Raw genomic sequence first — 55,238 nt, 5'->3', positions numbered from 1 at the left:
ATCAGAACTGCTGACCAGTCGAACCACGATCCTTCGAATCCATCTGAGAGCCTGCGTTCCGAGACATCACAGCTATCAGCGCTTCCAGCAGATTCCCCGTTGCCGTTGTAGTGACGGGCTGAAACGTGATAAGGTGAATTCACTGGAAGCGGCTCAGCTCACTCGAACATCCTACCCAGGATGCCTCGGCTCAGGAAACAGTGATTCCTTGCCTTGATCGTGTGCTCTGACCAGCATTTTCTGGTTTCGCTTCTCATTTCGCTTGAGCGTTACGCCTGTCGTCGTAGGCAGGCCAGCGGCCTATCAAGCCGTTGCCAAAGAGACTTGGCCGTTCCAGTTGCCGTATCGAAGGAGAATCCATCCATGACCACCCAACAACACATCGTCAGCCGCTCCTCCCAGGAGATGGCCAACGTCGACGAACGCCTGCGCCAGGCCATCCTCGACAAGCGGCAGGCCCAGATTCAGGAACTGTCGGACAAGATCGATCAGCTGCAGAACCAGGCCAAACAGGTGGCGGAAGGCGTCCGCGACGAAACCCAGAGCAAGCTCAAGGAACTCAGGGCCGCCCGGGATGCGGCCACGTCTCGACTTCAGGAGCTGCAACGCAGCAGCCAGGACGCCTGGTCGGGCCTGCTCGAGCAGACCGACGAGGCGTTCCAGTCCATGTCCGATCGTTTCCACGCCTTCGTCAACAGCCAGAGCTGATCGCCGACGTCGCGCGTTCTCTCCAGCCCCCAGTCCGAACTCCGCAGATCACCCACCCACTCCATGTCCTGCCTATGTCCAACGCCACAACCACCAAACCCATCACCATCCATCCCCTGATCGTGGACTCCCACGACCACCCCCGCGTGCTCTGCTTCGGCGAAGCCCTGATGCATCGCATCAACAGGCCCGAAGCCGATACCGAGAACAAGGCGAACACCCCGGATCATCCGGGGGGCGCCCCGGCCAGCGTGGCCTGCGGGGTCACCCGCCTGGGAACCCCGGCCAGCGTCCTGGGGCGGATCGGCGACGATCCGCTCGGCCGGCAACTGCTGAAGCTGTTCGAGCGACGGCAGGTGAGCACGCCGGCGCTGCAGACAGATCCGAAACGTCCGACACGTGTGGCCCTGCTGAAAAGGAAGCCCGGCGGGGATCTTTGCCTCGACGACTTCCTTGGCGACCTGGGCCAGGGCTTCGCCGACAGCGCCGTGGTGCCCGCCACGCTGGCTGAATCGGTGAAGCCCCTGCTCGGGGAAGCCCGATGGCTGCTCGTCAGCACCAATGCCCTCGTCAGTGGCCCGAGCGCCATGGCGCTGGATCTGCTGCTCAAGCGGGCCACGGCCCAGGGCCTCGGCATTGCCCTGGAAATCGACTGGTGCCCAGGTTTCTGGGGTCTCGCTCCGGATGCGGGCCCATCGGCCGAAGTGCTGCGCCGTTTCCGGCCCCTCGCCGAGAAGGCCACCCTGATCCTCGCTTCGGCAGAGGAAGCCGAGGGCTTCTTCGGCAGCACCGATCCCACGACCATTCACGGCGCCCTGGCCAAGCGCCCGGCCGTCCTGGTGACGGGCCGCGAGGGAACTGTTCGCTGGTGCCTGGGGGGTCGCCAAGGCACCCTTTCGCCCGTCGAGGAGAGCGCTCCCAGCCATCCCCTGGGCGTCCGTGAAGCCTTCACAGCAGCCCTGCTGGATGGCCTCTGCCGTCGGCCGGAGCTGCTCGAAGCACCGGCACCGGGCGGTGATGGCGTCACTGGACCCGGTCCGATCGAAGACCTGCTGCGCTTTGCCTCGGCCTGCGGCGCCCTCGTGGGTCGCACCGAAGGGGCTATCGAGCCCCAGCCCGGGCGCGAGGCGGTGAAGGCGTTCCTCAACGCCTGATCACCAACCTCCCCTCAAGGCGCTCCGCAACCGGGCTTCTTGTCCCCTGCCCCCTGGCTTCGGCCGGGGGGCTTTATGGTGCGAAACCTCAAGAAGCCAGGCAGGTGAGCACCAGCTGATCCCGGTGCACCACCGCATCCCCCACGGCCCCCAGCCGGCGGCGCACCTCCTCGCTGCTCAGGCCCATGATCTGGCGCAGCTCCTCGCTGCTCAGGGTGCTCAGGCCCCGGCCCAGTTCGCGGCCGTCGCTGGCCAGCACACGCACCGCATCGCGCCGGGAGAAGTGCCCTTCCACCGCCCGGATGCCCACCGCCAGCAGGGAGGCCCCCTGCTGCAGCAGGGCCCGCTCGGCGCCCGCATCCACCCGCACGCTGCCCTTCACCAGCAGGGCATGGGCGAGCCAGCTCTTGCGGTCGGCCAGGGGGGTGGAGCTTGGCTGGAAAACCGTGCCCACCTTCTCGCCGGCGAACAGGGCGTCGAGCACCGCCGGATCGCGGCCATCGGCCAGCCGAACCCGGATGCCGCTGGAGGTGGCGATGCGGGCCGCCGCCAGCTTGGTGGTCATGCCGCCAGTGCCCCACTGCCCGCCCCCTTCGGCCACATGGCTGAGGCGCTCCAGCTCGGCCAGGTCCCGCACCTCCTCGATCGGGCTGGCGTCGGCATCGGTGCGGGGGTTGCCGGAATAGAGCCGATCCACATCGGTGAGCAGCACCAGTTCATCGGCGCCGATCGCCACCGCCACCAACGCCGAGAGGGTGTCGTTGTCGCCGAAGCGCAGTTCGTCGGTGGCCAGGGTGTCGTTCTCGTTCACCACCGGCAACACGCCCCACTCCAGCAGCTGCTCCAGGGTGCGGCAGGCGTTCTGGTAGCGGCGCCGGGAGGCCAGATCGCTGCGGGTGAGCAGCACCTGAGCCACCGCCAGGCCCCGCACGGCGAAGGCGTCCTGGTAGAGGGCCATCAGCCTGCCCTGGCCCACGGCGGCGGCGGCCTGCAGGGCCACCACCTCGGTGGGGCGCTTGCTGAAGCGCAGGGCCTCGCAGCCCAGACCCACCGCCCCACTGGTCACCAGGGCCAGGCGATCCCCCTGGCGCTGCTGCCGGCTGAAGCTGGCCGCCAGGTCGGCGATCACCGCCGCCGTGGGCCGCTCGGGGCTGCCCCGCAGCAGGCTGGTGCCCACCTTGATCACCCGCCGCAGACCAGATTCGGCGCCAGCGGAGGCAGCAGACGACCCCATCAGCCGGGAACCGAACCCACCCAGCGGGCCATGCGCAACTCCAGGTTCTGCAACCGGTCCTGGCGGCAGGGCTCGCCGTCGGGGTCGATCGGCTTGACCAGCACGGTGAACAGGCCCATGCGGTTGCCCACCAGCACATCGGTGAACAGCCGATCCCCCACCAGGGCCACCTGGGCGGGGGGCAGATCGAGATCCAGCAGCACCTTGCGCAGGGCCGCCCGCCGCGGCTTGCCCGCCGAGGTGGTGTAGGGGAGGCCCATCGTGTCGGCCACTGCGCCGATGCGGCGCCGGGAGGGATTGTTGCTGAGCAGGTGCAGGGGCATCCGCTCGCGGGCGTGGCGCAGCCACAGCTCAGCCTGGACGGGCATGGTGGCCTGGCGGCGGGGCAGCAGGGTGCGGTCCACGTCCAGGACCAGGGCGCGAATGCCACGGTCGACGAGCTCCTGCAGCGGCAGGTGGGCCAGGGACGTCCCCGGCAGCCAGTCGGGCGTGAGCAGGTCGCGCAGCATCAGTCGTCGCTCTCCCGCTCGTCGAGTTCGGCCTCGATGCGGGGCTGGACCCGCTCGAATTCCTCTCCCTCCACCATCACCGCGTCGGCCCCCTCCATGCGGGCCACCACGAAGAAGGGATCCAGGGGGATGTACAGGCCGTACTCCTCTTCGCCGGCCATGAAGCTCACCAGCAATTCGTAGGTCTCGCTGTCGTCGTCGCCTTCCTCATCCTCGAGTTCATCGGGATCGGGCTCCTCCAGTTCTCCGCTGACGGTGAGGGTGACGGCGGAACGCACCAGGGTCAGGTCGTGTTCCTGCAGCACCACATCCGCCACCGACAGGATCGGCTCGGTGGCATTGAGGGTCTCCACCAGCTCGGGATCGTCGTCGTCGCTGAGACGGAAGAGGCAGACAGGGGTGTCCACCGGCGTCAGCAGGGCGTAGTCGTGGCCATCGAGGGGGATCAGCTGCTCCAGGAAACACAGCAGCTGCCGGCCGCTGCCGTCCCGCACCTGCACGGTGGGCACGTCACCGGAGCCCGTCATCGCAGGGGGGTCGGAGGCCATCAAGGGGAAGCGGGTGTACTCAGAATGAATCAACGCCGGCCCGAGTGCCCACGCCGATGGCCGCCGGAGCGACCGGATCGTCGCTCAACGCCGTCAGGTCCAGCGGTTCGGGGCCTTCCCGCTGCCATTGCTCCAGCAACAACACGGCCGCCGCGCTGTCGAGGCGGCCGCTGCGGTCGCCGTGCAGAGCGAAACGCTCTCCCGCCGCCCAGCTGCTGGCGTGCTCGTCCACCCAGGCCAGGGGCAGGGGCTGGCCGAGGGCCTGCAGGGCCCGGGCCAGCCGCAGGCCGTAGCGGCGGCAATGGATCCCCTGGGGTGTGGGCCGCTGGCCGGCATCGAGGGGCAGCCCCACCACCAGCGCCTGCACCCGCCGCTGTCGCACCAGGCTCAGCAGCCGCTCGAGGTCGGCCTGGAACTCCCCCCGCGCCAGAGCCGGCAGTGGTGTCACCGTGACCCCCAGCGGATCGCAACCGGCCAGGCCGATGCGGCGTCGCCCCACATCGATGGCCAGCACAGATCGCGGCCGGGGTGGGGCCATTCAGCGGGGAAGCAGCGGCGCCGTGGGCAGGCTGCCGAGGGGACCGCTGGGGGTGGGCATGGGCCGCCGCCGGGGCTGGAGCTGCTCGAGCACCGCTTCAAGGCGCCGCGCCGCCCGCTTGGCCGGCTGGCCTTCCTGGCGCCGCCAGACGCTGCGGGCCATCAGCACCTCCTCGCCGTGGGCTTCGGCCCCCAGGGCCTGCAACCAGCCCTGGCGCTCGCCGTCGCTCGCCTCGCAGCGCAGCCACAAGCTGGTGCCCCCCTTGGCGAGGCGGTGCAGCAGGCATTCCGCCGCCGTTTCGAGCAGGTGGGCCCAGCCAGGATGGATGCTCAGCTCCACCGCCTGGCCGCCGCCGGGGTGCTCATCGAGCCAGCGCACGCCCGCCACAGCCTCATTGCGCACCGCATCCACCAGCATCCAGCCATGGCTGCGGCTCTGGTCGAGCAGGTCTTCGATGCGGCGATCCTGGAGCTGGCGCAGGTGGGCCGGGCAGGTGGCCTGCTCCAGGTGCCAGAGCAACGGGGCCGTGCGGCGGTTGAGCTGGCGCAACTGCAGATCAGCCGGCAGGGTCGGGACGGCGCGATCGGCCGCTGGCTGCCAGCGCCAGAGGCGATCGGTGCGCTGGGGCTGGAACCCCTGCTCCCGCAGGGTGGCCAGCCGGGAGGTGTCGAGACTGGAGGCGGTGGCGATCCAGCTGGCGGCGCCCTTCACCCGACCGATGGCCTGGCGCAGCAGATCGGCAGCCAGGGCCGCCCGGCTGGGCGCCAAGGCGTCTGGAGCGATGGCTTCGGTGGCGGCCAGGGCCAGGCGCAGGTGCTGCACCTGCCAGCAGGTGCCGCTGCGATTGAGACGGCGGCAAACGATCAGCCCAAGGGCCTGCTGGCGGGTGAGGCCCTGGCGCTGCAAAGCCACAAGCACCTGGGCGGCCAGGGGGCGGCGGCTGGTCACCGCCGTCAGCAGCTGCTCCGGCAGGGCCAGCAACAGCGAGCGTTGCAGCAGCGGCTGCAGCGGCAGGAAGGCGGGATCATCCAGCAGGGGCAGGTGCCAGCCCTGGAGTGCTTCGACCGTCCAACTGGGGGAGGGTCTGCCCTGGGCAGGCACTGGCACGGCAGGCACTGGCACGGCAGACGACGGAGAAAGGGGAGAGGCGCGGGAACGCGGAACAGGGACGACGGCGAAGAACGCAGCGTCATCCCATGCATTCTACGCGGGGCGCACCAGTACGAGCGGAGTGCGCTCGTTGGCATTGCCGGCGGGATTGGGACGCAGCGCCCGCATCAGCAGGGCCTCATCGGTGCCGCCGCTGGCGGCCAGCACCTTCACGCGGCCCAGGTCGTTCACGTCGACCACCGCCACGGCCACCCCGAGGGCCGCCGCCATCTGTTCACACCAGGCGGCCGGCTGGTCAGGGCCCAGAACAATCGTCTGGTCATAGGGAGGCGTGGTGCCGGTGATGTCGTCAATCAGGCGGGCCTGCTCTCCGGCCAGCCGATAGAACCAGCCCTTGCTGCCCACCAGTTTGAGGGCGGTGCCCACCAGCCAGGCCCCCAGCACCCGGGCGGGACCCGACACATCGATCAGGCTCTGCAGTCCGCAGGCGGTGGCCAGGGAGCTGGTGGGGTGGAACGCCCGGCACAGCAGACGTGCCAGGAAGGAGGGCTCCACCGTCGACGGGTGGTGATAACGCCCCTGGATCACCGCCAGGGGGGTCTCACCGATGGTGAGCACGTCACCGGGCTGCAGCAGACCATCGGTGTAGCGCCGCAGCACGTCCAGCGAATCGTCGAGCACCCCCAGCAGATGGGTGCGCACCGGCAGAACGCGGCAACCTTCCCCCTCGCGCCAGCCGGGGGCGGCCGGATCACCCTGTTGCGGCTTCTGCAGGGGCATCAGGATCCCCTGGCGCCGCTGCAGCCGCCCGAAGGGTCCATAGTTCACCCAGTGGATGTCCATCCAGAGGGTGTCGAGCACGCTTTCGAGATCCACGCCGGCGGGACCGGTGAGGTTGAGGCGGATGTGGGCGGCGGTGGTCTTGCGGCCCTTGACGATGTAAGCGGCCCAGTAACCGTCGGGGCGGGCCTCTTCGTCTGGGTGCAGTGGCGTGATGCGCAGCTCATGGCGCACCTGGCTCGCGTCACTGCGACCCAGCACGGTGGGCACCAAGGTGATCTCCGGCACCATCACCTCCATGCGGGGATGGGGGTTGCGGATGCGGATGTCGCCGGTGATCTCCAGGCCCTGGGCTCGGCGCCGCACCTGGAAGGCACCCGGCAGCAGCTGCAGGGGGGAGGCGGGCCGCAGGCGATGGCGCAGTTCAAGCACCACCAGCCCCAGGCCGAGGAGCAGCAGCAGAACCAGCAGGAGGGAAACGGGGAACGGCAAGCCGATACGTCAGGGAATGTCCGGCCGGAGCGTAGATGCGCCCGCGGACCTAGCTTCAGCCCCATGCAACCGGCAGGGCCCTGGCATGCGCAAGACCTTCGTGCTCGACACCAATGTGCTGCTGCATGACCCCCAGGCCCTTAACCGTTTCGAAGACAACCAGGTGGTGATCCCGATCGAGGTGGTCGAGGAAATCGACCGTTTCAAGCGGGATCCCTCCGAAAAGGGCCGCAACGCCCGCCAGGTGTCCCGCCTGCTCGACCAGCTGCGCGAAAAGGGCAACCTGGCCGAGGGCGTGCCGATCAATGACCACAGCGGCGGCACCTTGAAGGTGGTGTTCTGCCGCAGCGAGACCCTGCGCCAGCTGCCGCCCGAGCTGAAGGCGGGCAATGGCGACAACAACATCCTGGCGGTGGCGCTGGAGCAGCGGCTGCAGGAGGTGGTGGGCGGCCAGGCGCCGGTGGTGCTTGTCACCAAGGACACCAACCTGCGCATCAAGGCCGATGCGGTGGGCCTGATCGCCCAGGACTACACCACCGACAAGGTGGACATGGCCGACCTGTACCCCGGCTTCAGCGAGCGCTGGATGGGCGCCGAGCTGATGGACCAGGTGAAGGCCGGGGAGGGTCTCTCGGCGGACGCCATCCCCTCCCAGCCGATCCCGGTTTCGCCTCTGCAGGCCAACGAGGGGGTGACCCTCGTCGACCTGGCCCAGCCGGCCCACACCCTGCTGGCCCGCTACAACGGCCGCACCGGAACGCTGCAACCGCTGCAGAAGTCAGCCAAGGCCAAGATGGGGCGCATTCAGCCCCGCAACCGGGAGCAGGCCTTCGCCCTCGATCTGCTGCTTGATCCGGCGGTGGCTCTGGTGACGCTGGTAGGCAAGGCCGGCACCGGCAAGACCCTGCTCGCCCTGGCGGCCGGCCTGCACCAGGTGGCCGATGAGCACCTCTATGAGCGCCTGCTGGTGACCCGCCCGGTGATCTCCCTGGGCAAGGAGATGGGATTCCTGCCCGGGGATCTCGAGGAGAAGATGGCCCCCTGGATGCAACCGATCGTCGACAATCTCGACTTTCTGCTAGGTGGCGAGGACACCCAGCCCGCCCGGGGCAGCCACCGGGCGCCGCGCAGCAACTGGAGCGATCTCAAGGGCATGGGCCTGCTGGAAGTGGAGGCGATCAGCTACATCCGCGGCCGCTCGATCCCCCGCCAGTTCATGGTGGTGGATGAGGCCCAGAACCTCACCCCCCATGAGGTCAAGACGATCGTCACCCGGGTAGGCGAAGGCACCAAGATCGTGCTCACCGGCGACCCCTATCAGATCGACAATCCCTACGTGGATGCGGAGAGCAATGGGCTCACCTGGCTGGTGGAGCGCTTCAAGGGCCAGCTGCTCTCCGGCCACATCACCCTGATGCGGGGGGAACGCTCCGAACTGGCCGAACTGGCAGCCAATCTGCTCTGAGCTGCGGGTCAGATGAAGCGGCAGGTCAGGGAGCCATCGGTGGCCACCCGGATCCTGGCGCGGCGCTGGGAGCCATTGGCGGTCACCCCGAGGCATTGGATCCCCGCCGCATCCCCCGACCAGGTGCGGCTGTTGATCTGCCGGACGGCCTGCCCGTTGCAGATCCGGGCGGCGCCGTTGAAGGGTTGCTGCACGGTCACGGCAATCCCCGACTTGTTGGCTACGGCGCACTGCTCGGCGAAGGAGAGGGTTTCGGCGATGCTGATGGCCGCTTCCGCCTGGATCTTGGTCCGGAAGTACTGGGGCAGCAGCACGACAGAAAGAATCCCCACCAGGGACATCACGATCATGAGTTCAATGAGCGTGAAACCAGCAGGGACCGAAGAGGGGCTGCCCATGCAGCCCTTGATACTTAATGCGGTCGTTGACCGCCCGTGAATGGAACCAGCTGGGGACTCCGTCATGGGCAGGTGTTTGTCTGCACAGCGTTCATTCTAAGTGCAGTAACACTCCAATCACACCCCAAAGGGATCAGATGAAATCGTCACCCGACCAGGTTTCTCAACAAATGTTTGCGGACCCGGACTTCCGTTGAAGAGGCCAGCGACCTAGCCTGAGCCGATTATCAAGGCCGTCGCGAAGGACAACAACCTGCGAGTCAGGGAAGGAAGGTGCAGGTGATTTGCCCCGTAACGGTGACACGCAACCTAGCTTGACGGTGGGATTGAGCTGCCGACAATCCCAGACAGAACACACCTGTGGCGTCCCCCGACCAGCGGCGACTGTCGAACTGCCGAGTTGATCGACCGTTACAGAACTGAGTCGCTCCACCGGAGGGTTGAGCGACCATGACAGACAGCCCGGACTTGTGGGCCACGGCGCAATGCTTTCCGAAGGAAACCGTTTCGTGAATGCTGCTGGAGGCTTCGGCGACGGCCCGACTGCGGCGGTACTGGGGGAGGACGACCGCGGTCAGGATTCCCACGATGCTGGCCACGATCATCAGCTCCAGAAGCGAGAAACCCGGTGATCGGGTGAGGCTCAGGCCGCCTGTTCGCTGAAAGCCCCCGCGACGGAGCAACGGTCGCAGAGCGCCGGGGGGGATGATGCCAACGGACTGATGTCCTGGGTCTGGGACGTGAAGCAAAGACATCTCAGGACTGCAACAATCCTGGACAGGGAGCAACGATGGCGGCCCCACTCATAAGCGCAAAGACGCACGACGCCTTCAGGAAGTTGATCAGCGCAAGGGTGATGCCGAAGCGCGGAGTGAGATTTGCCTGTGAGAACGGTAGAGGAATCATGTCAGGACTCCGTTCATCGTTGCTGAAACAACTTCGATGCCCATCAATGTGACCATCGATACAAAAGGGATTCGACGGAGAAGATCTTCTGAGGAGCATCGCCTTGAACATGTTGGGGAGTTTACGGGCGATCCAGAAGAATTCAAGGATCCCGGCCCTCAGACCATCTGCTCGGGCCTGACCCAGCGATCGAACTCCTCGCCGCTGATCTCCCCCAGCACCAGGGCCGCTTCCCGCAGACTGAGCCGATGCTGGTGGGCGTGGCGGGCGATGGCGCAGGCCCGGTCGTAGCCGATGGCCGGCGTCAGGGCGGTCACCAGCATCAGGCTGCGGTCGCGCTGGGCTTCGATGTGCGCCACGTCCGCCCGCAGTCCGTCGATGCAGAGCTCCCGGAACGTGCCGCAACTCCCCGCCAGCAGGTCGATGCTCTCCAGCAGGTTGTGGGCGATCAGGGGCTTGAACACATTCAGCTCGAAGTTCCCCTGACTGGCGGCCATCTGGACGGCGGTGTTGTTGCCCATCACCTGCACCGCCACCATCGTGAGGCTCTCGCACTGGGTGGGATTCACCTTGCCGGGCATGATGCTGGAGCCCGGCTCATTTTCCGGCAACACAAGCTCCCCAAGGCCACAGCGGGGGCCGCTGGCCAGCCAGCGGATGTCGTTGGCGATCTTCATCAGGCTGCCCGCCAGCACCGTCAGGGCCCCATGGGCCGCCGCCAGCCCCTCCTGGCCCGCCAGGGCCTGGAACTTGTCGGGGGCACTGGTGAAGGGGAGGCCGACGCGTTCCGCCAGCCGGGCCGCCACCGCTTCGCCGAAGCCGGCCGGTGCATTCAGCCCGGTACCCACCGCCGTGCCACCGATGGCCAGCTGCAGCACCTGGGGCAGGCTGGCCCGCAGGCTGGCCAGCCCCAGCTCCAGCTGCGAGGCATAGCCCCCGAATTCCTGACCCAGGCTAAGGGGCACCGCATCCTGCAGATGCGTGCGCCCGATCTTGATCAGGCCGGCATAGGCCTTTGCCTTGGTCCGCAGGGCGTCGATCAGGGCCTCCAAGCTGGGGATCAGCCGCTGCTGCAGCGCGATCCCGACCGCCATGTGCATGGCGGTCGGGAAGGTGTCGTTGCTCGACTGGCTCAGGTTGACGTGGTCGTTCGGGTGGACCGGCAGCTTGCTGCCCAGCACGCCACCGGCGGCGGCGATCGCCCGGTTGGCGATCACCTCGTTGACGTTCATGTTGGTCTGGGTGCCGGATCCGGTCTGCCAGACCCGCAGTGGGAACTCCCGATCCAGGCGGCCCTGGCTCACCTCCTCGGCCGCCGCCACGATCAGGGCCGCCAGCTCCGCCGGCAGCAGGCCCCTGGCGGCATTGACCTCGGCGCAGGCGGCCTTGAGCTGGCCGAAGGCATGGACCACCGCGATCGGCATCGGCGAGCCGAATGGGAAATTGCGCAGCGATCGCTGCGTCTGGGCCCCCCAGTAATGCTCAGCCGGCACCTCCACCGGGCCGAGGCTGTCGGTTTCGGTGCGGGTGGCCGGCATCAGCGGGACGCCACCACTTCGCTGTTGAGTTCGTTGAAGCTCAAGGTGGCGCTGTTGCCGGAGCCTGGCGCCATCGGAATGCCGGTGGCTGCGCTCACGGCCGTGTTGATGGCATCGACACTCACCTGACCATGGCGATCGAAGACCACCCGGCCGTCACTGTCGATCACCACCACCTGGGGAATCAGGCCGTCCCAGTAATGGGCGGGATCGCTGACGCCGCCATCGGGCCGGTTCTGGAGGGGATCGGTGACCAGGGGGATGAGGTCGATGGCATTGCCCCAGATCCGCTGCAGCTCGGACACCACCGGGGAGAACTGCTTGCTGACGCTGCTGTCGTCGAGGTAATAGACGATCACCGCCACCCGATGGTCGGCCAGGGACTGGGCCAGGCTGCTGCGGGGCGGCACCAGCGAACCGTTGCCGGCATAGAGGGCGAAGATGTTGCCGTCATAGCGGTCGTTCTCGAGGCTCGCCGACGCCGGACCAGGGGTCCAGAGCAGTCCCATCGCCATGATCAACAGAAGGGCCCAGAGGCCGGCGAAGGGCCGTGACAGCAAACGGGGCAAGGGGCAGCGGGCGTCTCGGCTCATTGTGCCCTGCACAGCGGCCACCTCAGCCGCGGTTGAGGCTCCGCCCCATTCCCTGGACGATGCCACGACCCACAAGGCCGATCGCCTTGCCAAGCACCTGTGTCAGCAGCACCACCAGCAGATCCCCCAGGCGCTTCAGCAGGCTCTGCAGCTGGGGGGCCAGGGCATCGCGGGCCTCCAGGGCCAGAGTCACCGCCTGCTGCACCCAGCCGAGCTGGCGCAGTTCGTCGTCGCGGGGCTCGGTGAGATCGACGCAGTCGATGGCTCCGGCCCCGAGGCGAAACAGGGGTCGCCGGCTCTCATAAAGGTGGATCGGACGGTCGAACCAGCTGGTCCAGCGCTGCTGGGCATTGAGCTGGTTGCGCAGTCGCTCCAGGTTGCGGGTGGCCAGCAGCTCGGGACGGAGCAGGTAGCGTCGCAGTTCGGGCCATTCGGCGCAGGCCGCCAGCACCTCGGCACTGATCAGCTCGGCGCTGCGCACCAGCCAGTTGCTGAGCAACAGCTCCAGATAGAGCACGGCCTGGGGCTCATCCGGAGCCAGCAGGTGGCCGTCTACCAGCAGCGGACGAGCCTGCAGCAGGGGCGTGAGCATGGCCACCGGATCGGGCAGTTCCTGGTCGTCGTCGGCAAACGCGCTGCGGTGCAGGAGCGTCTCGGCCACCGGGCAGAGCTTGCCGTCCATGGGCAGCTGCACGTACGAGCCAGCCATGTGGCGCAGGGCCTGCTGACGCAGCTCCGGTTGCAACTCCTTCCAGAGCCGCTCCAGCTGTTCGCCGCGAGGATCGTCCTGAAGCAACCGATGGCGCAGCCGGTCGAATTGCTCCAGCAGCCCCAACAGCAGATCGCTGCGGCGGGAAGCGTGCAGACCATCAAGGGCCAGGAGTTGGCCGCTGTTGTTGCTGGGTCCCGCGGCGGCGGCCTGCCTCAGCCGCTCCCGCAGGGCCTCCCAGAGGCCCTCGGCGGTGCGCTGCCGCAGGGTGATCGCGACCCCATGGCCCGTGGCGGAGGCCTGGCTGGCGGCGGCGGCGACGGCGACGGGCTCAGGGCCGATCGGCTCGCCCCAGGCCAGGCTGAGCGGACCCCACAGCCACAGCAGCAAACGCCGGGCCAGCCGCAGCTCCCGCACCCGGCCCTCCAGCAGCAGTAACGGCAACAACTGGTCAGGCGGTGGATTGAGCAGCCGCAGACAAAGGCGCAGTTCGGCATCAATCTGCTGCAGCCCGCTCAGCAGCAACCACTGGCCCAGGCCCATGGGCACGGTGGGGGTGGCCGCAGAGGCCTGGTGGGCAGCACCGATCGCCAGCACGCGGCCGCCGGCCAGCACAGTCGTAACGGCCTCCCGCAGGCTGTCGGCGTCGGCCTGCTCGATCAGGCCCTGGGCCGGCAATTGCAGCAGAACATCGCTGCCATAGGGGTGGTCGACCGGCAAGAGCAGCAACAGCGGCGCCGGATGCCAGCGTTCCAGCAGGCGGCGGCTCTCGCCATCGAGCGCCTGCGGCTCGGGCAGAGCGCCGAGGCACCAGACGATGAGCTGGGGTGAGCCCTGCAACCCGTCAGCGTCCACCACCCGACAGCCGCTCCAGCCAGTGGCTGCACTGCCGCCAGGGGGGGCCTCAAGCCAACTGGTGAGGCCTGCCCTCTGCAGGGGTTCGGCGAACAGCAGCAGCTGGGGGAGGGGCTGTGCCGGACGTCGAGGCACGTTGTCGGGGGAAGAATGGGCCGACCTTAACCAAGCCGGCCGCTTTTCTCCAGTGCTGGCCGGGGATGGCCGGAGAGATGCAGGGTGTACGACTCGATCGCGAACCCGGTCTGCGCTTCGATCTGTTGCAGGAGGTTGGCAGGAAGCAGCACATCCAGGTCAAGAATCTCGCCCGATTGGGTGCAGGTGAGATGGCTGTGGGGGTCGGCGCGATAGCCATAAAGCCGGCCGTTGGCCCGCTCGAGGCATTCGATCACGCCGGCCGATTGCAAAGCCTCAAGGTTTTGATAAACGGAGGTGTGGCCGATGTGGCGCCCCTGATCGTTGAGCTTCTCGAAGATGTCCCGGGCGGAAAGATGGCTTTTCTCAGCCCACAACAGATCGAGCACCATGCGCCGCTGACGGCTCAGCCGCATGCCCAGATCACGGCAGCGCTGATACACCTCATCGACGTGGCTCAGGGCTTGGGTCACCGGTTGACGACCACCACCCTCGCTGCGGCTGGCGCCGCCCGTGGTGGAGGGGGTGGTCGTGGTGGGATGCAACCGCTGCCGCCATAAACGATGGTTCTGTTATAGGGCAGTTGGACCAACACCGGCACGCGCCACCCTCCCGGCGGCGGCGGGGTTCAGGCGATCGGCAGCTGCAAGGGATCCTGCAGCCGCTGCTCCCCGATGGCCTGCAGGGCCTCCGCCAGATCCACCCGGCCGTCGTACAGCGCCCGTCCCACGATCACCCCGGTCACACCGTGGGGTTCCAGGCTCAGCAGGCTCAGCAGATCGGTGAGACAACCCACACCCCCTGAAGCGATCACCGGCAGGGAGGAGGCCTGGGCCATGGCCCGCAGGGCCGTCAGGTTGGGGCCCTCCAGGGTGCCATCGGTGGCGATGTCGGTGCTGATGATCGCCGCCACGCCGGTGCCGTCGAGGCTGGCGGCCAGGGCCGTGGCCTCGACCGTGCTCTGCTCGATCCAGCCGCGGGTGGCCACCTTGCCCTCCTTGGCATCGATCCCCACCACGATCCGGCCGGGATGGCGGCCCGCCAGGTTGCGCACCAGCGCCGGATTTTCAACGGCCACCGTGCCGAGGATCACCCGATCCACTCCCCAGCCCAGCAGTTGTTCGGCCCGTTCCGCCGAGCGCACGCCTCCGCCCAACTGAACCGGAATCGAGAGGGCCGCGGCGATGGCCTGCACGGCGCCGTCGTTGCACGGAGTTCCGCTCCGGGCCCCATCAAGATCCACCAGATGCAGCCGCTTAGCCCCCTGGCGCTGCCATTCCAGGGCCTGGGCCACCGGGTCGTCGCTGAAGCGGGTGACCCGGTCGTAGTCGCCCTGATGCAGACGCACGCAATGCCCGTCGAGCAGATCAATGGCGGGAATGACTTGCATGACCAGGGGACAGGGCCGCTCTGGGATCCATCCTGTGCCATGACGCTGCCCAAGGGCCCTGACCCGATGACGCTCTCCCCTCCCGCGCTCGCTGCGGATGACTGGCGCCGCCTCAGGGATGCGCTCCGCTACCAGGGCCGCGACCTGCATCACCGCTCCTACGCGGTGACGTCCCGGCGGCGGGAACTGCTCTGGGAGGAAATGGACCGCTGCCTGGCACTGGCCGATCGCATCGAGGCCCACCTGGAGCAGCTCAGCGCGACCGGCATCAATCCGGAGTTCGAAACCATGGGCGACTGAGGAGGGCAGCGGCAGCGTCCTGGTCGTGAACGACGTAACTTGCCCCCATCCGCGGGCGACGGCATTCGCCAGGCCCCTATCCCTCCCCGATGTCGCCGCTGCGGCCGCTTGCTGTTCTGCTGCTGATCGGCTGCTGCAGCCCTGGCCTGGGGCAGCCCCTGGCGCCGCCACCGGTGGCGGCGCCGGCCCCACCGCCCCGCTCCCTGCTGGGCCCCGACGGCCCGGATCCCCGCGACAGGCCGCCCCCCTTGGCGCCACCCGGTTCGGTGATTCCAGCGATCACCCGTCCCGATGCCCGCCTGGAGGCGGCGCTGCGAGCCCGCCTGTTTGCCGGCCCGATGGCGGCCAGCCCGGCGGCGGCGGGCGATCCCGATCAGACCGAATGGGAGCAGGCCCGTGCCACGGCCCAGCGCCCCGTCTGCGCCGATGTGGGACCACTGCGCTATCTGCACAACCGCATCGATCTCGATGGCGACGGCCGGCTGGAGACCGTGGCGGTGGTGGTGGGCTCCTTCGCCTGTGCCAGCGGCGGCTGCAGCCTGCTGGTGTTCCGGGATGTCGACGGCGTGCTGGAGCTCGTGGCGGAACACGGCCTGTTCCAGTCGCCCTTGAAGGTGATCAGCCATCGCCATCGCGGCTGGCTGGATCTCACCCTGCCCGCCAGCCTGCACGGCGCCCCTGACGGGCTCAAGGAGCTGCGTTTCGATGGCCGCACTTACCAGCCGGTGCCGCTGCCAGGGGTAGAAGGCCCCGCCTCCGGGCCACCGGGAACGGTGGTGCTGGAACTGCTGCCGCTGCCCTTCGAGCGCCTGGGCCTGCTGCTGCCCTGCGGCCCCTGATCCCCGCCGGCCGCTTGAATGGCGCTCACCGATGCGGCAGGGCGATGAGGATTCTGGTGATGGGTGGCACCCGCTTCGTGGGGCGCCCCCTGGTCGGCCGCCTGCTGGCCGCCGGCCACCAGCTCAGCCTGTTCACCCGCGGGCGCCAGCCCGTGCCGGAAGGGATCGAACACCTGCAGGGCGACCGCAGCAGCGCCGAAGGCCTGGCGGCCCTGCAGGATCGCCCCTTCGATGTGATCGTCGACAGCTCCGGCCGCACCCTGGAGGACACCCGCCAGGTGATCGCGCGCACCGGCCCCCCTTCCCACCGTCTGGTGTACGTGAGTTCGGCCGGTGTGTACGCCGACAGCGAGCTCTGGCCCCTCGACGAGGAGTCCCCCACCGATCCCCAGAGCCGCCACGCCGGCAAGCTGGACACGGAAGCCTGGCTGCGCCAGGAGGGCATCCCCTTCACCAGCTTCCGGCCCACCTACATCGTCGGGCCGGGCAACTACAACCCGGTGGAGAGCTGGTTCTTTGATCGCCTCGTGCACGGCCGGCCGGTGCCCCTCCCCGGCGATGGCAGCACCATCACCCAGCTGGGCCATGTGGCCGACCTGGCCGCCGCCATGGCCCGCTGCATCGAGGTGGACACCGCCGCCAACCGCATCTACAACTGCACCGGCTCCCAGGGCATCAGCTTCCGGGGGCTGGTGGCCGCCGCCGCCCGGGCCTGCGGCACCGATCCGCAGGCGGTGGAGATCCGCAGCTTCGATCCCGCCGGCCTCGATAAGAAGGCCCGCAAGGCCTTCCCCCTGCGCCTGGCCCACTTCCTCACCGACACCCACCGTGTGCGGCGGGAGCTGGCCTGGGAGCCGGCCTTCGACCTGGAGGCCACCCTCGCGGACAGCTACACCAACGACTACGCCCTCCGTCCCGCCGCCACTCCCGATTTCAGCGCCGATGCGGCGCTGCTGGGATGAGGTCCCAGGGGCGTGCAGATGGGCCCCCGACACCAGGGAGGGGGAACGAGCGGCGAGCCGTGCGTATCCCTATCGCGGCGGTTTTGACAATGTGTTGCGGAACTGGAAATTTCACCATGAGGTTCTGATCCAATTCCTCTGTGGTCATGACCAGCCAGGCCAGATTTCCAATCGCTGCGGGATCCACTCCACCAAAGTGAAGACGAGATGTTGTCATGAGACGACGTTTACCCTTGGCAATGCGTCAGGAAATCCGCCAGCACTGGCGCCTGTGGAATGATCGCCTGAACGGAATCTCGTTCGACCATGCAAAGGGCGCTGTGGAACAGCCGTGCTCCCTTGGCCTCACCCAGCCGATCATGCCGAGTGACTTTTTTGAAAGCAAACTTGCCAATATCACCCGGGGTGCCGCCTTGCTTGATGGCGGATTGATCGGAATCAACCAGAATTGGTCCTTCTGGCACCGCGTCAGCCGTCCCAATGCAGCCAATGGATTTCTTCCGGGACGAAACATTGTCAAGGGCAAGCTCGTTGCACGGAGCGGCGGTGGCCTTTGCCAGTTGTCTTCGATGGTCTACCACCTGGCCCTGCTGGGTGGATTAACCGTGCTGGAGCGACATCCCCACAGCCTGGACATCTACCAGGAGGATCAACGCTTCACGCCCTTGGGCGCCGACGCCACGGTGGTGTGGGGATTCAAGGACTTGCGACTTCATAATCCCCACCCCTTTCGTGTCTGCTTTGGATTCAGCGTTGAGCGGGACAGATTGGTTGGCGAGCTCCGTTCTGAGGCCAACCTGACGGCCCGCCACGTCGAGTTTGTTCGTGTCCGCCTGGAAAGGCCATGGGTTCAGGTCAACACGATGGTCAACCAGCGCCTTCAGGTCTCCACGGTGTATGAACAGAAACAAGGCCTCCAGGTCGTCACCTAGCCCCAGATCCCTGCGGTCTTCGCTGTCATCGGTGGCGGCAGGCGCCCGTCTCAGCTCCGTGCATCGGCCCGCAGGTACCCCAAGGCGGAGCTGAGCGCCAGCAGCAACGACGGCCAGAACAGCCACCAGCCGGCCCCATGGAGCAGGGGGACCACCAGAGCACCCTGACCCAGACCCCAGGCCGGGGGCCAGAGCAGCAACAGCAGGGACAGGAACTGCAGGATCGTCTTGGCCTTGCCTCCCAGCGAGGCGGGGCCGCCGCTGCCCTGGCCGGCCCGCCAGCCGGAGATCAACAGTTCCCGAGCGAGCAGCAGCCACACGGCCCACAGGGGCAGCCCACCGGTGTGGGCCAGCCACAGCAGCGGTGCGCTGATCAGGATCTTGTCGGTGAGGGGATCAAGCCTGGCCCCCCACACCGACCCACCGCCGGCCCGGCGTGCCAGGGCCCCATCAGCCCAGTCGCTGAGGCCGCCCAGCAGCAGCAGCACCCACGCCAGCGCAGGCCGGCCACCGGCGAGGGCCAGCAGCAGCGGCAAGCCCAACACGGCCCGGGCAAGCGTCAGCAGGTCGGCGAGGCGTCGCAGGGAAGGGGTCCCGTTCACCAGCAGAATGCCATCACCGAGGAGATCCGCATGGTCGTCGAGCGCAGCGTGGCCGAGGTGATGACCAGCCCCGTGCTGAGTGTCACCACCACCACGCCCCTGCAGGAAGCGGTGCAGCTGATGAGCGACCACCACATCAGTGGCCTGCCGGTGCTCGATGAGCTCGGAGCCCTCGTGGGAGAGCTCAGCGAACAGGATCTGATGGTGCGCGAAAGCGGCTTCGATGCCGGGCCCTACGTGATGCTTCTCGATGCCGTGATCTACCTGCGCAACCCGCTCGACTGGGACAAGCAGGTGCACCAGGTGTTGGGCAGCACCGTGGGCGACGTGATGGGCTCCCAGCCCCACAGCTGTCCCGCCAGCACGACCCTGCCCCAGGCCGCCCGCCACCTGCACGACCGGGGCACCCAGCGGCTGTTCGTGCTGGACGCCCAGGAGGACCTGGTGGGGGTGCTCACCCGCGGCGACGTGGTGCGGGCCCTGGCCGCCGAAAGCTGAGGCCACTTCGTCGGGGGGTGGGACCCCAGGGCACCACGGCGCCCTCGGCCACCAGCCAGAGCATCTCGCCCTCCGGGCAGGGGTGGCCGCCGGTGAGCTGGCCGAAGGCCGGCAGCACCAGCTGCTCGGCGAGCGGGTCGTAGGCGAAGCACGGCAGACGCAGCCGGTCGGCCCCGCCACCGATCAGGGCGACCGGGTGGCGATGGCCGCAGAGGTTGAGGTGGCCGGGGCGGGGCTCGGGGGCGTGGCTCAGCCACAGGGGGCCCAGGGCCAGGGACGGCTCCTGCTCCAGACCCTCGAGCCAGCAACCCCGTTCGTGGTTGCCACCGACCAGCCGCAGCGGGCAGCCCAGCAGCTCAGGCAGGGCCTGAAGTTTCTGGCGCAGGTCGGCCGTCAGGCCCAGGCGGCTGTGGATCAGATCCCCCAGCACCAGCACCTGGACAGGCCGGTGCGTGTGGGCCAGCGCCAGCAGGGCGTTGAAGGTGGCCCCGTCGCCGTCGCTGGGCAGCGGAATGCCCTGGCTCTGGAAGCTCTCCGCCTTGCCCAGGTGCAGATCCGCCACCAGCAGCAGCCCCTGCTGCGGATCCCAGACGGCCCGCTGGCCCAGCAGCTGGAGCCGGTGACCGCGCCACAGAAACTCGGCCGAACCCGACGTGCTCATGGTTAGGTGATCACCAGGCCGATGGCACCGGGGCGCCGCGAAGGCGTTCCATCTTCTCCGACGAGAATCAAACCAGCACGAGGTCAGCGATGACGTCCAGCCCGCCGGAGGCCACCCCCGACCCGAGGGCCTGCCTGCTGCGGCTGGCGCCTTACCTGCTGGGCCGCACCCGCCGCGGGGTCGTCGGCAGCAGCCGCTATGCCCAGAAGCTGCGGGACGCCATCCGCGCCGCCTCCGCCGATACCAGCGGCCAGGCGGTGCTGATCAGCGGCGAGCCAGGCCTGGAGAAGGACAACCTCGTCGCCCTGATCCACTTCGGCTCAGCGGCGCGCAAGCAGCTGCTGGTGCGGATCAACTGCGCCCTGCTGCGCCCCGACGGTGCCGAGCTGTTCGCGGCCACAGCCGGCGGCGTCGCCTTGATCGACTGCATCGGCTCGGGTGGGCTGCTGCTGGATCAGATCGACCGCGCCGCCCCTGAGCTGCGGCCCGCCCTGCTGGAGCTGGCCCGCAGCGGCCGCTGGCGCTCGCCGGATGGGGACCACGCCGAACACGTCTTCTCCGGTCGGGTGTTTCTGACCGCCGAGGCGAGCGCGCCCGATTTCGACGCCCTCTGCCGCCACATCCGCGTGCCACCCCTGCGGGTGCGGCGCCAGGACCTGGGCGAATGGCTGCGTTACGGCGTGCGCCAGAAGGCCCGCAGCCTCGGCTGGAGCCAGCCGCCCACCGTGGGGGAGGGGCTGGTGAAGCGCCTCCAGACCTACGACTTCCCAGGCAACGTGCGGGAGTTGCTGGAGCTGATCGAACGGGCCCTGCGCCAGTGCAGCAGCGACCATCCGGAGGAGCTGCCCGAGGACGTGTTCTGGACCCTGCGCCGTCCCCAGCGGGCCCGCTTCGACCTCTGGCGCTGGAAACCCTGGCTGCGGGACGCCATGCGCTCGCCACGGCTCTGGAACGCCCTGCTGTTCGGGGTGGTGAGCTGGGTGTTCGTGCTGGTGAACCTGTGGCTCTGGTGGGGGCCCCAGGACCGCGCCCACAGCGGCGGCCTGAACCTCTTCTGGGCCTGGTGGTGGCCCCTGATCCTGCTGGGCTACCCCCTGGTGGGCCGCCTGTGGTGCTCCTTCTGCCCGTTCATGGTCTGGGGGGAGATCAGCCAGCGGCTGGCGAAACGGCTGGGCTGGCAGCCAGCCCGCTGGCCGCGGGGCGACAGCGATCGCTGGGCAGCGCCCCTGCTGGCGGCCGGCTTCGCGGCGATCCTGCTGTGGGAGGAACTGGGCGACCTGCGCAACAGCGCCCGACAGAGCAGCGCCCTGCTGCTGCTGATCACCGCCGGGGCCGTGGTCGGCTCGCTGCGCTTCGAGAAGCGCTTCTGGTGCCGCTACCTCTGCCCGGTGGGGGGCATGAACGGCCTGTTCGCCAAGCTGGCGATCAGCGAGCTGCGGGCGGAGGCGGGCACCTGCAGCGGCAGCTGCAGCAGCTACGCCTGCTTCAAGGGGGGCCCGGCGGAAGGGGAGGGGCTGGCCACCCCCGGCTGCCCCCTCGGCACCCATCCGGCCCACCTCGCCGACAACCGCAACTGCGTGCTGTGCCTCACCTGCGCCCAGGCCTGCCCGCACCGCTCGGTGCAGCTGCGCCTGCGCCCCCCCGCCGCCGACCTGCAGCGCGACATGGCCCCGCCCGCAGGGGAGGCGGGGCTGATCCTGGTGCTGGCCGGCGGGGTCTGCCTGCGGCACTGGCAGCGCCTGCTGGGCTGGTTGCCCCTGTCGCCAGAGCTCCTTGAGCAGGGGCCTCTGCTGGGCCGCCTGGCCTTCGCCACCCTGGCGCTGGCCCTGCCGGCGGGGCTGTGGCTGCTGCTGCGGCCCCTGCTGGGGCGACTCCGCCCCGCCAGCCCCAGCTGGCTGCTGCTCTACGGCCTGCTGCCGCTGCTGTGGGCCCTGCTGCTGGCCCAGCACCTGCCCATGGGCATGGCGGAGGGGGGCCGGCTGCTGCCAGTGAGCACCGAAAGCCTCTGGCCCGCCCTGGCCGCCCGCCTGCCCGCCTGGAGCGCCGATGCCCATGTGATCGCCTTCTGCCAGAGCCTGGCGGTGCTGGTGGGGGTGGGCGGATCCCTGCTGATGCTGCGGCGCTTGCTGCAGCTGGCCTTCTGGAGTGGTCTGGCCCTGACGCTGGCTGGCCTTGTGATCGGCCTGGGCGCAGGCGGACGCTGGCTGGTCGCCTGAGCGGCACGCCACTGCTGAACAGGGCGCCTGCAATGGCGAGGGCAGGCCGGAGACGAAGAATGGATTCGTAGCCTCATGCATCCCTGAAATTGAGTGAGGATGAATTTGGGCATGAGGGTTCATTCCGGCCAGCGAATCTCCGCTCAAACCGTCCGATAAAAGACCTCGGTTGGGTCCACCGCAATGGATGCATCGGACTGCATCAGCAGACCTCTCGCCACAATCAAAACGGCGTCTGTTCGCAACCGGCTTCCCCCATGAACGCGGCCAATCCGGTCCACCCAGCATCCAGTCGCGTCAAATCTTTACATGCAACCGTCATGGAGAGCGCCGGCTCAGATCCCATAGGAGCCTTTTCAGAGCTGATATTCACAGCGATGCTCAGTCGCGTTGGCTTCGGGGTGTGCCGCTATGGTTGATAAGAGCCATGGCGGCCCGTCTTTCAGCACTTGCCAGGAGCCATCATCCACGGTGACAGAACCGCCCGTCCGCGAGACAAGCACCAATTCGGATCCGTTCGAGACCGATCCGATCAAGTCCGACGACGACCGGATGACAAGAAGCCGTGGGGCTGAAATCCTAATCATTCTGATTGGATCCGGTCTGCTGGTCATGACCGCCTTCACAGTGATCAATTTCTTCACAGCGCGCTCACGCGATGCGGTGATCAACGCCACCCCGATTGCGATCCGAACCCCGATCACCGGCACCCTGCACGCACTGCCTGTGAAGGCCGGCCAAGCGGTGCGCCAGGACCAGGAGCTCGCCGTTATCCGCAGCCCGCGCACGAGCCGCGATGAGGTGGAACGGCTCAGCACCGAGCGGCAGGAAGCCCGAAGCCGCCAAGCGGATCTGCGTCGTCAGGTCCAGGCGCAGAAGCAGCTGTTGGCGGACGTTCAGCGCGATGCCGAACGTCAACAGGCCCTGGAAATCCGCCGCAACAGACAGGACCTCGGTCAGACCACAGCCGACCTGCAGCGCGCCCGGGCCGAGCTGGCCTTTGCAGAGCGGGAAACCAAGCGCGTGGAAGGTCTTTTTCGCAACGGCGCGGTCGCCGCCAACGTCTACGACCGGGCCAGGACCACCGAGCTGCAGCGGCGACGCGAGCTGACGGGCCTCAAAGCCCGGTTGGCCAGCGGCCGCACCGACCTGGAGGCCGCGATGAACAACCTGGTGCTGCGCAACAACCGCAGTGGCTCCGATCCTGTGGTACGTCTTCAGGAGGCCAGGCGCAGCCTCCAGGCACTGCAGGGCGACCTGGGCACTCAAGATCAGCGGGTGGCCGGTCTGGAGCGGCAGCTGGCCGACGCCACCCAGCAATGGGACAAGCGACACCAGAGCACGCTGCGCAGCCCTCGAAGGGCCGTTGTATGGGAGCTGCAGGCGCAGGCCGGTGATCTGCTTGAGGCCCTGCAGCCCGTGATGAAACTGATCGATTGCGAGAACCGCTGGGTCATCACCTACGTGGCGGAGAACGATCTGAACCGACTGCAGATCGGCACTGGCGCCCGGATCGAGTTGGTGGGCAGGCGGATGACGCTGCGGGGTGAAGTGGAGTCGATCCGCTCGGGGATCGGGCGGCTGCGGCTCGGTAACGACCCGCTGGTCCCGATTCCGATCAATCTGGCCAGGGAAAGTGAGGTGCGGGTGCGCCTCCTCAACGATGTTCCATCTCCTCCGTTGCAGTTCTGCTACGTGGGATATACGGGCAGGGTGATCTTCGAACGATGAAGTTCCTCAACCCCTTTCCCACTGCGATCGGGCCGAGCCGCATCTCCCCTTGGGTGTGGGGCTTCCTGGTGCTCTCAACGGTGAGCCTCTTCCTGGCGCTGGTGATGGCAAACCTGCAGTTCGGGCTGGTGGCGCCCGGGCTGCTGAATCCACTCGAAACCCGAGAGCTTCCCGAGCGCTGGGGGGTTCAGAACGACTGGATCCATGCCGTTCAGCCCGTCATGGTCGCCGTGGGCATCGTGCTGGGCATGCGCTTTGTTCCCCGGCGTCCTTGGGGATACCTGCTGGGATCGACTCTCCTGACCGGCTTCAGCCTGCGCTATTTCATCTGGCGTTCGACGACCCTGAACACCGCGCACCCATTCAGCTTGGCATGCAGCCTTGCACTTTTTCTGATCGAAGTCATCTCTTTGTTCAGCATCGCACTGCAGTTCTATCCATCAGTCTTCTTTGATCCAGACAAGAGAATTCACCAGGCCAATAAATACTTTCGATCCAGAATCAAGAACCCACCTTCAGTAGATGTCTACATCCCAACCTACAATGAATCCGTCAAGATGGTTCGGCGAGCCGTACTGGCATGCCGCGGCATCGATTACCCGAACAAGACTATTTATATCCTAGATGATGGGCGTAGGCCTGCCATGGCCGATCTAGCCTCTGAGCTTGGCGTGAAGTATATTAGCAGACCAGATAATCTGCACCGCAAAGCCGGTAATCTCAACCATGCACTTGGATGCACACAGGGCGAACTGATTGCCGTTTTCGACTGTGACTTCATCCCGTTCAAACAGTTTCTCTACCGCACTGTTGGCTTTTTCAGTGATCCCAACGTGGGTTTGATCCAGACTCCACAGCACTACTTCAATTCTGATTTTCACCTGAGAAATCTTGGACTCGATTTCCTGATGCCCAGCGATCTCGATAGTTTCTTTCACTACAATCAGGTTGTTCGTGATCGCTTCAATGCGGTGATCTGCTGCGGTACATCTTATGTGGTCAGGCGGCAGGCGCTGGCGTCGGTGGGCGGTTACTACACCAAGTGCATTGTGGAGGATTATCAGACAGGCACAAGCTTGGAGATCAAAGGATGGCGTGTCGTCTATCTCGATGAGATTCTCAGCCTCGGCGAGGTTCCGCGCACCTTTCGCGACTATCTCGATCAGCGCCTGCGCTGGCTTCAAGGCAATGTACAGATCTACTTCTGCTGGAGAGACCTGCCCATTTGGACCAAGCTTGGCGTTTGGCAGAAGTCTTTCTTTATCAGCCAGGCGCTCTACTGCTTCATGCCCCTTTTTCGTGCTGGTTACATTATCCTTCCCTTGCTGAGTTTCGTGATAGGCTTCAGCCTGATTGCAGCCCCACCATCCGAATATCTCTTTTATGGGCTGCCGTTCACAATCATCCTTCACGGTATTTTATCCTGGCAAAGCAACAGTCACTATTCGCAATTGTGGACAGAGATTTATGAATCGCTGTTCTGTTTTCCAGCCCTTGGCCGCCTGACCCGCATGATCGGAAATCCGATGGGCCACATCGGTAGCCTGGTGACCAACAAAGACGTGATGAACCTTCGCCAGAGCATGGATATTCGCCTAGCCTGGCCCCTGCTTGCCTATTTGGTGATTTTCTCAGTTGCCATGTTTGCTCGCTACGGCTTGCCTCTGATCAATCCGGCCTGGATGCGATCCCCCTTTGAGGGTGAAGAAGTGATGCTGGCCTGGAACGCCTACAACGCATTGATCATATTCATCTGTTTGCTGGCCTGCATTGATCGGCCGGTGCGGCGCCGACACGATCGATTTCCGCTCGAAACGATCGCCCGTCTTCGGATCGGCGGCCAGGAGGTTTGGGGAGTCACGCAGGATGTGTCCGAGAGTGGTCTGACCATGGCCCTGACCGATCGCGTGGTGTCGCTGGATGGTGGTGACGCCATGCTCGACCTTCCCCAGAGCAAGCTCACGCTACCCTCCAAAATCGTCAGGCAGAGCAGCAAACATGGCTACCCAGTCCTCGGGCTTGAATTCCACTTGCAATCGGTTGAACAGGAAGAGGCCTTGATCCGGCTGCTATACAACGAAACCGTTTGGTTCCAGAAGTTGAATCGCGTCGGAATCGTCGATTCCTTTCTGATCCTCGTTGGCAGTGTGTGGAGGGCGGAACCTCTGGTGCGGCGCTTTCGCTAACTGAGTTGAGGAGTGTCGCTTGGTTGGCGAAACAGACACACGACAATTCCCTCCCGACGCAGCCGTCCACGCTCGTGGCGATGGCCCCACACCCTGAACCGGCGCGGGCTTCGGAACGACTCCAGCTTCGCAAAAACCCTGGCACGATCCAGCTAAACCAATCGGAGCTGCCGCGGCGGATTATGGGCAGGGCTCCGAGCCTGGATTGAGACGCAGGACAACGGGGAACCATGGCCAGCAAGCCACATCAGCATGGTTCACCGACCATTGCAAAGGTGCCTGAGATCGCTGGTCAGATACAGCGGTTCGATGGGCACCGCAGGGTTCTGCAGCACAGAGGAAGCGTCCAGGTGGCGCCGCGTCAGGTAGTTGGCACCACCCAGATCATTCCCAAGGCGCACCTTCTCCTGTCCCCTGGCCTTTTGCCAGGCCAGGCAACTGGTCCTGCCGCTCCCCGCCGCTGCCAGGACATCGTCCATGGCCCCGGCGGGGGCGATCGCAAGCAGCAGGGCCGTCAGCAAGCTCCGCACCGTTCCGCCCCCACTCCAGCGGCCGCCAGCGATGGCCGGCACGTTCCGCACCTGCCGCGGCCGACCCACGTACACCCAGGCCCAACGCCCATCGCCCAGGGGCATGGGTAGCCGCTTGTAGAGCCGGGGATATCCCTCAAGCCGGTCGAGGCGGACCAGGTCCTCCGCGCTCAGCCGATAGACCTCGCCATGGACCTCACCGGAGCCGGGAATCGCCATGGGGAAGGGACCGAGGTCGTGCAGCACCAGCCCGCCCACGGTGCCCTCCCCCTCGAAGCCGCACGCCGCCAGCCAGTGGTGATTGACCTGGCCCCGCTGGAGAGTGCCGTACACGAAGACCAGCTCGGGATTCCGGTTCACGCCGCGGACCAGGGAGAACGGGGCCAGTGACCATAATGGGTCGGTTACGCACCGGATTTGATGACCATCGCCCTGCTCGCGGCGCTGCTGGGTTCGCTGGTGTTGATGGGCTGGATCGTGAAACGGCTGGAGAAGGCCTCCTGAATCAGCCCGCCAGGGGGCGAACCTTGCCCGACACCCGGATCGAGCCGCCCGGTTCCCGGGGGATCTCAGCCTCCAGCAGGGAGCGGCAGCCCATGTCCTCCCCCTGCACCACCGCGATGCGGCCGCCGTGGGGCCAGCCGAGGGTCTGCAGGTAGCCGGCCAGGGCCGCGGTGGCCGACCCCGTGGCCGGATCCTCATAGACGCCACAGGCGGCGGCGGGATTGCGGCTGTGGAACGTCCGGGGCCCTTCTCCCCACACCAGCAGGAGCGTCAGCAGTCCCGCCTCCCCCATCAGTCGGGCCCCGTCCTCCATGGCGTAGCGCATGGCCGCCAGGTCCCCACGGCGGCGCAGGGCCAGCAGCAGGTGGTCGGCACCACCGTGGACGATGGCCGCTGGCAGGACCGGGTCCAGGTCGCTGGGTTCGTAGCCGAACAGCGCCAGGCTGGCGGTGAGCAGATCGGGCGCCACGGGGCGCTGGTGGGTGGGGGGCGACTGCAAGGCGGCGCTCCAGTGCTCCCCCTGGCGCCGACCCTCCACCGTGATCTCTGCCTGGTTCAGCGTGAGCGGGAAGACCCCGTCGCCGCAGCGGTCGGCCAGGGCGGCCCCCAGGGCGACGGTGGCATGGCCGCAGAAGGGCACTTCGACGGTCGGGGAGAAATAGCGCACCCGCCAGCCCGCCCCATACGGTGCTGAGAAGACCGTTTCCGAATACCCCACCGCGGCCGCGATCCGCTGCATCTCCGGGGCCTCAGGCAGGTGCTCGCCGATCACGACGCCGGCGGGATTGCCGCCCCGATCACCGTCGCTGAAGGCCGCCAGGCGCAGAAGGGTCATGGCCGGCCTCAGTCGTCCTCCCTGGCTCGCACGTACACGATCGTGCGGTTGCCGCTGGGGGCCTCCCGCTCCTCCATCACGAACAGGGACGGACAGCCCCGCACCAGATCGGAGAGCTTGCGGAAGCCGTAGAGGCGGGTGTCGAAGTCGGGCTGGATCTTCTGCAGGTAGCTGCCGAAGGTGCCCAGCTGGGTCCAGCCCGATTCATCCACCGAGCGATCCAGGGCCTCCATCAGGAAATCGGCGGGAATGACGGGCTGGCCGCCGGCGGGGGGGTCACTGTCCTGGGGGCGACGGGCGCTTTCCGCGGCGGCGGCATCTTCTCCGTGGCGGGCGGCGGTCCGCAGCACTTCGGTGAACAGAAACTTGTGGCAGGCATTGCGGAAGGCCGCCGGGGTCTTCTCCTCACCGAAGCCGTACACCAGCAGGCCCTCCTCCCGCAGGCGCACGGCCAGGCCGGTGAAATCGCTGTCGCTGGTCACCAGGCAAAAGCCATCGAAGCGGCGGGTGTACAGCAGATCCATCGCGTCGATGATCATCGTGCTGTCGGTGGCGTTCTTGCCCACGGTGTAGGCGAACTGCTGCATCGGCTTGATCGAAAATTTATTGAGCAACTTCTTCCAGGAGGCACTCTCCGGTGAGGTGAAGTCGCCGTAGATGCGCCGCACGATCGCCTCCCCGAAGCGGGCCACTTCCTCCAGCACCGCCTCGATCACCGCCGCCCGGGCGTTGTCGGCATCGATCAGCACCGCCAGGCGTTTGCCGTTGTCCTCACCGGAGCCGCCGGCCACGGTGAGGGCTCCCGAAGGGGATTTCATGGCTCATCCCTGCGGGAGTCGACCCTAACCGCCCCCAGCGCGTGTCCCCGGATGCCGCCGGCACCCCGCGCCGACAGGAGACTCTGTCCATGGTTGTGCCGCCCGTCGCCGTCGCTCCACCTCCCCTGCTGCCCTGCCCGGCCGAGGCGGGCTGGGAGCTGGTGGCACGCGCCCGCCTGCCCCGGAGGGACGCGAACGGGCAAGCCTCAGGAGGCTTCTCCGCCGCCGGCTATCAGAGCGACACCGATGCGCTGCTGTTGCTCAGCGATGCCCCCCAGGGCCGGGTGAGCGCCTGGAGCGGCGTGCGGCGGTTGGGGAGGGTGCCACTGCAGCCCCTGTTCCAGCTGGATCTGACGGGATCCCCCAGGGCGCCGCTGCCGGCAGAGATCGATGGCGAAGGGCTGGTGGTGCTCGGCGAGCGGCTCTGGGTGGCCAGCGAGGGGCGCCGCCGCACGGCGCGGGTGGCCCAGCTGCTGGCTTTCGATCGGGACAGCGGCCAGCTGGAGCACGCCTATGCCCTGCCCGCCGATTGGCGGCCGGCCCCAGGACGGGGGCTGGGCGCCAACCAGGGCCCGGAATCCCTGGCCCTGCTGCGCCGGCCAGGCCAGGCCGATCGGCTGCTGATGGCCGCGGAATCGCCCCTGCTGCAGGACCCTCCAGGCCAGGTGAGGCTGCTGGGCTGGACCTTCGGCCCCACCAGTGCCGTTGCCCGGCCCCTGGCCCGTCTGGCCATTCCCGCCGGTGCTGGCTGGGGGCTGACCGATCTGCTGGTGGTGGACGCTGCCTCGCCGGCGCCGGGGCTGCTGGCCCTGCTGCGGCGCTTCCAGGCCCCCGATCAGTGGCAGATCCTTCTGGCCCACTACCCGCTGCCCGATGGCGAGACCGAACCGGACGTCGTGCTGCAGCCGCTCCGCCAGTGGGATCTGATCGAAGCCGGCCTGCCGCCCGACAACTGGGAAGCCCTGACCCCCGGGCCCGCCCAGGCCGATGGCCGCCCCAGCCTGCTGCTGGCGTCGGACGATAACTTCAGCGCCTTTCAGGACAACCATCTGGCGCTGCTGGTGCCCCGCCGCAGCGTCCCCTGCCCCCCGAGTCAATGAACCGCCGCGATCTGCTCTCCCTGCTCGGCATCGGCGCCTGCTCCTTCGCCCATGCGGCCCTGCCCTCGGCGGCAGCGGGTTCGGCGGCGACGCCCGGGCCGGGGGACAGCCCCTTCCCCTTGGTGCCCACCCCCCTGCCGGTTCCCAGCGACGGACTCGATGCCGACAGCCAGCGGCGCACCTATGCCCGCATCGAGCTGGAGGACCGGCTGGTGCTGCCGGACGGCTTCCGGGCCGATCTGGTGGCGGTGTGGGGAGATCCGGTGGCCGATGGCCGTTTCGGCTTCAACAACGATCACCTCTCCTTCCTGGCCCTGGCGCCGGATCGGGCGCTGCTGACCGTGAACTACGAGTACATCAGCGCCAGGTCCTGGCGGGAGGGCTACACAGAAGCGGTGGGCGGCACGTTGCCGTTCGAGGGCCTGATCGAGGCCCTGGCCTCCAAGGGCGGCCGGGTGGATGCCGTCAGCCTGGCGGCGGACGACCCGCTGCTGGAGAGCGTGCGCCAGCTGGCGGCGGCGGCCATGGCCGATCTGGGCGTCGGCGTGATCGAACTGGAGCGGCAGCCCGGGGGCCCCTGGCGGCGCCGGCCCGGCCACTTCGATCGGCGCATCACCGGCCTGAGCGGCTGGCGCGATCCTGCCAAGCGGCTACGGACCTCGGGGCCGGCGGCGGCCGTGTTCCGGCGCCGCGAGCGGCTCGGCTACGACGACGGACTGGGGGACGCGGTCATCGGCAGCTTCGCCAACTGCGCCGGCGGCGAGACCCCCTGGGGGACGGTGCTCAGCGCCGAGGAGAACATCCAGAGCCAGGTGTCCGAGGCCGTCCATGCCGACGGCTCCTCCGTCTCCCCCGCCGAGAGGCCCTTCGCCTACGACGGCCAGCGCCTTGATGGCCTCGGCAACCCCTTTGGCCTGGCGGGCAACAAGTACGGCTGGATGGTGGAGCTCGACCCGCGCCGCCCCGAACGCGCTGCCGTGAAGCACAGCTGGCTGGGCCGCTTCCGCCACGAGGCGGTGGCTGTGAAGGCCGACGCCGGCCAGCCCCTGATCGTCTACTCCGGCTGCGACCGCCACGGCGGCCACCTCTACCGCTTCGTCAGCGACGAACCGATCCGTGATCCGGCCGATCCGGCCAACTCGGAGCTGTTCAGCGCCGGTCGGCTCGAGGTGGCGCGCTTCGATCCGCCCAGCTCCAAAGGCGGCGAGGGCCGGGGCCGTTGGCTGCCCCTGGAGCCCACCAGCCCGGTGGCACCACTCACCCCCGGCCACTTCGCCCGCCACGGCGTGGAGCAGGCGATCCTGCTGCCCCACAGCGACCGCCGCAGGGCCGGGGCCGAAACCTTCGCCAGCGACGCGGCCGTGGCGGCCTACCGGAGCCGCTTCGCCACCCTGGCCGACCTCTACCCCGGCGAGGGGGAGGAGCGGATGGGGGCGATCCTGATCGATGCCCACCTGGCCGCCTGCGCCATCGGGGCCACCCCCGCGGCCCGGCCCGAGGACACGGTGATCGATCCGCTCAGCGGCGACCTGCTGATCGCCTTCACCGCCGGTGGCAGCAGCGACGACGGCCGGGCCGACCCGGCCATCTTCCGGGGGCCCAAAGGGCAGGCCAGCTGGCCCTACGGCTGGATCATGGGCCTGACCGACGACGCTCAGACCCGGGCTGGCTCCTTCCGCTGGCGGCTGGTGGCCACCGGCGGGGCCCCGTGGCAGGGGGGGATGGGCTTCGCCAATCCCGACAACCTCGCCATCGACCGGCAGGGGACCCTCTGGATGGTGACCGATCGCTCGACGAAATCGGCGGATCTCGATCTGTTCGGCAACAACAGCTGCTGGGTGCTGCCCAGCCGTGGCCCCCACGCCGGCGAAGCCTTCTGCTTCGCCACCGGGCCGATGGAAAGCGAGCTCACCGGCCCCTGCTTCGACGGCGCCGAATCCACCCTGTTCCTGGCGGTACAGCACCCGGGCGAGGACAACGGCACGCGCCCTTCGGCAGAGGCCCGTGAGGCCCAGGCCCACCGGCTGGTGGATCGCTCGGGCCGCCCCTTCGAGCAGTTGCGCTGGGTGCCGCTGGGCTCCAACTGGCCCTCGGGCGTCCCCGGCCGGGCCCCCCGCCCCGGGGTGGTGGCCATCCGCCGGCTCGCCGGCGGGCCGCTGCTTGCCGATCAGCCGGTGCCGGCGTCCAGGGAGCGCTCGATCTGATCGAGGGCCTCATCGAGCGGCTCGATCGCCGTTGCCATGGCCGCATCGCTGGCTTCGGTGCTGGGCCACTGGTGATCGACCTGGCGGCGCAGCTGCTGCAGGCCGCCGTCAATGGCCTCCAGCCGGGTGGCCAGGGCCAGCAGCCGGGCCTCCCGTTCATCCATCCCCTGGCGGGCCGCGTGCAGGTTGCGGCGCAACTGGTCCACCAGCCGCCGCCGTTCCTGGCGCAGGGGACCCTCCGCCTCCCGCTGCAGGGACTTCTCCTCCCGGGCCAGGCGGCGGGCCAGATCGTCGGGGTCGAGGCGCCGCCCCCCGCCCGACTCCAGCAGGGGCCGCCGTTCCTGCAGCCGCTCCGGCAGCTGCTGCAGCCGCTCGCAGCAGAGCTGGACATTGCCGAGGGCCTCCAGGTGGCCCGGGTCCGTGAAGCGGGTCACCGCCTCCTCCCGCAACGCCAGCGCCGTCACCGCCAGGCCGCTGGCCCGGTCCAGGGCCTCCTCCAGTCCCGCATCGAGGCGCTGGGCGTGGAGGCGCTGGCTGCGGCTGCGGCGGCCGGCGGCTCCCATGCGGGCCAGCAGCGCCGCGCAGGCCACGCTGAGGCCAACGGCCGGCAGGATCGCCAGTGGGAGGGCCACCCCGGCGCCACGCACGAGCAGCAGCAGGCAGATGCCGCCGGCGGCGACCGCCAGGGGATGGTCGAGGGGGTTGGTCCAGCCCGATGCCGCCATCAGAAGGCCATCTGCAGATCTTCCATGCGGCGCCGGATGCTGTCCGCGGTGCCGGTGGTGAAGTCGCCGCCGTTGCTCTCGGCGATGCGGCGCAGCACAGCGGGATCGAAATCCCCCTGGTTGCCGTAGCCCATCGTGAACACGCCGATGCGCTCATCACTGGCGAAGCCGCTGCGTTGCAGCTCACTGCCCAGTCCCTCCAGAGACAGACGCGAGCCGTTGTCCTGGCCATCGGTGAGCACCACCACCGCCAGGATTTCGCCGGGGCGCCGGGTGGACCGCAGCCAGTCGCGCCCCTGCGCGATGGCGTCGTAGAGGACGGTGCCGCCCTCCGCCTCCAGCGAGGCGATGAAACTGGCGCCCGCTGCCCCACCGGATGCAGCTCCGGAACCGCCTCCCGCGCCAACGCCGGTCACCACCACCGGCGGCCGCAGGCGATTGTCGAAATCGAACAGGCCCACGGTGTCCCGCGGACCGATCTGGGCCAGGTAGGCCTGCAGGCTGCGCTGGGCCGCCGGCAGCTTTTCCCCCTTCATCGAACCGGAGCTGTCCACCACCAGGGCCACGCGGGAGGGCTTCTTGGCCTGGTTGCGCCAGAGGGCGATGATCGCCTCCACCACCTCCGGTTTCGGGGCCCGCAACGAGTCGTACACGGCCCGTGGATCGGCGCCGTAGGCCGCCGTGACGCGGCTGGGGGGCACCGCCGGGTTCGCCGGCCGCAGCCCCTGATCGGCCGCCAGGCGCTGCACGTCCTGGCGCTGGAGGCGCTCAATGATCAGCAGGGCCGCCTGCTTCTCCTGCGGCGACACCCAGGGGGCGTCAGGCAGGATCGCCCGCATCGTGCTGGCGTAGGTCGCCCTCGGGTACACCGCCTGGAGGGGCTCCTGGTCGCCCTGGCGGGAGGCGTTGACCGCCACCACCGACGACTCGTAGACCGAACCCACCGAAGCCCAGAAGGGACCATTGCGCTGCATGGCCCGGGCGAGTTCATCGGTGGAGCTGCCGTAGCGGGTCACATGGCGCTCGATCGCCGCCACCCGGTCTCCGTGGGCCTGCACATCCGCCAGGGTGAGCGCTTCGGGGCGCTTGCCGGCCACCTCGGCCACCATCGCCACCAGGGTCTGCAGGCCCGAGTTGGAGCGGGTCGGGGCGGTGTGGACAAAGCGGATCGGCTGGGAGGGACCGGCCGGATCCAGCTGGCGGTGGTCGCTGCTGCGGGCCAGGGCGGTGAAGGGATCGGGACGGTCGAGGCCCTTGGCCAGGGCCGGCGTGGTCATGAACACCATCGGACTGGAGGCCAGGGCCGGCGCGTCGGCCGGCGCAGGGATCAGTTCCCGGGTGGGCGCCAGGCGCTGCAGCCGGTGCCGCAGCAGATCGAGATAAATCTCGCCATCCACCGAGACCAGGGTGGGGATGCGCGGATCCTCACTCGCCTGGCCGCCCTGGAGCACCCCCCGGGCGTGGCTCTCCATCTCGCTGACCACATCCCCGCTGCCGGCAGCACGGCAGCGCAGCAGCACCGGGGTGCGATCGGCCAGCCGCGGCGGCGCCTGGGCGATGGCCTTGGCCGCCTCCAGGCAGAAACCCTTCAGGGCGCTGCCCACGAGCATCTCCAGCTCCAGCGGCGGCGGGGCCAGGAACTGACAGCCGCTGATGGGCAGGCCGAGGAGCGCGGTGGTGAGGGCGGCCGACCGCAGGGCCCGGGCCATGGAGCGGCGCAGAACGACGGCCCCATTCTGCTGGCAAGGATCGTGGATCCGGGCGACGGCGAGCAGACTGCAGCGAACCCGGACCGCTCCCCGTGGCAGCGACCCTGACCCGCCGGCGCCTGCTCTCCCTCCTGATCGCCGGAGCGTCCCTGGCCCTGGCGACGGCCCCCCTCCCCTGGCTTCGGCGCCCCCTGGTGGTGGGGGTGGGGTCGGAGCTGGCCGGCGCCATGGCCGAACTTGAACCCCTGTTCGAGCGCCACCACAGCGGCATCGACCTGAGCTGGACGGTGCACGGCTCCCAGGACATGGTCAACCGGGCCCGGGAGGAGGGACCGGAGCGCCCGCGGGTGCTGATCCCCGCCAACCGGGACCTGCTCAACCAGCTGGCGGGCGAGCTCCAGACCCAGGGGGAACCTGCCCCATTCCTGCGGCCTCCCGTTGCCGTTGCCCGCACCCTGCTGGTGGCCGTCGCCTGGCCGGAGCGGGCCAAGCGCCTGTTCCCGGACGGCCGCTTCTCCTGGTCCCAGCTACGGCGGGCCACGGCGGCGGGGCAGTGGGGGGCCCTGGGGGGCCCGGCGAGCTGGGGCAGCGTCGATCTGCGCAGCGCCGATCCGATGCGCTCCAATTCCGGCCAGTTGACCCTGGCCCTCTGGTGCCGGGGTCAGAACGGAAGCGACTGTGCCGCCGCCCTGCGCCGCGCCGTCTACCGGCCGGCCCGCTCCACCGACATCCTGCTGCAGGAATTCATCAGCGGCGGCCCCAACGAGGGCGACCTGGCGCTGGTCTACGAAGCTTCCGCCCTGACCCGCCAGGAGGAGGCGGGCCGCCAGCGGCCAGGGGGCTATGAGCTCCTGGTTCCGGATCCCACCATCGAGACGGTGCTGGCGGCAGCCGTGCTGCGGGGGGAGGCGGCGGGCGGCCAGCAGGACGGCGAGCGATTCGTGGCGTTCTTGCTTTCCCAGGAAGGCCAGGGTGTGCTCCGGCGCCTGGGATTCCGCGGCGCCGACGGCGGCGGCGGCAGCCCGGCCGCCGGCAGCGTGAAGCGCCTGCCGCCCCCCTCACCTCAGGAACGGGAAGAGCTGCTGCGGCTCTGGCAACAGGCCGGCTGACCCCTGGGGCGGTGTTGCCGCTCACCAGAGCTGGTGTGGCAGACAACGGACGTGGGCGAGGAGACGGCCGGCGCCTCAACGAGGCCCAGACAAGGGATTCGGCCTGCTTTTCTGATGCTGACTGCGCCGTGATCTGCGCCGGGATCGTGTCACCATGGCGGAGCTACAGGCCTGAGCGCGCCCTGCCTCCGGGCGCCGATCCACCTGCCGGAAGGTTGTGCTCAGCTGCGACGCGCTGTTCATCTCGGATCTGCATCTGGGCTCCAATCAGTGCGAAGCCGGCCACCTGGCGGCGTTCCTGGAGTGCATCCGGCCCAGGCAGCTGTTTCTGGTCGGCGACATCATCGACTTGCAGGCGATTCGCTTCAACGCCAATGTCGATGCCGACTTTCTCACCGACCTGATCGATTCCCTCCTGGCCCGGGAGGACGAGGATCCCCTCACCAACGAGACACTGCTCAAGACCCGGCTGCTGCGGGCCTCACACCGTCGGGTGCTGGAACGGTTCCAGGGCCTGCACCGGGACGGGGTGACGATCACCTACATCCCTGGCAACCACGACGCCTACCTGCGCCGCCACGCCGGCCTGGAGCGGCCCGGCTTCGCCATCCGCCGTCAGGATGTGTACAGCACGCCCGCCGGGCAACGGCTGCTGGTGCGCCACGGCGATGAGTACGACCGGCTGATCCGCTTCCACACTGGTGCGGCCGAGGGCCTGGCCCGGCTGCAGGAGCATTACAGCGCCGGCATCAATGGCCTGCTGTCCCCGTTCACACGGCCGGCCAACGGGCCATTGCCGGCCGGCTGGAACGCGGAGGGAATCCTGCAGAACGCCGTCGATCTGCTGGCCAGCCACCGGGAATGGCCGATCCCGATCAGCCGGGGGCTCAATTCCTCCGGGGGCTTCTCCCTGGCCTTCGTGCTCGAGAGCGCCCTCAAGAGCCGCACGGGGCACGACCGGCTGATCAAGCGCGGGATTGTCCAGCACCTGCAGCGGGAAGGGCGGGGCCCCCAGCCCCTCGACGGGTTGATCAACGGCCACACCCACATCCCCGAAGCCACGCCCCTGGGTCTGCCGGGACCCATCAACGAAGCTGGTGGGCCGTGCCACATCACCTACTACAACACCGGCAGCTGGGCCCGCAGCCAGCGGCGGCTGGGGCGCACAGCCCTGGTGGTGGCCACCAACGGCACCATCGGGATGGTGCGTTTTGATCGTCGCCAGGGCATCGAACCCTTTCAGCCCCCCCGCTTTCCCTTCAACACCTATCCGATGCGGCCCTGCCCTGGCTGTGGGGTAGGGGTGGCGGACCTGCGGACTGGGTGATCCGCCTTCGGCAGCACCCTGAACCTCTGATCGGTCAAAAACAGCTTATCGGTCACAAACAGCCGTGGAGCAGCCCATGGCCAGGTCAACCGTGGACGGGATCTGCCCTAAAGTTGTCAATTAAAGTCTAAGGATTTGGTACCTCTCAGTCAGGTTCCGGAGGGTGCACGTGTCTGGGTCAACTGTCTGCCCCTGCATCCGGAATTGCAACGGCGGCTGTTGGCGATGGGGGTCAGGCCAGGGGTGGAGATTGAGGTGCTGCGCCGAGGAAAACCCGGCGGACTGCTGCACCTTTCGTGTGGCCTGATGGAATTCATGCTTCGCGGCGAACAGGCCGCCGAGATGGAGGTGTCCTTGATCCCCCCTGGCTGAACGATCGCCGGCAGAGCGGCAGGCGTCGACCGCTCAACGCAGGGCCAGGATCCAGCCACCCCCCTGGTACACCACAAAGGCCATCACCCAGGCGAGCGACAACGACCAGCCCAGCGACAGCAAGGCGAACGTGCGGCTCTTGGACTCCTGGAGCTGGGCCGCCACGGTTCCCAGGCAGGGGGTATAGAGCAGCACGAAGGTCATGAAGCTGAGCGACTGCAGCGGCGTGATGGCGGTCTGGATCGCACCACCGAGGCCGGAGGCGGTGGTGCCGTAGATCACCGCCATCGCCCCCAGCAGGATTTCCTTGGCGATGAAGCCGAAGAAGAGGGAAACGGTGAGCTCAGGGTTCATGCCGATCGGCCCCAGCAGTGGCTGGAAGAACCGGCCGATCCCCGCCGCCAGCGACGTTCCGGAAGCCTCCGTTGCCCCTGGGGGAAGGTTGGTGAGCAGCCAGATCGCCGCCGCACCCACAAGGATGAACACCCGCGTGGTGACCATGAAATTCAGCATCGACGACCAGCCACGGCGCAGGATGGTGATCAGGCTGGGGGCCCGATAGGGCGGCAGTTCCAGCACGAAAGCCCCATCACTGGGGTAGGCCCGCTTGAACACGAGGCCCGTGATCACGGCGGCCGCAAAACTCAGCATGTAGAAGCTGAACAACACCAGTCCAGGTGCCCACCAGGGCCTGGGGAAGAACACCCCGGCCATGAAGATGAACACGGTCAACCTGGCCTGGCAGAGGGCAAAGGGAATGCACAGCATGGCCAGCAGGCGCATGCCCCGATCCCGGATCACCCGGGTTCCCAGGATGGAGGGCACATTGCAGCCGAAGCCCATCACCTGCAGCACGAAGGCCCGGCCATCCAGCCCCAGCCAGTGCATGAAACCATCCATCAGAAAGGCGGCCCTTGGCAGGTAGCCCGAGTCTTCGATGCTGGCGATCAGCACATAAAAAACGAAGATCAGCGGCAGGAACGTGGCCACCGTGCCCACGCCCAGCCAGAGGCCATCCACCAGGAAGCGCTCCAGCCCGTCCGGACATCCCAGGTTTTGCAGAGCCGGCACCAACCAGCTCGTCTGGATCCAGTCGAGAGCGGTTCCCAGCAGGTCCTGCAGGGGTGTGGTCACCGCATAGAGCAGCTGGAACACGGCCAGGACCATCACCAGAAAGATCCCCAGCCCCAGCAACGGATGGAGCAGCAGCCGATCCACCAGGCGGGTGTGGTGATGGCGCAACCCTTCCGGCATGGTCACGAAGCGGGTCACCAGCTCCTGCTGCCACCCATCCGGCACAGGAACCTGCGGCTGGGGGGAGCGTTGGAGGGCCGCCTCGGAACCTCTCGGCGCTTCCCCCCATTGGTGCAACCGGTCGAGCAGTTCGGCGATTCCCTGGTTCCGCTTGGCACTCACCGGCAGCACCGGCAGGCCGAGGGCCGCAGACAGCCCATGATGGTCGATCACGATGCCGAATCGCCCGGCCTCATCGCTCATGTTGAGCGCCGCCAGGAGCGGCAGGCCCAGCTGCCGCAGCTGCAGCAGCAGCCGCAACTGGCTGTTGATCTGGCTGGCATTCAGAACCACAACCACCAGATCGGGCGGGGTGTCGCGCAAGAAGCGCTGCACCACGGCCTCATCCTCACTGCTGCCGCTGAGGTCGTGGATCCCCGGCAGGTCCACCAGCTCGTAGGTGCTGCCGTGGCCGTCGTCCGGCAGGGGACCCCGTAGCAGCTCCACCGTCAAGCCAGGCCAGTTGGCGATCTGCGCATGGCCGCCGGTGAGTCGGTTGAAGAGCGTCGACTTGCCGGTGTTGGGCATCCCCACCAGGGCCAACCGAAAGCCCGGGCCATGGCTTTGGCCACCGTGCAGCTGGGAGCCGTGGCAGGACGTGGAAAGGGAGGAGGGCATTGAGGCTTCAGCCCCCCCTGGTGCCGCTGAGACCGCCCTTGACGTGGGTCAGGGCCGTGCCCTCCAGGAACTGCTGATCGAGCAGCAGCAGGGCGGCACTGTTGTCGCCGGCCAGGCGCAGGCGCTTGCGCACGAAGCGGGCTTCGGCCTCCTCCTGGAGCTGCTCGGCCACGAACCAATCGAGCATGGCGGTGGCGCTGCGCTCACCAACGGTCTCAGCCATGGCATAGAGACGGTTGATCGAGGCGGTGACCCCCTTCTCCATGTCATAGACCTGGTCAAACAGGGTCTGCACCGAGGGCCAGCTGCGTTCCGGAGCCTCGATGGTGGGCAATTCCACCTGTTCATCACTGTCCACCAGGTAGGCAATCATGCGGGCCGCGTGGTCGCGCTCCTCCTGGCTCTTGTCGTGCATGTAGGTGGAGAAACCGGCCAGATCCTTCTCCCGCAGCCAGATCGACATGGCCAGATAGGTGTGGCCGGCCTGGAACTCAGCGGCCAGGTGTTGGTTGATGGCGCTGGTGAGCTCTTTCACGTGAACGGCAGGGATCGCACCCCTATCCATAGCCAGGGCCGGATGGTGCCAGCTTCTGATTCAGACAATCTGATGTGACTTTGGCTACGGACCCCATCCAGAATCAGCAGAGGCACCGTGTGGTGTGGACGTCGCGACCATCAGCCGGCGGTGGGACGGGTGCATGGAGCGGCTGTCCCCTTTGAGCCTGGAGACCCGCCAACACCTGTGGGTGCCCATCGTGAGGCACGGGGCTCAGGGATGCCTGCAGTGACCAATGGCAGCATCCGAATCCAGGCGCAGGTCGTCAAGCCAGTCGCAGCCATGGATCGGGCCAGGGGAATCCTTGAAGACCCGTTAACCTGTCCATAACACGATTGGGCCGAGCGGGTTGCTATTCATAACTTGCTCCACAATTGGCATTTCTGATGACCTTCGCGAAGAAGGCCCTGATTCTCTCCGCTGCCGGTGCTGTCACCGCTGGACTGGCGGTTCCGGTGATCGCCCAGAGCAACTCCATCAGTGGAGCCGGCGCCAGCTTTCCCGCTCCGGCCTACCAGCGCTGGGCCGTGGAGTTCGCCAAGGCAACCAAGAGGCAGGTGAACTACCAGTCGGTGGGATCCGGCGCCGGTGTTCGCCAGTTCCATGCCGGCAGCGTCGATTTTGGAGCGACCGATGAGGAGCTCAACGAATCCAAAGGAGAATTCACCAAGGGCGTGGCCGGCCAGCGCGGAGCCCTGCAAATCCCGATGATGGGAGGCACCGTCACCCCCGCCTACAACAACCCCAGCTGCAAGAACCTCAAGCTCACCCAGACCCAGGTCGCTGACATCTTCCTCGGCAAGATCAAAACCTGGGAGCAGCTGAAATGCGGTAAGGGGCCAATCAAAGTGGTTCACCGCTCCGACGGTTCCGGCACCACCGCCGCCTTCACCAACTCCCTCTCCTGCTTCTCGTCGGAGTGGAAGTCCAAAGTGGGAACCTCCAAGGCCGTCAAGTGGCCCGTGGGCATCGGCGGCAAGGGCAACGAGGGTGTGGCAGGCCTGATCCAGAACACCCCCGGCTCGCTCGGTTATCTCAACCAGGCCTTCGTGAAGGGCAAGATCACTCCTGCGGCTCTTCAGAACAAAGCTGGCAAATTTGTTCTAGCCAACGATACAACCGGAGCCGCCGCCCTGAACGGCGTCAAGCTGAATTCCCGCCTCGGTGGTGAGGATTGCAATCCGGCCGGCGCCAACGCCTTCCCGATCGCCACCTTCACCTGGATCCTGGCCTATCAGCGGGGCAACGGCGACAAAGCCGCTACCATCCGTCAGTTCCTGACCTGGGGCCTCTCGCCGAAGGGCCAAGGCATCGCCAAGCAGCTTGATTTCGTACCCCTGACCGGTGCCGTTCTGGCCCGGGCTCGCGCCGAAGTTGCCAAGATCGGTAAGTGATCCCGATCCATTCTCTCACCCCTGCGGGGTGATTCGGGGGGCTTCGGCCCCCCTTTTTATGTACACATCGATCCACTCGCTCGAAACAGGGAGGGAGGGAACGCTGTGGCCTCCTGGCCCGCTTGAAGAGAAAGCCGGGGAGTGAACGACTCCCCGGCATGGTCTTGGCCACGGATGATTAGCGACTTATGAGCTTGTTACGCGATGACTGGCACTTGTCAGGATCTTGCTATCGAGACTGGACCCTATGGGATCCCAACGGGTACCGGCCGGCTGACTAATCCGTGGCATCATCCAGCTTCCTGGCGGCCTTCTTGGCTTCCTCCTTCACTTTGGCTTCCGCCTGCATGACGTCGGCCTGGACTTGCTTGGCTTCTCCTTTGAGTTGTTGGCCCTTGTCGCCAGTGAGGGAGCCGACGGCGGACTGGATCTTGCCTTCAGCATCTTTGGCTGCGGCGTCGAGTTTGTTTGACATGGTTCTCAGGGGAGTAGGGAATGGAGTTGGGTGGATCGACGATGCCATTGCAGGTGGCTGAGATAGCAATGAAGTCATCAGCGTTGCCTCTGACTTGACGGCGATGAGTTGAGCCTGATTGTCAACGTTCACGGTTCCTTTCCCGTGCAATGGCACTACTCAGTCCTACGCAGGAATCGGTGCAGCAGACGGCTGATGCCCAGGCAGCGGGGGTTGCAGGCACGGCCGTGGCAGCAAACCTCAGCGCCCAAGGGCCATGAGGAGATTATTAAGAGTTGCGTACCTATGCGCATGAGTTTTCTCAATGCAGCGCATCTGCTGTTATCGACTGCGGCAGCAACAAGAGCTCGCAACAACAGACACGTCCTCCACTCGCCAGACGCGCCACGCGATCAGCGTCTCAGGAGCTCCTGCCGATTCCAGCCCAGGGGATCGACGGACAGACCCGGGGCGAGAGGGCCGCCGGCCCCTGCCCCTCTGATCCCTCAGGCCTCCTTGGTCACCCCCTCGATCCGGTCCTCAATCTCCTGGTAGATCTCCTGCAGCTGGGCGATGTTCTCATCGCTCGTTTCCCAGTAGCCGCGGCCGTTCACCTCCAGCAGCGTGCCCACGATGCGGCGGAAGCTGTGGGGGTTGAGGTCCATCAGCCGCTTGCGCATCTCCGGATCGTTGATGAAGGTCTCGTTGGCCTCCTCGTAGACGAAGTTGTCGACCGCGCCGCTGGTGGCGCTCCAGCCCAGGGTGAAGTTGAGACGCTTGGCCACCTCCCGCACCCCTTCGTAGCCGGAATCGAGCATGCCCTCATACCACTTGGGGTTGAGCAGCTTGGTGCGGGAATCGAGGCGGATGGTCTCGCTGAGGGAGCGCACCTGGGCATTGGCCGTGGTGGTGTCGGCGATGTAGCTGGTGGGAGCCTTGCCGTCGTCGCGCAAGCCGGCGATCAGCTTGGTGGGGTCGGAGTCGAAGTAGTGGCTCACATCGGTGAGCGAGATCTCCGCCGAATCCAGGTTCTGGAAGGTCACATCGGCGGTCTTCATCGCCGATTCGAACACCTCGCGGTTCTGGTTCATCTCGCCGGGGTTGTCGGCGTTGAAGGCGAACGTCTTGCGGCTGAGATACATCTCCTGCAGCTCACCCTCCTCCTCCCAGGTGCTGTTCTCCACCGCCAGATTCACATTGGAGCTGTAGCTGCCGCTGGCATTGGAGAACACCCGGGTGGCGGCATCCCGCAGGGAGATGCCCTGCTCGGCGGCCTGCTCCTGGCTGTGCTTGCGCACGAAATTCATCTCCAGAGGCTCGTCGGCCTCGGCGGCCATCTTGACGCCCTGGTCGATCAGGGCCATCTGGTTGATGAACAGGTCGCGGAACACCCCCGAGCAGTTCACCACCACATCGATGCGGGGCCGGCCCAGCTCCTCGAGGGACAGCAGCTCCAGCTTGTTCACCCGGCCGAGGGAATCGGCCATCGGACGCACGCCAATGAACCAGAGGATCTGGGCCAGGGATTCGCCGTAGGTCTTGATGTTGTCGGTGCCCCAGAGCACGCAGGCGATGGTTTCCGGCCAGGTGCCCTGCTCCGCCTTCTGGCGCTCGATCAGCCGATCAACCACCACCTTGGCGGCGGCGATCGCCGCCCGGGTGGGGATCGCCTGGGGATCGAGGGCGTGGATGTTCTTGCCGCTGGGCAGCACGCCGGGGTTGCGGATCGGATCGCCGCCGGGGCCGGGCAGCACGTATTCGCCATCGAGGGCCCGCAGCAGGCTCTCCATCTCCATGTCGGCGCAGATCTGCTCCAGGCAGAAGCGCAGGTAGGCGAACTGGCGATCCAGCTCGGTGACATCCACATCGGCGAAACCCGCCTGGCGGCAGGCACTCAGCCAGGGGCTGGGCAGGCGGTAGCCGAAGCGCTCCAGCAGATCGAAGAACCAGACGAAGCGACGCTGCAGGCTGACCCGGCCATCGCTGCCGGTGACCTGGCGCACCATGGCCCCCACCGCCGAACGGCAGGCCTCGGTGATGACCCGGTTGAGCTCCACATCCGTCAGCACGCCTTCATCGTTGCCCCGGTACACCTCGGCGATGGTGCGGCCGCGGCTCTCGGCCAGCAGGGCCGGCAGGGAACGCAGGCCCTCCTCCTCCCGCTCCAGGGCAGAGATGCTCACCAGAGTGGCGATCGCCTCCTCGGCGGTGGGCGGCTTGCCGATGGTGTGCAGACCGCAGGGGAGCAGCCGGCTCTCGATCTCCATCAGCTGGCGGTACACGGCTCCTACCACGCCATCCCGGCCGTCGAGATCGAGGGCCGCCACATCGGCATCGCCCTCGGGCAGGGCCACGTCCTTGTCAAGGTTGCACTGGCGGGCCGTCTCGATGATGGCGTTGACGATCTGCACCCCCCGGGAGCTCTCCCGCAGTTGCTGGTAGGAGCCCACCAGCTCGCCCAGCTCCTTGAGACCCTTGTAGAGGCCGGCGTTCTCGGCCGGCGGGGTGAGGTAGCTGATGGTGGAGGCGTACCCGCGCCGCTTGGCGATGGTGGCCTCCGAGGGGTTATTGGCCGCGTAGTAATAGAGGTTGGGCAGGGCACCGATCAGGGAATCGGGGTAGCAGGTTTCGCTCATGCCCATCTGCTTGCCCGGCATGAACTCCAGCGAGCCGTGGGTGCCGAAGTGGAGCACCGCATCGGCACCCCAGACTTTCTCCAGGTAGGTGTAGTAGGCGGCGAAGCCGTGGTGGGGGCTGGCGCTGCGGGAATAAAGCAGGCGCATCGGATCGCCCTCGTAGCCGAAGGTGGGCTGCACCCCCACGAACACGTTGCCGAAATGGCGGCCGTAGATGAGCAGGTTGGTGCCATCGGAGTTGAGGCTGCCGGGGGGCTTGCCCCAGTTCTCCTCCAGGCGTTCGGAGTAGGGGGTCAGCCGTTCGTACTCCTCGACACTCATGCGGTGGGCGATCGCCAGCTCGGGGGCGCCTTCCAGGGCCTCCGGATCGCTGAGCACCGCCTGCATCAGCTCCTTCGGGGTGCGGGGCATGGCGTCCACCATGTAGCCCTTCGCCTTCATCTCCTCCAGCACGCGGAAGATGGAGCCGAACACGTCGAGGTAGGCCGCAGTGCCCACGTTGCCCTTATCGGGGGGGAAGCTGAACACGGTGATCGCCAGCTTCTTCTCGGCCCGGGGCTTGATCCGCAGTGACGCCCAGCGGATGGCCCGTTCCGCGATGGCGTCCACGCGGTCCTGCAGGGTGTGGGCCTTGCCGGTGGCGTCGTCGCGCCCCGACAGGACGATCGGTTCGATGGCACCGTCAAGCTCGGGGATGGCGATCTGCAGGGCCACCTGCACCGGGTGCAGCCCCAGATCGCTCTCCTCCCATTCCTGGGTGGTCTGGAACACCAGGGGCAGGGCCACCATGTAGGGCCGGTTGAGCCGCTTGAGGGTCTCGATCGCCTTGGGGTGGTCCTGGCGGGCCGGACCGCCCACCAGGGCGAAACCGGTGAGGCTGACGACCCCATCCACCAGGGGTTGGTCGGGCTGGAGCGGGTCATAGAAGAAGGAGGAGACGGGCCTGGAGAAGTCGAGGCCGCCGCAGAACACGGGAATCACCGTGGCGCCCCGGTACTCCAGCTCCTGAATGATCGCCACGTAGTGGGCGTCGTCGCCGGTGACGATGTGGCTGCGCTGCAGCACCAGGCCGATCACCGGGCCCCGGCGGGCCTGCTCGCTGAGATCGGCGCGGCTGGCGCTCCAGTTGAGGTACTCCTTGAGGTCCTCGAACATCCCCGGCGCCATCGGGTGCCAGATGCCCAGGTCCGGGAACACCACCGGGTCGGCCACCGTCAGCTGGGGCCGGCCCAGCTCCGCTTTGCCGAAGACGTAGCGGTCGGCCAGCATCAGCAGGAAGTTGCGCAGGTTGTCCGGCGTTCCCCCCAGCCAGTACTGGAAGCTGAGCATGAAGGAGCGGGCGTCCTGGGCCTTCTCCACCGGCAGGTACTTGAGCACCGTCGGCAGGGTGTTCAGCAGCTTGAGCATGGCGTCCTGGAAGCCGGCCCCATTGGCTTCCTTGCGCTTGCGCATGAACTGGGCAATGGCGCTCTTGCTCTGGCCCAGCTGGGCCATCGAGAAGGTGCCGAGCTTGTTCAGGCGCATCACCTCCGGCATGGAGGGGAACACCACCACCGCCTTGAGCCGGTCGCGGTGGGGGGACACGGCGTCCACCACCTTCTGGGCCAGGTCCTCGATGAAGATCAGCGAGGCGATGAAGACGTCGGCGGCGGCCACGTCGGCGCAGAAGTCGGCGTAGTTGGCCGGGTCGCGCAGCTCCTCGATCAGGTAGCCGCTGAGCTCCACCGCCAGGGGACCGTTCTGGTCGTTGAGGCCGGTGGCGGCGGTGGTGAGGGCGTTCTGGTACTGGGGTTCGAGCACCACGTAGACGGCCTTCATCACCACCCGGTCGTTGGCGCCATCGGTGGGGGCAGGGCTGACCCGGCGGCTGGCGGAACGGACCTGCGTGAACATGCGGCGGATGCGTTGAGCAATGTGAAGCAGCCTACGGAGCTCCCGCCAGGGACGCGATCGGTTGCAGCGCAGCGTTACAGGCCGGCACCCTGCCCGCGGGCCGGGCCACATAGGCTCGCTTGGAGTGCTAGCTGACCATGACCGCGTCCTCCCCACCCCCAGCAGCCCCGGCGCCGATCCCGGTGGTGGTGGCCGGGGCCCTGGGCCGCATGGGCGCCGAGGTGATCAAGGCCGTGGTGGCGGCCCCCGACTGCGCCCTGGTGGGAGCCATCGACACCACCCCGGGCCACGAAGGGGAGGATGTGGGGCTGGCCCTGGGTCTCGGTGAGCTGGAGGTGGCGCTGAGTGGCGATTTCGAAGGCACCCTCTGCCAGGCCAGTCAGTCGGTGCGCCAGGCCGGGCCGGGCGGCGGGGCGGTGCTGGTCGACTTCACCCACCCCAGCGTCGTCTTCGAGCACTGCCGCGGCGCCTTCGCCTATGGCGTCCATCCGGTGATCGGCACCACCGGCCTGCGTCCCGACCAGCTCGCAGACCTGGCCCGCTTTGCCGACAAGGCCTCGATGGGGGGCGCGGTGGTGCCCAACTTCTGCGTGGGGATGGTGCTGCTGCAGCAGGCGGCGGCGGCGGCGGCCCGCTTCTACGACTACGCCGAGCTCACCGAGCTGCACCACAACCGCAAGGCCGATGCCCCCAGCGGCACCTGCCTCAAGACCGCCGAACTGATGGAGGAACTCGGCAAGCCGTTCAATCCCCCCCAGGTGGAGGAGCACGAGAGCCTGGCCGGCTGCCGAGGCGGGCTCAGGGAGAGCGGCCTGCGGCTGCATTCGGTGCGGCTGCCCGGGCTGGTGGCCCACCAGGAGGTGATGTTCGGCTCCCCCGGCGAGACCTACACCCTGCGCCACGACACGATCGACCGCAGTGCCTACATGCCCGGGGTGCTGCTCACGGTCCGAAAGGTGCGCAGCCTGGGGGGCCTGGTCTATGGACTGGAGAGGCTCCTGTGAGCTGCCCCCCCAAGAGTCGATGCTGATCCCCCTCAAACCCGGCGAACTGGTCCGCCTGATCCCGGCGGTGGCCACGGGCTCGCAGTTCAGCGCCAGCAGTGGCAATCCGCGCAAACTGCTGCAGCGGGTCCTGATTTCGGTGATCGGCGGGGTGATCGCGCTGCTGATCAGCCAGGTGCTGCTGTTCCGCAGCCAGGCCGGTCCGGTGTTCCTGGTGGTGGGCTTCGTCTTTCTCCTTTATGTGCTGTGGGGGCCGATCCTGGAAGCGGGCCGTCGCAACGCGCTGCTGCGGCGCTATCCAGCGGCCGCGATTTTCGAGGGCGTCGTGGCCGACCTGTTCCGGCGGGAGGTGGTGGAGAACCGGCGGGAGCAGGCCAACCGCCAGGGGCGGCTCGAGCTGGTGGAGAACCGGCGCACCTGGCTGTGCCTGGAGCTGGAGGACGAGGACGGCTACCTGGGCCAGATCCGCTTCCCGCTGGAGAAGAAGCATGAGCTGATCCGGCCGGGGATGGTGATCCGCTGCCTGGTGCTGAGCGAGCGCAAGGACTTCTCCCGCATCGGCGCCCTCTCCGATGGCTGGCTGCCCCAGCTGAAGCAGTGGGTGGGGGAGTACCCCTACCTGCTGCGACCGGCTTTCGAGGAGCTCTGCCTCAGGCGCCTGGGGTGAGGGAAGCTGGACGGATCCGAAACATTGCGTTACAATTCACGTAACACTTCTCAAGGAGTCCTCCCATGACCGCCGCCACCCCCACCGCTCCCACCGCCCTCGATCGTTCCGCCATCCGCGGTGCCACCGTCACCACCGAAGACGGCGGCCGCCTCAACGCCTTCGCCACGGAGCCCCGCATGGAAGTGGTCAGCCCCGAGAGCGGCTGGGGCTTCCACGAGCGCGCCGAGAAGCTCAACGGCCGCATGGCCATGCTCGGCTTCATCGCCCTGCTCGCCACCGAATTCGCCCTGGGTGGCGAAGCCTTCACCCGTGGTCTGCTCGGCATCGGCTGATTCCACCGGTCCCTGAGGGGACACACCGTCGTGACGGGCAGCTGATCACGGCTGCCCCCTAGGCCGCAGCAGACTTTCTGTTGCGGCTTTTCTGTGGCCATGCGCCCTTCGCTCCACGCCCGGATCAACGGAGCCGGCCCCACCGGCGCCCTGACGGCCCTGGCCCTGGCGCAGGCCGGCTGGCTGGTGAGCCTCCACGATCCCCTCGGCCCCGAGGCGCTGCGGGGCCGGGAGCGGGCCTACGCCTTCACCCATTCCAGCCGTGACCTTCTGGAGCGGCTGGGCCTCTGGGGGGATCTGCAGCACGCGCTGGTTCCCTTCCGCCGCCTGCGGCTCCAGGACGTGGCGACGGCATGCCGGGTCAGCTTCAGTCCGACCGACCTGGAGCACGCCGGCGCGGTGGGCTGGATCGGCTCGCACCGGCCCCTGATGGCGCTGCTGCTGCGGCGCCTGGGCCAGCACCCCGCCGTGGAGCTGGCGCTGGGAACAGCGGCACCGGTTGCCGCCAGCGACCCCGACCTGCTGGTGGCCGCCGACGGACCCGACTCCCCCACCCGGCGGGCCCTGGGGATCGGTCAGTGGAGCCACCGCTACACCCAGGCCTGCCTCACCGTGCAGGTGGAGATGGGCGGCGGCCACGACGACGAAGCCTGGGAGCTGCTGCGGCCGGAAGGGCCCTTCGCCGTCCTTCCCCTCGGCGAGCGTCGCTTCCAGCTGGTCTGGAGTGCACCCGCGGCCCGCTGCCGGCAGCTGGAAGCCCTGGGCGGCCCAGCCTTCCTCGATCGGCTGGCGGGGGCCCTGCCGGACGAACTCCAGCCCGAGGCCCTGCTGGCCCAGCCCCGCAGGTTTCCGGCGGCCCTGCAGCTGGCCCACCGCCTGCATCGCGGCCGCACGGTGCTGGTGGGGGAAAGCGCCCACCGCTGCCATCCGGTGGGCGGCCAGGGATTGAATCTCTGCTGGCGGGATGTGGCGGTGCTGCACCAGCTCGCCGAGCAGGCCGCCCGGGGAACGCTGTCCCCCCGTCGCCTGGCGGCCGCCTACGCACGCCGCCGCTGGCCCGATCTGCTGCTCACCCTGCTGGCCACCGACCTGCTGGTGCGGCTCTTCTCCAACCGTCATCCCCTGGTGCTGCCGTTGCGCGGCCTGGCCTTCGGGGTCCTGTCGCGCTTCGGCTGGAGCCGGGCCCTGGCCTTGCGGGTCATGACCCAGGGGCCTTGCCGCCTGCGCCAGACGCTCCCAGCATGGGGCGATGGTGATCAGCAGCTCTCCCCAGCCCCTGCCCTCTCCGGCCATGGTGCGCTTCCTGCGCCATCAGCTCGGCCTGAGTGAGAACGCCTTGCAGCTGGGCATCAAACAGTCCCAGCTGGAGCAGGCGCCGCTGCCGGCGGTGCTCTGGCGATTCGGCCTGATCAGCCTCGAGCAGTTCGACACCGTCCTCACCTGGCAGGACCAGCAGGGCTGAGGCTCAGCTGTAGATGATCAGCGACTCGATCGGCTGCTCCTGTGGCAGCCGGTTGCGTCCCTCCAGGGCCGCCAGTTCGGCCAGAAAGCCAAAGCCGCACAGCTCCCCTCCCGCCTTCAGCACCAGCTCGGTGCAGGCCGCGGCGGTGCCGCCGGTGGCCAGCAGGTCATCGACGATCAGCACCCGCGAGCCATCGCCGAGGGCATCGCTGTGGATCTCCAGCCGATCGGTGCCGTACTCGAGGCTGTAGTCCACCCCGATCACCTCGCCGGGCAGCTTGCCGGGCTTACGCACCGGCACAAAGCCGACGCCGACGATGGTGGCCAGGGCGGTGCCGACGATGAAGCCACGGGATTCGATGCCCACGATCAGGTCCGGCTGCACCCGCTCGCAGAGCAGGCCCAGCAGGCGGATGGCCTCGCCCCAGCCCTCGGGATCCCGCATCAGGGGGGTGAGGTCACGGAAGAGGATGCCCGGTTTGGGAAAGTCGGGAATGTCCCGGACCCAGGTGCGCAGATCGATCGATGAAGGGCTGCTGGGCATCGTGCTGGTGAAGGGACCGGTACCGGCGACGTGACGGATGGACGGCGCCGCTGGCATCATCGCAGTCATGGCCAAGGACACTTCGGAAGCGGCAAACCCGGACCGCCCCTCCCGCCCCCTGCCCCGCAGGGGACTGGAGCGGCTTGATCTGATGCTGCTCTGCATGGAGGCGCTCGACCTCAACGGCGGCGAGGCGATGGTCTGGATGAGCGAGCAGCTGGGCTACGGCGGTCTCTTCCCCAACCGGGTGGAGCTGTGGAAGCGGCGCTGCCACAACCCCCTGCGGCGCACCTGCCGGCGCGGCGAGGTCCCCGTCGACGAAACCGATGCCCTGATCCGCATCCTTTGCGTGATGGCCGATCGCCTCTACCCGATGCTGCGCTCCCTGCTCTCCAGCAGCGAGCCGGAGGCGGTGGCGAGCGAACGCTGGGCGCTGTTCCAAGGGCGTCTGCTGGAGCTGGTTCAGGAACGCATGAATCCCCGCCGCAGCGGCGTTCAGAAATTGCTCGATCCCACCGATGGGGCCGCCCAGCGGCTGCAGCTGGTCCAGGGCCTCAGCCTCTGCGCCGGCCTGGGAGGCTTCGAGCGCATCAAGGCCAGCCTGATGGACGCGGTCGCTTGAGGCCGTCTCCTGAGACCCCCATGGTTCAGAGTTCCGTGATGAAGCAGAGCCTCGTCTTCGATCAGCTCAGCTGCCGCCTGCAGGTGGAAGGGCTCCCCGACGTCTCCATCGGCCAGAGCGGTGCGGCCCTTGGCATCATCACCGGCTGGAGCCTGCAGTGGGTGGGCCGGCCCCTGCTGGAGGGGCGGCGGGAGCACCTGCAGGCGCTGATGCAGGTGGTGCTGCCCTACGCCCGGCACCTGATCAGCGGCGTGCGCCGCGACTTCAGCATTGCGGGCGAACCCGTCGACATCGGCCCCCATCCCGAGGGCGGCCACCGGCTGCTGCTACGCAGCAGTCAACCCGACACCCCCCCGCTGGACATGCATCTCGATGATGCGGAACTGGCGGATCTGGTGCGGGTTCTCGATCTGTTGCGCCTCGATCCACGCGTCCAGCTGCCCCTCGAGATCCCTGAGCCGGAGCCCCTAGGCCCCAGGGAACTGCTGGAGAGGATCCCCCTGCATCGCCGGCTGACGGCCCCCCTGGGCGGAGCAGCGGCCCTGGCCGTCTCCGCGGCCCTGGTGCTGCTGCTGCCCCCGCCAGCCGTGCCGCCGGCGCCAACCCCACCGGCCCCCCAGGCCGCTCCGCAAGCCCCACGTCCCTGAGACCCCGGCCCGCATCCTGTTGACTTCGGCCCCACGCTGGTCACACTGGGGGCGATTCCCTTTCTTTTCCTCTCCCGTGCCATGGGCATGACCTGGTCGGAACTGCGCCGCCGGGTCGCACGGCTGGGAGCGGCACTGGATGTGGTGGTGCGCAGTGATCCGGAGGTCTGCGGCTTGAGCGGTACCCAGTTCCACCTCACGCTTCACCACGGTGGTCAGGGTGACTGCACGGTCAACGACCTGTCCCTGATCGATTGCCCCAATGAGCTGGTGCTGATGGAATTCGAGCGGTGGATGCGGGGCGCCGGCTATCCGCTGGAGCTCTGACCCCCCCAGCCATGCCGCACACCCCCTATCCGCTGCAGTTGCCGACACCGAGGGGACCAACGGCGGGAAAGGGTCTGCAGCTGCGCAGTCGCCGCCGCCGTCCATCCTCCCGATGGCGCCAGGTGCTGGCTGGCCTGATGCTGATCGTGGCGGGGGCGCTGATCCTCGTTGGGCTGATGCAGTTGCCGGAGCGGCTTGATGCGCTCCTCCTGGTCAGCAATGCCATCGCCAACCTGATCGGCGGGTTGAGCCGACTCAGCATGGGGATTCTGCAGCTGGGCAGCGTGATCGTGGTGGCCCTGCTGGCCCTGATGGCCCTGCTGCTGCTGGTGGGCGGCGGCGTCCGGCTCGTGCGGGGCCTCACCGCCCGGCCCCGACGCCCTTCCTGACGCCGCCGGCTGCTCAGTGGTGCAGCTGCTGAAACCAGAACCCGGCCAGCTGCCACGACGACAACAGGAAAATCGCCAGGATCAGCCAGTTGACCCAGGCGGGCCGTTCGCGGTTCTCGAACATGGCGGCGGGGGAGTCGCTTCCTTCCCGCCGATCCTGCCAGCACGGGCGCCCCAGCGTCCGCTTCGTGACAGGCGGTGGCACCAAAGGGATGTCACCGTCCCGTCCACGCATGGCTTCCGGCGCCCTTCTCTCCTGTCTGGGCTTTCCCGGTTGGGGGGGATTGCACCTGGTTCTCCCCAGCCGGGGCGATCCGCCCGCCCTGGCCAGGCGTCTGCAGCTCTGCCTGGCCGAACCCAGGGCAGCGGGTCACACCGCTTGGGACCAGGGGATCCCCGCTGGCCAGCTGCTGCCAGCCCTGCTGCGCCGCCATCGCGATCTGGAGCCGCTGCACCCTGACCACTGGCCCTGGGCCAGGGGGGCCGCCATGGCCTGGCCCACGGCCTGGGGACATCGTTACCTGCTGATCTGCCGCTGGGGAGCCATCCATCCGCTGCGGCTTTCCGCCTGGCGGCACAGGGGAAGCGGGGACTGGGTCCGGCTCTGTGAACCCATCCCCCTGCCCTGTTTCCGGGAGCGCTTCGCGGCGGATCAGGAGATGACCAGGGCCACTCCCAATCCCACCACCATCAAGGCGATGGCCCCCACGGCCCAGTAGGCATGGCTCTGGGCGTCCGCCCGGGTCTCACCGATCACCATCGTGCCTTCGTCGGCGTAGAGGTTGTCGTGGTTCTCGAGGTCGTGGGTATGCATGGGGGCCTCCATCCATCTCATGGAACCCTTCAAACGTAGGAGCGTCCGGCGGTGTGGTCCGCTGGCGCGACGAACCGACACCCAACACCATGGACGCCCCCCCTGCAGCGCCCAATAATGCCTGGGTCTGCAGAACTCCGTGCCTCCCTGGCTCCTGATCCTGATCACCCTTCTGGTGGTGACACTGGTCATCAATCCTTCGGAGCGGAATTTCTCCTGGTATCGCACCCTCAGACGACCGGGCTGGATGAGCATGGATCCGTGGATCCCCGCCGCCTGGTTCGTCATCAGCGTCAGCTTTTACTTCTCAGCGCTCTCCTTCTGGTTCAAGACCGGCGAATGGCTCTGGGTGGCCGCCTACGCGAGCCTGTTGGTGCTCCTGCGCAGCCAACACTGTGTGATCTGCCGCCTCCGCAACCTGTCAGCGGGCCTTCCCATCTGGCTGCTGGGCTGGATGCTGACCTTCAGCCTGGCCCTGTTCGTGCGGCCGACATCTCCCCTGGCGGCTGGGCTGCTGGTGCCTGTGCTGGTATGGACCCCGATGGAAGCCATCGTCACCCTGCAGATGATTGGATTGAATCGCAAGCAGCACCGGAGCGGCCGTGGAGCCAATGATCGCCGCCCTGCTCGATCCCGCCGCCTATGACCATCCGGTCGAGCGGGTCGCGTGCCTGGAAACCCACATTTCCTGGATCCTGCTCACCGGAACCTTCGCCTACAAAATCAAGAAGCCGGTGAATCTGGGCTTCGTCGATTTCTCGACGCCGGAGCGGCGCCGCTGGTTCTGCCAGGAGGAGCTCAGGCTCAACCGGCGCCTGGCTCCGGACCTCTACCTCGGGCTCAGCCCCATCCATGGCCCGCCCGAGCGAGCCGCGTTTCACGGCTCCGGACCCACCCTCGAGCTGGCCGTGCGCATGCGCCAGTTTCCCCAGAGCGCCCTGCTGGGCGCGGTGCTCGAACGCCATGGCCTCAGCGACATTCAGCTCGAAGGGCTGGCGGATGACCTGGCGGCGTTCCATGCCGCCGCCGCCGTGGCCGGCCCCGGGGATCCCTATGGAGCGCCCGAGCTGGTGAGGGCCCCGGCCGTGGCCAATCTGGAGGTGCTGCAGGCCTGCGGCCTGGTGCCTGAGTCGGACCTTGCCGTCCTGCGGCACTGGAGCGACGACCAGTTCGAGCGGTTACGGCCGAACTTCCTCCAGCGCAGAAACCAGGGCCGCATCCGCGAGTGCCACGGCGATCTGCACCTGGGCAACATGCTGCTGGAAGGGGAGCGCCTCCGGGTCTTCGACTGCCTGGAATTCAGTCCGGAGTTGCGCTGGATCGACGTGATCAGCGACCTGGCCTTTCTGGTGATGGATCTGGAGCACCGCCACCGACCGGACCTCGGGGCGGTGCTGCTCAACCGCTGGCTGGGTCGCTGCGGTGACTACGCCGGCCTGCTCACCTGGCGCTGGTACAGGGTGTACCGTTCGCTGGTACGGGCCAAGGTCTGCGCCCTGCGCCTGGGCCAGCAGGGCCTCGACGCCAAGGCATCGGCTCTGCTGCAACAGGACCTGGAGCGGTATCTGCAGGGCGCCAGCCGTGCCACCGCCAGTCCAACCCCGGCCCTGGTGATCACCCACGGAGTGTCCGGCAGCGGCAAGAGCCACCGGGCCCGCCAGCTCTGCCAGCGGCAGGGCTGGATCCAGTTGCGTTCCGACGTGGAGCGCAAGCGTCTCTTCGGCAGCTGGGGACAGGGGCTGGCCCCACCGCTCCTGGGCGACCCCTACCGGCCGGAGGTGAGCGCCATGCTCTACGACCAGCATCTGCCCGAGCAGGTGGAACGGATCCTCGCGGCGGGGCTGTCGGTGGTGGTGGATGCCACCTTCCTGCGCCGCGATCAGCGGCTGCGGATGGAGGCCTTGGCCCGCCGGCACGGTGTCCCGTTCCTGATCCTGGCCTGTGTCAGTTCCCAGGAGCAGGCCCGGCGGCGCCTGGTGGAACGCCAGATCTGTGGCGACGACCCCTCCGATGCGGACGCGGCCGTCCTGGAGGCCCAGTTCAGGACCGTGGAGCCGCTTGACGATCACGAACGGGCCCATGGCCTGGAGGTTGGTGCCCAGCTGACAGCCGGGACCCTGATCACCGCCGTGGCGGAGCGGCTGGCAAGGCCGGGCGAGCCGCCGTCCTGAGGCCTAGAACCACTCGGCGACCGCGGCTTCGCGGCTGTTGACGTTGGCTTCCGGCGTGGAGCGGCGGAACTCCATGGTGATGCTGCGCTTCTGCTCGCCATCGGCGGCCACGGCCTCGATCGGATAGAGCTGCTGGCCGTCGCGGAAGGGCACCTGCACCCGGAAGGTGCCGTCGGCCGAGAGGGGCACCT

The 55,238-nt window shown here is 67.8% G+C and carries 56 protein-coding genes and 1 pseudogene (1 of these 57 running past the window's edge); 30 read left to right on the top strand and 27 right to left on the bottom strand.

The features are described 5' to 3' along the window. The 3 genes from VB739_RS03360 to VB739_RS03350 form a co-directional block, all read left to right on the top strand. Positions 1-111 carry the 3' portion of a hypothetical protein gene (locus VB739_RS03360; RefSeq protein WP_323355713.1) on the top strand. It extends 411 nt beyond the left edge of the window, so the window shows 111 of its 522 coding nt (coding positions 412-522); its start codon lies beyond the left edge, outside the window; it ends in the stop codon at positions 109-111. A 252-nt stretch (positions 112-363) separates the two neighbouring features. Further along, positions 364-708, top strand: a complete 345-nt coding sequence (locus VB739_RS03355) for a hypothetical protein (RefSeq protein WP_323355712.1) — start codon at positions 364-366, stop codon at positions 706-708. Between the two features lie 74 nt (positions 709-782). After that, positions 783-1,862, top strand: a complete 1,080-nt coding sequence (locus VB739_RS03350) for a PfkB family carbohydrate kinase (protein ID WP_323355711.1) — start codon at positions 783-785, stop codon at positions 1,860-1,862. Positions 1,863-1,950: 88 nt separating this feature from the next. Here VB739_RS03350 and proB read toward each other — a convergent pair whose 3' ends face one another. The 6 genes from proB to VB739_RS03320 all read right to left on the bottom strand — a co-directional run bounded on the left by proB (position 1,951) and on the right by VB739_RS03320 (position 7,073). Next, complete coding sequence (proB, locus tag VB739_RS03345; RefSeq protein WP_323355710.1) at positions 1,951-3,096, bottom strand: glutamate 5-kinase; 1,146 nt, start codon at positions 3,094-3,096, stop codon at positions 1,951-1,953. Beyond that, on the bottom strand, positions 3,096-3,605 hold the full coding sequence (locus tag VB739_RS03340) for a YqeG family HAD IIIA-type phosphatase (RefSeq protein ID WP_254943416.1): 510 nt from the start codon (positions 3,603-3,605) through the stop codon (positions 3,096-3,098). The genes proB and VB739_RS03340 overlap by 1 nt, the downstream gene beginning before the upstream one ends. Further along, positions 3,605-4,153, bottom strand: coding sequence for a DUF3727 domain-containing protein (locus VB739_RS03335; protein WP_323355709.1), 549 nt, complete (start codon positions 4,151-4,153; stop codon positions 3,605-3,607). The genes VB739_RS03340 and VB739_RS03335 overlap by 1 nt, the downstream gene beginning before the upstream one ends. Positions 4,154-4,172: 19 nt before the next feature. After that, a complete protein-coding gene (gene ruvX / locus VB739_RS03330) occupies positions 4,173-4,691 on the bottom strand; it encodes a Holliday junction resolvase RuvX (RefSeq protein ID WP_323355708.1) in 519 nt (172 codons plus the stop codon). Continuing rightward, positions 4,692-5,798 (bottom strand): hypothetical protein, encoded by a 1,107-nt coding sequence (locus VB739_RS03325; RefSeq protein WP_323355707.1) that lies wholly within the window; start codon positions 5,796-5,798, stop codon positions 4,692-4,694. It abuts the gene before it with no gap. 96 nt (positions 5,799-5,894) lie between these two features. After that, on the bottom strand, positions 5,895-7,073 hold the full coding sequence (locus VB739_RS03320; protein ID WP_323355706.1) for a F420-0:Gamma-glutamyl ligase: 1,179 nt from the start codon (positions 7,071-7,073) through the stop codon (positions 5,895-5,897). An 85-nt stretch (positions 7,074-7,158) separates the two neighbouring features. Here VB739_RS03320 and VB739_RS03315 point away from each other — a divergent pair, with 85 nt between their 5' ends. Then, the gene (locus VB739_RS03315) at positions 7,159-8,538 is read left to right on the top strand and encodes a PhoH family protein (RefSeq protein ID WP_323355705.1); all 1,380 of its coding nucleotides are present in this window, start codon (positions 7,159-7,161) and stop codon (positions 8,536-8,538) included. A gap of 8 nt (positions 8,539-8,546) precedes the next feature. Here the strand turns inward: VB739_RS03315 and VB739_RS03310 are convergent, their stop codons facing one another. The 7 genes from VB739_RS03310 to hisA form a co-directional block, all read right to left on the bottom strand. Continuing rightward, positions 8,547-8,936, bottom strand: coding sequence for a type II secretion system protein (locus VB739_RS03310; RefSeq protein WP_323355704.1), 390 nt, complete (start codon positions 8,934-8,936; stop codon positions 8,547-8,549). A gap of 260 nt (positions 8,937-9,196) precedes the next feature. Continuing rightward, positions 9,197-9,691 carry a type IV pilin protein gene (locus VB739_RS16650; protein WP_416233293.1) on the bottom strand — a complete coding sequence of 165 codons (495 nt, stop codon included), beginning with the start codon at positions 9,689-9,691 and terminating at the stop codon, positions 9,197-9,199. Positions 9,692-10,000: 309 nt separating this feature from the next. After that, positions 10,001-11,383, bottom strand: a complete 1,383-nt coding sequence (gene fumC / locus VB739_RS03305) for a class II fumarate hydratase (RefSeq protein WP_323355748.1) — start codon at positions 11,381-11,383, stop codon at positions 10,001-10,003. Next, positions 11,380-11,973, bottom strand: coding sequence for a thylakoid membrane photosystem I accumulation factor (locus tag VB739_RS03300; protein ID WP_416233292.1), 594 nt, complete (start codon positions 11,971-11,973; stop codon positions 11,380-11,382). Before VB739_RS03300 ends, fumC begins: the two co-directional genes overlap by 4 nt. A 22-nt stretch (positions 11,974-11,995) precedes the next feature. Further along, positions 11,996-13,672 (bottom strand): DUF3685 domain-containing protein, encoded by a 1,677-nt coding sequence (locus VB739_RS03295; protein ID WP_323355703.1) that lies wholly within the window; start codon positions 13,670-13,672, stop codon positions 11,996-11,998. Between the two features lie 26 nt (positions 13,673-13,698). Next, positions 13,699-14,088 (bottom strand): Fur family transcriptional regulator, encoded by a 390-nt coding sequence (locus VB739_RS03290; protein WP_216909099.1) that lies wholly within the window; start codon positions 14,086-14,088, stop codon positions 13,699-13,701. Between the two features lie 212 nt (positions 14,089-14,300). Further along, complete coding sequence (gene hisA / locus VB739_RS03285; protein WP_323355702.1) at positions 14,301-15,062, bottom strand: 1-(5-phosphoribosyl)-5-[(5-phosphoribosylamino)methylideneamino]imidazole-4-carboxamide isomerase; 762 nt, start codon at positions 15,060-15,062, stop codon at positions 14,301-14,303. 39 nt (positions 15,063-15,101) lie between these two features. Between hisA and VB739_RS03280 the strand changes: the two genes are divergently transcribed. The 4 genes from VB739_RS03280 (at position 15,102) to VB739_RS03265 (ending at position 18,095) form a co-directional block, all read left to right on the top strand. Further along, the gene (locus VB739_RS03280) at positions 15,102-15,362 is read left to right on the top strand and encodes a hypothetical protein (RefSeq protein WP_323355701.1); all 261 of its coding nucleotides are present in this window, start codon (positions 15,102-15,104) and stop codon (positions 15,360-15,362) included. 89 nt (positions 15,363-15,451) lie between these two features. Further along, positions 15,452-16,201, top strand: a complete 750-nt coding sequence (locus VB739_RS03275) for a hypothetical protein (RefSeq protein ID WP_323355700.1) — start codon at positions 15,452-15,454, stop codon at positions 16,199-16,201. 44 nt (positions 16,202-16,245) lie between these two features. Next, complete coding sequence (locus VB739_RS03270; RefSeq protein WP_323355699.1) at positions 16,246-17,163, top strand: NAD-dependent epimerase/dehydratase family protein; 918 nt, start codon at positions 16,246-16,248, stop codon at positions 17,161-17,163. A gap of 215 nt (positions 17,164-17,378) precedes the next feature. Continuing rightward, a complete protein-coding gene (locus VB739_RS03265) occupies positions 17,379-18,095 on the top strand; it encodes a VanW family protein (protein ID WP_323355698.1) in 717 nt (238 codons plus the stop codon). A gap of 50 nt (positions 18,096-18,145) precedes the next feature. Here VB739_RS03265 and VB739_RS03260 read toward each other — a convergent pair whose 3' ends face one another. Next, positions 18,146-18,697, bottom strand: coding sequence for a CDP-alcohol phosphatidyltransferase family protein (locus VB739_RS03260; RefSeq protein ID WP_323355697.1), 552 nt, complete (start codon positions 18,695-18,697; stop codon positions 18,146-18,148). 30 nt (positions 18,698-18,727) lie between these two features. On the opposite strand from VB739_RS03260, the gene VB739_RS03255 reads away from it, so the two are divergent. Next, a complete protein-coding gene (locus VB739_RS03255; protein WP_323355696.1) occupies positions 18,728-19,195 on the top strand; it encodes a CBS domain-containing protein in 468 nt (155 codons plus the stop codon). Here VB739_RS03255 and pdeM read toward each other — a convergent pair. Further along, on the bottom strand, positions 19,152-19,856 hold the full coding sequence (gene pdeM / locus VB739_RS03250) for a ligase-associated DNA damage response endonuclease PdeM (RefSeq protein ID WP_323355695.1): 705 nt from the start codon (positions 19,854-19,856) through the stop codon (positions 19,152-19,154). The genes VB739_RS03255 and pdeM overlap by 44 nt on opposite strands. Positions 19,857-19,945: 89 nt before the next feature. On the opposite strand from pdeM, the gene VB739_RS03245 reads away from it, so the two are divergent. The 3 genes from VB739_RS03245 (at position 19,946) to VB739_RS03235 (ending at position 25,989) form a co-directional block, all read left to right on the top strand. Further along, positions 19,946-22,072, top strand: coding sequence for a 4Fe-4S binding protein (locus tag VB739_RS03245; protein WP_323355694.1), 2,127 nt, complete (start codon positions 19,946-19,948; stop codon positions 22,070-22,072). Positions 22,073-22,684: 612 nt separating this feature from the next. Further along, positions 22,685-23,803: an HlyD family secretion protein gene (locus VB739_RS03240; RefSeq protein WP_323355693.1), complete on the top strand. Its 1,119-nt coding sequence runs from the start codon at positions 22,685-22,687 to the stop codon at positions 23,801-23,803. Then, positions 23,800-25,989, top strand: coding sequence for a glycosyltransferase (locus VB739_RS03235; protein ID WP_323355692.1), 2,190 nt, complete (start codon positions 23,800-23,802; stop codon positions 25,987-25,989). Before VB739_RS03240 ends, VB739_RS03235 begins: the two co-directional genes overlap by 4 nt. Positions 25,990-26,246: 257 nt before the next feature. Here VB739_RS03235 and VB739_RS03230 read toward each other — a convergent pair whose 3' ends face one another. The 3 genes from VB739_RS03230 to VB739_RS03220 form a co-directional block, all read right to left on the bottom strand. Further along, entirely contained in the window at positions 26,247-26,879 is a 633-nt protein-coding gene (locus VB739_RS03230; protein ID WP_323355691.1) for a gamma-glutamylcyclotransferase family protein, read from the bottom strand. 145 nt (positions 26,880-27,024) lie between these two features. Then, a complete protein-coding gene (locus VB739_RS03225) occupies positions 27,025-27,858 on the bottom strand; it encodes a PhzF family phenazine biosynthesis protein (RefSeq protein ID WP_323355690.1) in 834 nt (277 codons plus the stop codon). An 8-nt stretch (positions 27,859-27,866) separates the two neighbouring features. Beyond that, a complete protein-coding gene (locus tag VB739_RS03220; RefSeq protein ID WP_323355689.1) occupies positions 27,867-28,676 on the bottom strand; it encodes an NYN domain-containing protein in 810 nt (269 codons plus the stop codon). Positions 28,677-28,765: 89 nt separating this feature from the next. On the opposite strand from VB739_RS03220, the gene VB739_RS03215 reads away from it, so the two are divergent. Together VB739_RS03215 and VB739_RS03210 are read left to right on the top strand one after the other, a co-directional pair. Next, positions 28,766-29,776, top strand: a complete 1,011-nt coding sequence (locus VB739_RS03215) for an esterase-like activity of phytase family protein (RefSeq protein ID WP_323355688.1) — start codon at positions 28,766-28,768, stop codon at positions 29,774-29,776. Next, positions 29,773-31,980: a PhoX family protein gene (locus tag VB739_RS03210; RefSeq protein ID WP_323355687.1), complete on the top strand. Its 2,208-nt coding sequence runs from the start codon at positions 29,773-29,775 to the stop codon at positions 31,978-31,980. Before VB739_RS03215 ends, VB739_RS03210 begins: the two co-directional genes overlap by 4 nt. Here the strand turns inward: VB739_RS03210 and VB739_RS03205 are convergent. Continuing rightward, a complete protein-coding gene (locus VB739_RS03205) occupies positions 31,944-32,705 on the bottom strand; it encodes a hypothetical protein (protein WP_323355686.1) in 762 nt (253 codons plus the stop codon). The two genes, VB739_RS03210 and VB739_RS03205, sit on opposite strands and share 37 nt — an antisense overlap. Then, positions 32,705-34,414 carry a VWA domain-containing protein gene (locus tag VB739_RS03200; RefSeq protein WP_323355685.1) on the bottom strand — a complete coding sequence of 570 codons (1,710 nt, stop codon included), beginning with the start codon at positions 34,412-34,414 and terminating at the stop codon, positions 32,705-32,707. The genes VB739_RS03205 and VB739_RS03200 overlap by 1 nt, the downstream gene beginning before the upstream one ends. Before the next feature lie 92 nt (positions 34,415-34,506). Between VB739_RS03200 and VB739_RS03195 the strand changes: the two genes are divergently transcribed. The 3 genes from VB739_RS03195 (at position 34,507) to VB739_RS03185 (ending at position 37,222) form a co-directional block, all read left to right on the top strand. Further along, positions 34,507-35,523 carry a substrate-binding domain-containing protein gene (locus VB739_RS03195; RefSeq protein WP_323355684.1) on the top strand — a complete coding sequence of 339 codons (1,017 nt, stop codon included), beginning with the start codon at positions 34,507-34,509 and terminating at the stop codon, positions 35,521-35,523. A gap of 217 nt (positions 35,524-35,740) precedes the next feature. Next, entirely contained in the window at positions 35,741-36,850 is a 1,110-nt protein-coding gene (locus VB739_RS03190; protein ID WP_323355683.1) for a UDP-2,3-diacylglucosamine diphosphatase, read from the top strand. A gap of 135 nt (positions 36,851-36,985) precedes the next feature. Further along, a complete protein-coding gene (locus tag VB739_RS03185; RefSeq protein WP_323355682.1) occupies positions 36,986-37,222 on the top strand; it encodes a FeoA family protein in 237 nt (78 codons plus the stop codon). A gap of 33 nt (positions 37,223-37,255) precedes the next feature. On the opposite strand, the gene feoB is transcribed toward VB739_RS03185, so the two are convergent. Both feoB and VB739_RS03175 read right to left on the bottom strand, forming a co-directional pair. Next, entirely contained in the window at positions 37,256-39,043 is a 1,788-nt protein-coding gene (feoB, locus tag VB739_RS03180) for a ferrous iron transport protein B (protein WP_416233294.1), read from the bottom strand. A gap of 97 nt (positions 39,044-39,140) precedes the next feature. Beyond that, positions 39,141-39,668, bottom strand: coding sequence for a ferritin (locus tag VB739_RS03175; RefSeq protein ID WP_323355680.1), 528 nt, complete (start codon positions 39,666-39,668; stop codon positions 39,141-39,143). 407 nt (positions 39,669-40,075) lie between these two features. On the opposite strand from VB739_RS03175, the gene pstS reads away from it, so the two are divergent. Further along, complete coding sequence (pstS, locus tag VB739_RS03170; protein WP_323355679.1) at positions 40,076-41,083, top strand: phosphate ABC transporter substrate-binding protein PstS; 1,008 nt, start codon at positions 40,076-40,078, stop codon at positions 41,081-41,083. Positions 41,084-41,360: 277 nt separating this feature from the next. On the opposite strand, the gene VB739_RS03165 is transcribed toward pstS, so the two are convergent. Both VB739_RS03165 and VB739_RS03160 read right to left on the bottom strand, forming a co-directional pair. Beyond that, positions 41,361-41,690: a CsbD family protein gene (locus VB739_RS03165; protein ID WP_323355678.1), complete on the bottom strand. Its 330-nt coding sequence runs from the start codon at positions 41,688-41,690 to the stop codon at positions 41,361-41,363. Between the two features lie 353 nt (positions 41,691-42,043). Continuing rightward, positions 42,044-46,066: a magnesium chelatase subunit H gene (locus VB739_RS03160; RefSeq protein ID WP_323355677.1), complete on the bottom strand. Its 4,023-nt coding sequence runs from the start codon at positions 46,064-46,066 to the stop codon at positions 42,044-42,046. Positions 46,067-46,203: 137 nt separating this feature from the next. On the opposite strand from VB739_RS03160, the gene dapB reads away from it, so the two are divergent. The 5 genes from dapB to VB739_RS03135 all read left to right on the top strand — a co-directional run bounded on the left by dapB (position 46,204) and on the right by VB739_RS03135 (position 49,534). Continuing rightward, positions 46,204-47,070, top strand: coding sequence for a 4-hydroxy-tetrahydrodipicolinate reductase (dapB, locus tag VB739_RS03155; protein ID WP_323355676.1), 867 nt, complete (start codon positions 46,204-46,206; stop codon positions 47,068-47,070). 19 nt (positions 47,071-47,089) lie between these two features. Next, positions 47,090-47,737 carry a hypothetical protein gene (locus tag VB739_RS03150; protein WP_323355675.1) on the top strand — a complete coding sequence of 216 codons (648 nt, stop codon included), beginning with the start codon at positions 47,090-47,092 and terminating at the stop codon, positions 47,735-47,737. A 65-nt stretch (positions 47,738-47,802) separates the two neighbouring features. Then, complete coding sequence (locus VB739_RS03145; RefSeq protein ID WP_323355674.1) at positions 47,803-48,072, top strand: high light inducible protein; 270 nt, start codon at positions 47,803-47,805, stop codon at positions 48,070-48,072. A gap of 99 nt (positions 48,073-48,171) precedes the next feature. Then, positions 48,172-49,401 carry an FAD-dependent monooxygenase gene (locus VB739_RS03140; protein WP_323355673.1) on the top strand — a complete coding sequence of 410 codons (1,230 nt, stop codon included), beginning with the start codon at positions 48,172-48,174 and terminating at the stop codon, positions 49,399-49,401. Continuing rightward, positions 49,322-49,534 carry a DUF2949 domain-containing protein gene (locus tag VB739_RS03135; RefSeq protein ID WP_254943381.1) on the top strand — a complete coding sequence of 71 codons (213 nt, stop codon included), beginning with the start codon at positions 49,322-49,324 and terminating at the stop codon, positions 49,532-49,534. The genes VB739_RS03140 and VB739_RS03135 overlap by 80 nt, the downstream gene beginning before the upstream one ends. Positions 49,535-49,537: 3 nt before the next feature. On the opposite strand, the gene VB739_RS03130 is transcribed toward VB739_RS03135, so the two are convergent. Further along, the gene (locus tag VB739_RS03130) at positions 49,538-50,077 is read right to left on the bottom strand and encodes an adenine phosphoribosyltransferase (RefSeq protein WP_323355746.1); all 540 of its coding nucleotides are present in this window, start codon (positions 50,075-50,077) and stop codon (positions 49,538-49,540) included. Positions 50,078-50,144: 67 nt separating this feature from the next. Between VB739_RS03130 and VB739_RS03125 the strand changes: the two genes are divergently transcribed. From VB739_RS03125 to VB739_RS03105, 5 genes are all read left to right on the top strand, one after another. After that, positions 50,145-50,699, top strand: a complete 555-nt coding sequence (locus tag VB739_RS03125; protein ID WP_323355672.1) for a DUF3038 domain-containing protein — start codon at positions 50,145-50,147, stop codon at positions 50,697-50,699. 20 nt (positions 50,700-50,719) lie between these two features. Next, positions 50,720-51,346 (top strand): DUF4335 domain-containing protein, encoded by a 627-nt coding sequence (locus tag VB739_RS03120; RefSeq protein WP_323355671.1) that lies wholly within the window; start codon positions 50,720-50,722, stop codon positions 51,344-51,346. 81 nt (positions 51,347-51,427) lie between these two features. Next, positions 51,428-51,673: a hypothetical protein gene (locus VB739_RS03115; protein ID WP_254943378.1), complete on the top strand. Its 246-nt coding sequence runs from the start codon at positions 51,428-51,430 to the stop codon at positions 51,671-51,673. 11 nt (positions 51,674-51,684) lie between these two features. Then, positions 51,685-52,062, top strand: a complete 378-nt coding sequence (locus VB739_RS03110) for a hypothetical protein (protein ID WP_323355670.1) — start codon at positions 51,685-51,687, stop codon at positions 52,060-52,062. Between the two features lie 233 nt (positions 52,063-52,295). Then, positions 52,296-52,781 carry a hypothetical protein gene (locus VB739_RS03105; protein ID WP_323355669.1) on the top strand — a complete coding sequence of 162 codons (486 nt, stop codon included), beginning with the start codon at positions 52,296-52,298 and terminating at the stop codon, positions 52,779-52,781. Here VB739_RS03105 and VB739_RS03100 read toward each other — a convergent pair. Next, positions 52,715-52,876, bottom strand: coding sequence for a hypothetical protein (locus tag VB739_RS03100; RefSeq protein ID WP_190609649.1), 162 nt, complete (start codon positions 52,874-52,876; stop codon positions 52,715-52,717). The genes VB739_RS03105 and VB739_RS03100 overlap by 67 nt on opposite strands. A gap of 139 nt (positions 52,877-53,015) precedes the next feature. Here VB739_RS03100 and VB739_RS03095 point away from each other — a divergent pair, with 139 nt between their 5' ends. Further along, positions 53,016-53,522: a TspO/MBR family protein gene (locus VB739_RS03095; RefSeq protein WP_323355668.1), complete on the top strand. Its 507-nt coding sequence runs from the start codon at positions 53,016-53,018 to the stop codon at positions 53,520-53,522. After that, a complete protein-coding gene (locus tag VB739_RS03090; RefSeq protein ID WP_323355667.1) occupies positions 53,488-55,047 on the top strand; it encodes an AAA family ATPase in 1,560 nt (519 codons plus the stop codon). The genes VB739_RS03095 and VB739_RS03090 overlap by 35 nt, the downstream gene beginning before the upstream one ends. A 3-nt stretch (positions 55,048-55,050) precedes the next feature. Here VB739_RS03090 and VB739_RS03085 read toward each other — a convergent pair. Continuing rightward, positions 55,051-55,238, bottom strand: a pseudogene (locus VB739_RS03085) (DUF4912 domain-containing protein); the annotation flags it as partial.

The organism is Cyanobium gracile UHCC 0281, from assembly GCF_034931305.1.
Classification (GTDB): domain Bacteria; phylum Cyanobacteriota; class Cyanobacteriia; order PCC-6307; family Cyanobiaceae; genus Cyanobium; species Cyanobium gracile_A.
The sequence above is the reverse complement of the archived record's forward strand: the minus strand, read 5'-3'. Positions and strand labels throughout refer to the sequence as shown.

Bases quoted from the DNA above. Each gene is read 5' to 3' on its own strand.
- VB739_RS03135 (WP_254943381.1), top strand. From the start codon at position 49,322: ATGGTGATCAGCAGCTCTCCCCAGCCCCTGCCCTCTCCGGCCATGGTG.
- VB739_RS03275 (WP_323355700.1), top strand. From the start codon at position 15,452: ATGTCGCCGCTGCGGCCGCTTGCTGTTCTGCTGCTGATCGGCTGCTGC.
- VB739_RS03140 (WP_323355673.1), top strand. From the start codon at position 48,172: ATGCGCCCTTCGCTCCACGCCCGGATCAACGGAGCCGGCCCCACCGGC.
- VB739_RS03160 (WP_323355677.1), bottom strand. From the start codon at position 46,066: ATGTTCACGCAGGTCCGTTCCGCCAGCCGCCGGGTCAGCCCTGCCCCC.
- VB739_RS03235 (WP_323355692.1), top strand. From the start codon at position 23,800: ATGAAGTTCCTCAACCCCTTTCCCACTGCGATCGGGCCGAGCCGCATC.
- pdeM (WP_323355695.1), bottom strand. From the start codon at position 19,856: ATGAGCACGTCGGGTTCGGCCGAGTTTCTGTGGCGCGGTCACCGGCTC.
- VB739_RS03220 (WP_323355689.1), bottom strand. From the start codon at position 28,676: ATGAAATCCCCTTCGGGAGCCCTCACCGTGGCCGGCGGCTCCGGTGAG.
- VB739_RS03300 (WP_416233292.1), bottom strand. From the start codon at position 11,973: ATGAGCCGAGACGCCCGCTGCCCCTTGCCCCGTTTGCTGTCACGGCCC.
- VB739_RS03290 (WP_216909099.1), bottom strand. From the start codon at position 14,088: ATGCGGCTGAGCCGTCAGCGGCGCATGGTGCTCGATCTGTTGTGGGCT.
- VB739_RS03115 (WP_254943378.1), top strand. From the start codon at position 51,428: ATGGGCATGACCTGGTCGGAACTGCGCCGCCGGGTCGCACGGCTGGGA.
- VB739_RS03090 (WP_323355667.1), top strand. From the start codon at position 53,488: ATGATCGCCGCCCTGCTCGATCCCGCCGCCTATGACCATCCGGTCGAG.
- VB739_RS03215 (WP_323355688.1), top strand. From the start codon at position 28,766: ATGGTTGTGCCGCCCGTCGCCGTCGCTCCACCTCCCCTGCTGCCCTGC.
- VB739_RS03210 (WP_323355687.1), top strand. From the start codon at position 29,773: ATGAACCGCCGCGATCTGCTCTCCCTGCTCGGCATCGGCGCCTGCTCC.
- VB739_RS03145 (WP_323355674.1), top strand. From the start codon at position 47,803: ATGACCGCCGCCACCCCCACCGCTCCCACCGCCCTCGATCGTTCCGCC.
- VB739_RS03225 (WP_323355690.1), bottom strand. From the start codon at position 27,858: ATGACCCTTCTGCGCCTGGCGGCCTTCAGCGACGGTGATCGGGGCGGC.
- VB739_RS03130 (WP_323355746.1), bottom strand. From the start codon at position 50,077: ATGCCCAGCAGCCCTTCATCGATCGATCTGCGCACCTGGGTCCGGGAC.
- VB739_RS03255 (WP_323355696.1), top strand. From the start codon at position 18,728: ATGGTCGTCGAGCGCAGCGTGGCCGAGGTGATGACCAGCCCCGTGCTG.
- VB739_RS16650 (WP_416233293.1), bottom strand. From the start codon at position 9,691: ATGTCTTTGCTTCACGTCCCAGACCCAGGACATCAGTCCGTTGGCATC.
- ruvX (WP_323355708.1), bottom strand. From the start codon at position 4,691: ATGGCCCCACCCCGGCCGCGATCTGTGCTGGCCATCGATGTGGGGCGA.
- VB739_RS03355 (WP_323355712.1), top strand. From the start codon at position 364: ATGACCACCCAACAACACATCGTCAGCCGCTCCTCCCAGGAGATGGCC.
- VB739_RS03120 (WP_323355671.1), top strand. From the start codon at position 50,720: ATGGTTCAGAGTTCCGTGATGAAGCAGAGCCTCGTCTTCGATCAGCTC.
- dapB (WP_323355676.1), top strand. From the start codon at position 46,204: ATGACCGCGTCCTCCCCACCCCCAGCAGCCCCGGCGCCGATCCCGGTG.
- VB739_RS03200 (WP_323355685.1), bottom strand. From the start codon at position 34,414: ATGGCCCGGGCCCTGCGGTCGGCCGCCCTCACCACCGCGCTCCTCGGC.
- VB739_RS03280 (WP_323355701.1), top strand. From the start codon at position 15,102: ATGACGCTGCCCAAGGGCCCTGACCCGATGACGCTCTCCCCTCCCGCG.
- VB739_RS03100 (WP_190609649.1), bottom strand. From the start codon at position 52,876: ATGCATACCCACGACCTCGAGAACCACGACAACCTCTACGCCGACGAA.
- VB739_RS03245 (WP_323355694.1), top strand. From the start codon at position 19,946: ATGACGTCCAGCCCGCCGGAGGCCACCCCCGACCCGAGGGCCTGCCTG.
- VB739_RS03270 (WP_323355699.1), top strand. From the start codon at position 16,246: ATGAGGATTCTGGTGATGGGTGGCACCCGCTTCGTGGGGCGCCCCCTG.
- VB739_RS03350 (WP_323355711.1), top strand. From the start codon at position 783: ATGTCCAACGCCACAACCACCAAACCCATCACCATCCATCCCCTGATC.
- hisA (WP_323355702.1), bottom strand. From the start codon at position 15,062: ATGCAAGTCATTCCCGCCATTGATCTGCTCGACGGGCATTGCGTGCGT.
- VB739_RS03310 (WP_323355704.1), bottom strand. From the start codon at position 8,936: ATGGGCAGCCCCTCTTCGGTCCCTGCTGGTTTCACGCTCATTGAACTC.
- VB739_RS03340 (WP_254943416.1), bottom strand. From the start codon at position 3,605: ATGCTGCGCGACCTGCTCACGCCCGACTGGCTGCCGGGGACGTCCCTG.
- VB739_RS03110 (WP_323355670.1), top strand. From the start codon at position 51,685: ATGCCGCACACCCCCTATCCGCTGCAGTTGCCGACACCGAGGGGACCA.
- proB (WP_323355710.1), bottom strand. From the start codon at position 3,096: ATGGGGTCGTCTGCTGCCTCCGCTGGCGCCGAATCTGGTCTGCGGCGG.
- pstS (WP_323355679.1), top strand. From the start codon at position 40,076: ATGACCTTCGCGAAGAAGGCCCTGATTCTCTCCGCTGCCGGTGCTGTC.
- VB739_RS03125 (WP_323355672.1), top strand. From the start codon at position 50,145: ATGGCCAAGGACACTTCGGAAGCGGCAAACCCGGACCGCCCCTCCCGC.
- VB739_RS03335 (WP_323355709.1), bottom strand. From the start codon at position 4,153: ATGGCCTCCGACCCCCCTGCGATGACGGGCTCCGGTGACGTGCCCACC.
- VB739_RS03105 (WP_323355669.1), top strand. From the start codon at position 52,296: ATGGCTTCCGGCGCCCTTCTCTCCTGTCTGGGCTTTCCCGGTTGGGGG.
- feoB (WP_416233294.1), bottom strand. From the start codon at position 39,043: ATGCCCAACACCGGCAAGTCGACGCTCTTCAACCGACTCACCGGCGGC.
- VB739_RS03265 (WP_323355698.1), top strand. From the start codon at position 17,379: ATGAGACGACGTTTACCCTTGGCAATGCGTCAGGAAATCCGCCAGCAC.
- VB739_RS03240 (WP_323355693.1), top strand. From the start codon at position 22,685: ATGACCGCCTTCACAGTGATCAATTTCTTCACAGCGCGCTCACGCGAT.
- VB739_RS03315 (WP_323355705.1), top strand. From the start codon at position 7,159: ATGCGCAAGACCTTCGTGCTCGACACCAATGTGCTGCTGCATGACCCC.
- VB739_RS03150 (WP_323355675.1), top strand. From the start codon at position 47,090: ATGCTGATCCCCCTCAAACCCGGCGAACTGGTCCGCCTGATCCCGGCG.
- VB739_RS03205 (WP_323355686.1), bottom strand. From the start codon at position 32,705: ATGGCGGCATCGGGCTGGACCAACCCCCTCGACCATCCCCTGGCGGTC.